Here is a 57,671-nt window from a genome sequence, read left to right as displayed (position 1 = left end):
TGCTATGTGAAAACTAAGAAGCTAAATACCCGGGAAATCACTGAGATTTAAATATAATTAATATTTATTAATTTAAGATCGCACATTTTGCGTATACGCTATAAAATATATTATTAAAATGAGCCATTCCAATAATATTAATTATCATTTGTATATCACTATTTTTTAGCACAAGCCCACATTAGTGGGAGGTATATATGTTAGAAAATGTTATCAACGATATTGTTAAATGGTTAGAAAACCAGCTTCAACTGACTGAAGGTATTAAAATAGATGCCATTGCCCATAAAAGTGGTTATTCAAAATGGCATTTACAACGCATTTTTAAGGAATTGAAAGGCTGCACGTTAGGTCAGTATGTACGCCGCCGCCGCCTTCATGAAGCCGCCAAGTCGTTACACGAGGTTGATTTACCGATTCTGGATATTGCGCTGCAATATGGTTTCAGTTCTCAGGCTACATTTACACGGATCTTTAAAAAGCACTTTAATACTACACCCGCTAAGTTCCGAGAAAACGGCAAATTACCTGAGTTAAAAACCTTCTTATTTTGCGAAGAGTAATTCATAGTAATTATCATTCTTTATGGTCAACTTCCCTGTTGTTGACCTCTTTCAGGACTAATTCCGCCAGTTATTTTCTATTTCAGTTCATTCACCAGCCAATCTGAAAATTGCTGTAACTCTGTATCCAGCAAGGGATATTGTATTCTGATAGCTTGAATTATCTGCCCGACAACTTCTGGCTGATATAACACACCTGTCAGTTTTTCTGCCAGTACTTCAAAGGGTGTGGGTTCCAGACTGTCAGTGAAAATTTGGCAACGATTGATAATTCCATGTTCAATATCAACATGCAACTCAATGCCTCCCCAAGAAAACCGAGTATCCAGCGTATGACTGAATGCGGGTGCCTGCCCGAAGTTCCATTCCCAGCTACTTTGCTTCTCAAAAACATCAACAAAGCCGGGTAAATCGGGTAGTGCTTGCGGTGAAATAATTTCCGGCTCTACCACTTCACCAAAATACTCAAAAAACGCATCGGTGATCCCCGCACATACTTTTTCATGGGTGATGTCTGGTAACAAATCCGACAAGTTTGCCACTCTGGAACGAACAGAAGTAATACCTTTGGCCTGTAATTTTTTAGGGTCGGGGTTGAGATAATCAGCAAGACGGTTCAAATCTGCATTAATGAGTAATGTACCATGATGAAATCCGCGATCTTTAGTTTCCCGATATGCAGAGCCTGAAATTTTACGCTCTCCTTCCGGAGATGATAAAACCAGATCGTTACGGCCAGAAACCATCGCATGAATACCGGATTTTTTTAGTCCATCTAAAATAATCTGAGTAGAAATCTCTTTGTTATAAGCTGGCTTACCGGCCATAAAGGTAAAACAGGTATTCCCCAAATCATGAAAAACCGCACCACCACCGCTACTACGCCGGGCTAGTTTTACATCATCCTGTTCCATGCGCCGCGTATTACATTCTTTCCACGGATTTTGCGCACGCCCTATGACAACTGTATTGGCATTGCGCCATAGGAATAAAACACTCTGATCCGGTGGCATTTGCCGGAAAATACATTCTTCAACAGCGAGATTAAACCAGGGATCATAAGAATCAGACAACAGCAATCGCAATGTAGACATTATTTGTCTCCGGACAAAGAAAAACAATGTCTTAGGATATCATAACGCCCCGATTAAATGGGTGATTCAGGTCGGTGTCATATTCTGCGGGCTTGCCAAAAAACACGCTGCCAATAAACATTGTCAAGAGAGGAACGCATAACACCGTTGCTGGCAGAGGCATGAATAAATTCATTATTAATGTCATAAATTCCCACATGTAACCCATTAGCACCACTGCCGGTTTTGAAAAATACCAGATCACCCGGCATCAAATCTTTTTTGTTGATCCGGGTTCCCAGCTGAGTTTGCTGATTTGTTGTCCGTGGAAGAAGGATATTAAAGCGATCATGAAAAGTACGATAAACGAAACCTGAGCAATCCACACCCCGCTGATCCATACCTCCGTAGCGGTAAGGTGTTCCCTGCCATTGTTCAAGCTGCTCTTTTAATTTTGCAATAACCATAATCGGGTCAGACAGAGCTGCCCGTGATGGTGGTAGATTCGATTGCGAAACAGGGTTAGAACAACCAATAAGTAACAGACTCAGTAGCAGGCACAAATGCCTGATTTTTATTAACATCAATCAGCCCTCCTGCTTTCTGGCCTGCTGATAAACCAAACACCGAATAGAATTAACAAAATGCCTATCGTTTTTAATGGCGAGGTATTTTCATTAAACCAAGGTAATAATACCGCCATTAAATAAACAAAAATATAACTCAGGCTTAATAGTGGATACGCTTTATTCAATGGCAGATATTTCAAAGTAAAAAACCAACAGAACATAGATAATGCGTAACTGATCAGCCCCGCCATCACCATCAGTAAAGGATTACGATTCAGCCACAACCAGTCTATATTGAGCCAATGTAGCAATAAGGATAGCTCAGGTAACCGAGCCATTCCCCACTTCAAAAATAGCTGCGCGACCGTAACCAGTAAAACATTCGCTACTCCCCAAAAATATCCTTTCATTGATTCAGGCTCATTAACAGGATCCCCGACATAATGGCTAAAACACCGATCCAGTGTTTTAACCCCGCTTTCTCCTTATACAGAAATTGCCCAATCAATGTTATTACCACAAAATTAATGCTCAACATCGGATAGGCAATGCTGAGCGGTAAAAACTGCAATAATCGCAGCCAGAATATCATTCCGGCTGCCAAAAGAAGCATAGCAGCCGCTAGCCATGCCACCACAAGAGACATTTTATAGGGGGCCTTTTTTCCCCAGCAGATAACCGCTTGTTTCTGACAAATCTGCCCTGCACAGGTTAATAAACTAACGAGTATCAATAATCCTGTACTGCTGTTCATCATAGTTGCTTCTTATAAATAACAAGAACAAAACGGGATTTTCGCTGTATAAGATCCGGTTTGGGTAATTCAGGAAGTTTCCCTTTGGACGATAATAAAAAAACAACAGCAACCTGACCATCTTTCCGTGCGCTAGCCAGCCAAGCAGGAAATTGTTCTAGTGTTATATATCGGTTTTGACTATCCGGATAACCCAATCCATACGCCAGTTCACCCTTGTTTTGGAATAAATAGATATCATTACGCTTTAATTCCCACGCCAGCGCCGCCCCTACTCCAACAGATGCCGATAAGATATATTTACTTTCTACTAATTCTTTTTCGTTTTGTCGGATGAAATCCTGTGGCAGTTTAGAATTAATCGTTTTATCAGGCAAAGCACTGCCTATTGATAGACTAAGCATAATTGAACAAGCTGCGGCCCATTGCCAGTGCTTGCCATTATGTCTGAAACATAAATACCCGACGATACCCCAGACAGCAAATGTCAGAATCCCCAATCCCCATTTATGTAATTCATTAGACTGATAAAGAGGGTTCTTAGGAAATATTTCCAAAAATACCAGTGTCAGTATTGCAAGCAGACCAATGAAAACATTGACTAATCCATTAAATTTCAATGCCTTTATTTTTCCATTCCTCATACTATCAACAGCGTATTTTGCCATCATCAAAGCTAAAGGCCCCATACACGGCAGAATATAGGTCAGTAACTTTCCTCTCGATATACTGAAAAATATCAAAGGAATACAGAACCAGCATAAGAGAAAAAACATTTCAGGATGATTTTTCTTCGCTTTCCAACCGGTAAATAATGTACCGGGTAATAACCCTAACCACGGAATGACACCCAAAATCACTATCGGCAGATAAAACCAGAATGGTGAGGCATGTTGTGCATTCTCGGAAGCAAAACGCTGTATATGTTCTATCCAGAAAAAGTAATGCCAATAATCAGGCTCTCGAACAGCTACCGCAATCACCCATGGCAGGCTAATCAAAACTGCGCCGATAATGGCAATCGGGCCAAAACGGAGCATCTCCAGAAAGCGTTTCTGGTATATCGTGACTGGTATCATCGAGATAACCGGCAGAACCAATGCCAGAAAGCCTTTTGTCATAAAAGCCATGCCACAGGTTATACCCAGCACAAGCCAAGCAAAAACCCGCTCTCGTGTGCTACTGGCTTTCAGTGCCCAAAAACAGCAGACAATCCCTGCCGTGACCCACAATGAAAACATGGGATCGAGAACACTATAAGTCCCGACAGAAAACACAATAAACATGGAGATGTAAATCAGGCAGGAGATAAATGCTGTCTGACGGCACTGCCACATCATCATGGCCAATCGATAAAGAAGAAATGCACTGAGCATAATGCTGAATACTGAGCCAAAACGCACGGCAAAATTGCTATCGCCAAAAATCCACTGACTAATGCTATTTATCCAATAGCCCGCTACTGGTTTTTCAAAATAACGGATATCCAGAAAATAGGGCACGACCCAATCGCCACGCTGTAACATATCCCGGCTAATTTCAGCATATCGTGTTTCATCTGGTTGCCATAAAAGACGTCCATTCAAAGGGATCAAGTAAGTAAAGATAAAAAAAAGAGCCATTAAAACGGCTCCAGCTCTACTCATTCGAACATTCGACATATTTTTTTATACCTCTTGTTGACAACCTAACCAGCCTTCACGACCAGGAAAATCGGAACGAACAATTCTCCCAATTGGTAATGTTTCCGGGTTTTCAGGTAGTAGATGACTTAATTGACAAAACTGAATATCTTGCTGGTGAAGCATGTCCAATAGTGCTTCAAACTGTGATGATTTAGACATTCCTTCAACTTCTGCATGAATGGTGTAAACAGGAACACCGTGGGCATTTTGAATAGCATCCAGAATAAAATGATTAAAATGACTATCACTGACCTGTGTGCCGATAACTTCATCATAAGTTGGCAGGGTCACCGGGATTTGAACGGTTCCTAAACTCCCATCAGGCAAAAGTGGCCTGAATGGATGTATGCCACGGCAATCACTGTTGTAATCAAAACCAAATTGCTGTTTAGCCACCAGCACCCGCTCATCTGCGCGCCAACCAGCAACAGCCGAGCATGTGACAGCCTGCCCTGTCTCCTTTTCTAATGCATCAACACCAAGCTGTATCTGTTCTGCTAATTCTGATTCTGACCAACGACCGGCTTTTGCCTGCCAGCTTTGATGATCCCAGGCATGCAGACCCACTTCATGACCTTCTTCTATCGTCTGTTTCATCAAATGACCTAAATCTTTTGCAATTTTCTTTCCCGGCCAAGCAGTACCCGCTAACAGAATATCCGGACCATACAGAGAAACAGCATTTGATCTCAACATCTTCCACAAAAATTTAGGTTTCAGCAAACGCCACAAGTGACGCCCCATATTATCCGGGCCAACACTGAAAAAAAAACTGGCCTGAATATAATGGCGCTGTAAAATTTTAAGTAAACGCGGTACACCTTCCTTGGTGCCCTGATAAGTGTCTACGTCAATTCTTAAGCCCACTTTTTGCATCATATTGACCCTGTATGTTGCTTTTTCCTTTTCAGTTCCTGCACGGCATCACGCAAGAAGAAATCCAGTGTCTCATCGATTGTCTGTTCCATACCGATAGTGGGTTTCCACCCCAAAAGGCGTTCCGCATTTTTAATACTGGGCTTACGATGCTCAACATCTTGATAGCCCTGACCGTAATAGCTACTGCTTTCAATCTTCTTAAATCCGGCAAAAGGAGGAAAATTCCCGCGTAATTCATGCTTTTCAAAACTATTCAGCAATATTTCAGCTAATTGACGGATACTGGCTTCATTCGTCGGGTTACCGATATTAATAATCCGCCCATCGCATAAGCCATTTTTGTTTTCAATAATTCTGAACAGTGCTTCAATCCCATCATGAATATCAGTAAAACAGCGTTTTTGTTCTCCACCATCAACTAATTTTATCGGGGAGCCTTCGACCAGATTTAAGATTAACTGAGTAATTGCTCTGGAACTGCCGATACGTGCTGAATTTAGATTATCCAACCGTGGCCCCATCCAGTTAAATGGGCGGAACAAGGTAAATTTCAACCCTTCTTTTTCACCGTATGCCCAGATAACACGATCAAGCAACTGTTTGGATACAGAATAGATCCAGCGCTGTTTATTAATTGGCCCCACGATAAGGCGCGACGTATCTTCATCGAATTCCTTATCATCACACATGCCATAAACTTCGGAAGTGGACGGGAAAATAATCCGCTTGTTATATTTCACACAATAACGAACAATTTTCAGGTTTTCTTCAAAATCTAACTCAAAAACACGCAGTGGATTACGGGTATATTCGATAGGCGTCGCGATAGCAACCAACGGCAGAATGACATCACATTTTTTGATGTGATATTCGATCCACTCAGTGTGAATACTGACATCACCTTCAATAAAGTGAAAATGAGGGTTACCAATAAAGCGCTCGATCGCAGAAGAGCCAATATCCATACCATAAATATCATAATTACCATCATTCAGCAGACGTTCTGTCAAATGATTACCGATAAATCCATTCACGCCCAAAATCAAAACTCGCTTACGGCGGGGGATCTGTGCGGTGGCTTTCTGCCCAACCTGAACACCTGTAACTATGCCCATCTCCTGAGCAAGCCGGCTACCCTGAACGTAGATACCTGATTCGCTCTGCCCACTAACAACTTCCAGAGCACCTGTTCCACACGCAATAACCAGCGGATCGGTAGAAAGCACTGTTCCGGCCTGTTTATTGTGTGTGGTATTTAATGGAGCTGAGCGCCAAATTGTGATTTTTCGCTCACCGAGAAAAGTAAATGCGCCGGGATAAGGTTCTGTCACTGCGCGAACAAGGTTATTGATCTCTTCAGCCGATTTATGCCAGAAAATTTCACCATCATCAGCGGTTCTGCGGCCAAAATAAGTGGCCTGACTTTCATCCTGTGGGATTGAAAGGTAATTATCTGCTTTAAAGCGAGGGAGAATATCATTCAGTAATTCCGTTGCTGCTTCACGGATTTTCCCATGCACGATTAATGAAGTATCCGTCTTTTCAATCTGTACTGCCTGTTGTGCAACAACATCTCCGGCATCGGCCTTCGCTGACATTTTGTGTAATGTCACACCGGTTTCTGTCTCACCATTTAAGATCGCCCAGTTAACCGGAGCACGCCCACGATATTTTGGTAACAAAGAGCCATGCAGATTAAACGCGCCTTTCTTTGCCAAAGATAAAATATCCTGACTGAGCATATCGCGATAATAAAATGAAAAGATAATATCCGGCTGCATTTCACGAATATGTTCAACCCAGAGTGGGTGATTCACATTTTCCGGCGCAAATACGGATAAACCTAAATCCGCACCTGCACGAGCCACAGAAGAGAAGAAATTATTTTCATTTGGATCATCAACATGTGTAAAAATAGCCCGGATATCGAAACCTGCTTTCACTAATGCATTAAGTCCGGCACAACCAATATCATGGTAGGCAAAAATCACTGCTTTCATTCTTTTTCTTCCTGATTATCGTAGGTCTTGTTATCTCCGACCACTTTTTGAATAAAGTAACGTGGGCGGGCACGAACATCGTTATATATGCGACCGATATATTCTCCGAGTAACCCCATTGCGACGAATTGTGCGCCAATAAACATGAAAAGAATGGCAAATAGGGTAAAGACGCCTTCCGCGGCCCATATAGCACCAAAAATCAGGCGCAAAGCAATCAGCAATACCGCCAGCAGAAAACCCGTCACAGCAATAATACTTCCCACCACACTCAATAACCGTAACGGCGCTGTCGTCAGGCAGGTCAGCAGGTCATACATCAGATTTATCAACTTCATAAAACTGTATTTGGAATCACCGAATTCGCGTTCTGCATGGGTTACATCAATTTCAGTCGTTCGGCGAGCAAATGTATTGGCGAGAATAGGAATAAATGTACTGCGTTCATGGCATTGCAACATCGCTCGCACAATATGGCGACGATATGCACGCAACATACAGCCGTAGTCGCCCATAGAGCGGCCCGTCACTTTCGTTATCATTGCGTTGATCATTTTAGAGGCCGTTTTACGGAACCATGAATCCTGCCGATTGGCACGGCGTGTGCCGACAACATCATATCCCTCTTCAGCAACCTTCACTAAACGGGGGATCTCTTCTGGTGGGTTCTGTAAATCTGCATCGAGTGTGATAACCAGATCACCGCTTGCCTGATGGAATCCCGCCATAATTGCAGAATGTTGCCCATAATTACGGTTCAGCAAAATTGCAATGACATAACTTTCGGGATCTTCAGCCGCCCGGGTTAAAATCTCCGCAGAACTGTCACGGCTGCCATCATCCACCAGAATTAATTCATATTCCTGATCGAGTTGCTGGCAGGCAGAAATAGTTCTTTTTAATAACTGAGGCAAACTTTCTTCTTCGTTATAAACAGGAATAACTACCGAAACTTTTTTAATTTCTTCAAATCCCACTGTTTTTACTCCGCAATAATTTCCAATACCGCATTAACAACCCGATCCACATCGTCGTTACTCATATCTGGAAAAAGGGGTAACGAACAAAGTGTCGCTGAATTCCATTCAGATTCAGGCAGAGACAGAGTTGGATAGCGTTCCCGATAATATTTTTGTGTATGTGCCGCTCTGAAATGTAACCCTGAACCAATATTGCGTTCTTTCAAACGAATCATGAAAGTGTCACGGTCAATACCGCAAACTTTTTGATCAACACGAACCATAAATAAGTGATGAGAATGCTGGTGTTCATATTCAGGAACACTCAGCATTTTTAGAGGAGAATCACGAAGAGCAGCAGTATAACGGGCTACCAGCTCCCGACGGCGGGCATTCATGGCTGCCAGTTTCCCTAGCTGAACAACTGCTATTGCCGCATGAATATCTGACAGGTTGTATTTGAAACCCGGCTCAATAACCTCAGCCTGTGGCTTACGGCCCTGCACCTGCCGATCAAATGCATCAACAGCCAGACCGTGGAATTTCAGGCTGCGGATCTTTTGTGCCAGTTCATCATTATCTGTAACAAACATGCCACCTTCAGCACATGTCATGTTTTTGATAGCGTGGAAAGAAAAAATTGCGGTTCCTCGCTCACCTACCCATTCATTTTTATAACGGGTTCCCACTGCATGAGCCGCATCTTCAATTAAAGGAATGCCCGCCTCTTCCGCAACCATGCGTAAAGCATCAAGATCACAGGGAGCACCAGCATAGTGGACTGGAATAATCGCTTTAGTTTTCGGAGTAATCGCCTGTCTGACCGTTTCCGCACTAACCATCAATGTATCACGATCAACATCGACCATGACCGGTTCAGCGCCTGACAGGCAAATCATATTAATGGTGGAAACCCAGGTTTGGGAAGGTGTGATAACTTCATCGCCGGGGCCTATTTTCAATGCCAATAATGCCAAATGCATTCCAGCTGTAGCCGAATACAGAGCAATAGCATGTCTGCAACCAAACATGTGGGAAAAATCCTGTTCTAGTTGCTGGTTTTGTGGCCCCGTAGTAATCCAACCTGAACGTAAAACCTGTTCTACTGCCTCAACCTCTTCACGCCCGATCGATGGACGAGAGAATGGTAAAAAATTGTTCATAATCGCCTTGCGTAGCCTGACTCATTTTATAATTGGAAGACATTCTGACGAACACTTCATAGACAAAATAACAACAAGCAAACAAACTGAGGGCAATCAACAGAAAAAGAGAGAAAAAAAACAATCAACCAAGGTGACTTTCTACCTTTGAAGATTAGAGATGATCTACCCTCCATAACTTATAGTCAGTATTTTGGATATGTCTAATATTTACTTCAAAAATTTCGGATAAATTTCTTTCATTCATCACATTATGTGGTCTACCAGACATTATCAACTCACCGCGAGCGAGCAACCATACATTGTCGGCCTGTTCATAAGTGTGATTAAGATCATGGCTACTCAATAAAACCGTCCCTCCTGATACACAAAATTGGTTAATTAATTTATCTAAAATAGCTTGCTGTGTGATATCAAGATTATTAGTCGGCTCATCAAGCAGCAGCAATTTCCCCGCCGGATTAAGTTCAGGCCATACTTGCAAAAAAGCGCCTGCTAATCTCACCCGCTGCCACTCACCTCCCGATAATTGTCCAATTGTTGAAGCCAGTAACGCAGTCAGTTTTAGTTGATGACAAATTTCATGTAATACCTTTTCGCCTTCAGACAGAGAAGCTGACTCAGGGCGATGCATATCCAGATATTGAAAAACAGGCATAGCGGGAGCTGAAACCGACTGAGAGAACCATGCCCGACACTGCGCCAGTTCCCTTTGTCGATAATCAATTAATTTTTTGCCGTTAAGGTGAATCGTGCCATCGTGAGGTAAAACCCCGGCAACAGCGGCAAGCAAAGTACTTTTTCCAGAGCCATTCAGCCCTACCAAGTGAACCTTCTCTCCGGCTTTAACGGAGGCAGACAGCGAAGTCAGCCTGTTATTGACAGTAACATTATCCAAAACTAAAAGCGGTAGCCGAACCATACTATTTTCCCTATTCTCGCTTTGTGGTGCTTCCCCATGACTTTTTAAAGCTATTTATATCCGTGGCGCTTTCAGTAACAACCAAATAAACACAGGTGCTCCCAGAGTTGCTGTAACAACTCCTATCGGTATTTCAGCATGAGATAAAGATAAACGAGAGAATAAGTCTGCCAGTAATAAACAGCTTCCTCCAGCTAGTGTGCAGGCAGGTAATAATGTTTTATGATCCGTCAAACCAATCAGCCTTAAAATATGGGGAATGACTAACCCGATAAAACTAATCGCTCCGGCAAGGGCCACGCTCAAACCAACCAATAATCCCACCGCTGATACAAATAAATAACGCCACTTATGATGCGAGATCCCTAATTGCTGCGCCTGTAATTCACCCAGAGAAAGATAATTAAGTGTTTTTCCGGTTCTACTTAACCAAAGGATCAGCGGGCACAATGCAATCACCAGCCATATTTGACGCCAGTCAATGCCACTGAAACTGCCCATCATCCAATACATCAATTGGCGTAAGTCGAGGCTCGTGCTGAAATAAACCATCCATGTCATTACGGCACCAAATACCACGCCGAAAGCAACCCCGATTAACAATAGACGTGCATTGGTCATTTGGTGTCTTTTAGCAAATCCCAGCAAAATTGCCGTCATAAAAAGCGCCCCTAAAACCGCGCCAGCACTTAATAGCCATAATGGAGCAATACCATGAAAAATGAGGATCAAAAAAACAACCACTACCCCCGCCCCATTACTGACACCCAATAATCCGGGTTCAGCCAACGGATTCTCAAATAACGCCTGCATAACTGCACCTGACACTGCCAGACTAGCACCAACAGCAAATACTGCCAGTACCCTAGGTAATCTCAGTTGCCAAATAAACAACCGGGCAGAATCAGACAACCATTGAGTGGGCCAGAACCATATTTCACCGGCAGATAGCGATAAAATAAATAACCCGATAGATAAAATAAACAGGAGAGCTATCACTCGGTAGTCACGTTTTTTCTGGCGAGTGATAAGTTCAGAGACAGAATGAATCGGTAAACGAGGTTTTGATAACATGAGAAGTGAAAATATTCAGGATAAAGAGCAAGAAAAAGACCGCTTAATCGCGGCCTTTTCATATTTTATTCTTTTGGTAACGCCTTTTCTACCCGACTCTTCAACTTTTGCCCAGGGCGAAAGGTGACGACCCGGCGAGCAGTAATAGGTATATCCTCACCAGTTTTCGGATTACGACCTGGACGTTGATTTTTATCTCTCAAATCAAAGTTACCAAATCCAGATAACTTAACCTGCTCCCCATTCTCCAAAGAACGACGCACTTCTTCAAAGAATATTTCCACTAGATCCTTAGCGTCACGTTTGCTAATACCCAGTTTTTCAAACAGATTTTCTGACATTTCAGCTTTAGTAAGCGCCATAAGTTCAGTCCCTCAAGGATGCTTGGAATCGCTGTTCTAATGCAGCAACGCATTTGCTAACGGTCGCAGCGATCTCTTCTTCTTCCAGTGTACGCGAGGTATCCTGCAAGATTAAGCTAATAGCAAGGCTTTTATAGCCTTCCGCGACACCTTTACCACAATACACGTCAAATAAGTTTATGCCAACTATATGATTTACGCCAACTTTCTTACATTCAACCAGAATATCTTCTGCTGCTACATTCTCAGGCACAACTATCGCGATATCACGGCGATTGGATGGGAAGCGAGAAACTTCCTTCATTTCAGGAATTATGCGGTCCGCAAGTTTGTCCCACAACAATTCGAATACCACGGTGCGGCCATTCAAGTCAAGTTTGCGTTCCAACTCTGGATGAACGACCCCGATATAACCAATGTATTTATTTCCCAGATAAATTCCGGCACTTTGTCCGGGATGCAAAGCAGAATGTTCTTCTGCTTTAAAGGAAATCTCGGATAGTTTACCCGTTAATTCTAAAACGGATTCTAAATCACCTTTCAAATCGAAGAAGTCAACTGTTTGTTTTTCAATCGACCAATGCTCATCGAAACGATTTCCGGCGATTACACCACCAAGCATTAATTCCTGACGAATACCATATTCTGCGCTTTCATCAGGAACAAAACGTAGACCTGATTCAAATAATCGCACTCGCTGCTGCTGACGGTTCTGATTATAAGCAACTGTCGTCAGCAATCCGGTCAACAAAGACAAGCGCATTGCTGACATATCAGCCGAAATCGGATTTGGCAGGATTAATGCTTCCTGTTGCGGGTGTAATTGCTGCTGGAGCTTCGGATCAACAAAGCTATAGGTAATAGCTTCCTGATAACCTTTGTCCACCAGCATTGTTTTAACGCGCTTAAGAGATAAATCCGCTTCACGGTGTGAAGTCATGACCAAATCAGCGCGTACAGGTACATCCGGAATATTGTTATAGCCATAAATGCGGGCAACTTCTTCAACCAGATCTTCTTCAATCTGCATGTCGAAACGCCAGCTCGGAGCTACTGCTTCCCAGTTACCATCCTGAACAGTTACCTGACAGCCCAGGCGGCTCAGGATGTCCGTTACTTGCTCATCAACAATATGATGACCAATCAAACGATCCAATTTATTACGAGTCAGTGTGATAGTTGCTGGTTTTGGTAAATGAGATTCACTTGTAACATCAATAATCTCACCAGCTTCCCCACCACAGATAGCAACTAATAACTGTGTTGCGTATTCCATTGCTTTGAATTGCAACTGCGGATCAACGCCACGCTCGAAACGATGAGAAGCATCTGTATGCAAACCATAACGACGGGCACGACCGGTAATTGCCAATGGTGCAAAGAAAGCGCACTCCAGCAGAATATGCTGTGTTTTTGTACTAACACCAGAATATTCGCCACCAAAAACTCCTGCCATTGCAAGTGGTTGCTTTTCATCAGCAATCACAAGAGTATCAGCAGAAAGTTCCACTTCATTACCATCCAACAGGGTTAATTTTTCACCCTGTTCTGCCAGACGGACAATAATAGAACTGTCTAAACGTTCTAAATCGAATGCGTGTAATGGCTGGCCCAGCTCAAGCAACACGTAATTGGTGACATCAACAACAGGATCGATAGAACGAACACCACCACGACGCAGTTTTTCACGCATCCACAGTGGTGTTTCTACTTCGACATTAACGTTATTGATAACACGGCCTAAGTAACGCGGACAGGCTTCTGGTGCATCAACACGGATAACGAATGATGCATCTGTCGTGGCTTTAACAGGCTCAATGACCGGCTCATTCATGGACAATTTATTGATAACCGCAACATCGCGGGCAACACCCTGAATGCTCAGGCAATCTGCGCGGTTAGGCGTAATGCTGATTTCAATCGCACTATCATCCAATTTCATGTAGTCGCGCAAATCGGCACCAATTGGCGCATCAGCCGGCAATTCAATAATGCCATCGTGATCATTGCTAATTCCTAGCTCAGAAAGCGAGCAAAGCATACCTTCTGACGGCTCACCGCGCAATTTGGCCGCTTTAATTTTAAAATCACCCGGTAATACTGCACCAACGGTAGCAACTGCTACACGCAGCCCCTGACGGCAATTTGGTGCACCACAGACGATATTAAGGAGGCTATCACCACCAACATTAACTTTTGTGACACGCAATTTGTCTGCGTTCGGGTGTTGAGCACACTCAACAACTTCACCGACGAAAACACCATTGAACTGATCCGCTACTTTTTCAACGCCATCAACTTCCAAGCCAGCCATGGTGATTTGATCAGACAATTCTTCGCTACTAATGGCAGGATTCGCCCATTCGCGTAACCAGAGTTCACTGAATTTCATGAAATATTCCCGCCTTATTTAAACTGTTTGAGGAAACGCAAATCATTTTCGAAGAAAGCACGTAGATCGGTGACGCCATAACGCAGCATCGTCAAGCGTTCCATTCCCATACCAAAGGCAAAACCAGAATAAACTTCAGGATCAATGCCAACATTACGCAATACGTTCGGATGAACCATGCCACAGCCTAATACTTCCAGCCATTTACCATTTTTGCCCATTACATCAACTTCTGCGGATGGTTCAGTAAACGGAAAATAGGATGGACGGAAACGAACCTGCATATCTTCTTCAAAGAAGTTATTCAAAAAGTCATGCAGTGTGCCCTTCAGATTGGTGAAGCTGATATTCTTATCAACAATCAACCCTTCTATCTGATGGAACATTGGGGTATGTGTCTGATCATAATCATTCCGGTATACCCGACCCGGCGCAATAATTCGGATAGGTGGTTGACGCTCTTTCATTGTGCGGATCTGAACACCTGACGTTTGCGTGCGCAGCAAACGTTTTGCATCAAACCAAAATGTGTCGTGATCAGCACGAGCCGGATGATGTGCTGGAATATTCAGCGCATCAAAGTTATGGTAGTCATCTTCAATTTCCGGGCCAGCTTCAACGGAAAAACCTAACTCACCAAAGAAAGTTTCAATTCGTTCAATCGTACGAGTGACTGGATGTAATCCGCCATTTTCCATACGACGGCCAGGCAATGAAACATCAATTTTTTCTGCTGCCAGACGGGCATTCAGAACATCTGCTTCCAATTTGGCTTTACGTGCATTCAAAGCTTCCTGGACTTCTTGTTTTGCCTGGTTAATAACAGCCCCTGCCGCTGGACGCTCCTCGGCAGACAAGTCACGCAGCGATGACATCTGGAGAGTTAAATGGCCTTTTTTTCCCAGGTATTCAACTCGCACCAAATCCAACGCGGCAACATCCTGGGCTTCTTCTACGGCTGCTTTTGCGTTTGCAACCAGCTCAGTAAGATGTGACATCGTTTTCCTCTTCCTTCGGCCAGATGGCCTTTTAGTTGTTATCGACTATGCCCTCAAAATTTATGTCTCTTGATGAGGTCATAAAAATAAAAAAGCCTCCAGACCGGAGGCTCAAGCGCTGTTTTTCGTTTCTTTTCTTACGCGCAAAGCCCCCTTATTTCAGGCGCTAAAGTAAAAAAAGAAACGAAAAAAGGCTAACTTCATCATTTTTATTCTCTCTCCTGTACTCTTTTCAACCCGGCTACTTATGTAGCTGGCTAATAGTAAGCATATTTTGAAAAAAAGTAAAAGAGGGAGCAAAGGCTCCCTCTTTTAACCTGACTTATGCCAGAGCGCCCTTCGCTTTTTCAACCAGAGCAGCAAATGCTACTTTGTCGAATACAGCGATATCAGCCAGAATCTTACGGTCGATTTCAATCGAAGCCTTTTTCAGGCCGTTGATGAAACGGCTGTAAGACATACCGTTCTGACGTGCAGCAGCGTTGATACGAGCAATCCACAATTGACGGAATTGACGTTTACGCTGACGGCGGTCACGGTAAGCGTACTGACCAGCTTTGATAACTGCCTGGAAAGCAACACGATAAACGCGCGAACGGGCACCGTAGTAACCTTTCGCTTGTTTCAAAATTTTCTTGTGACGTGCACGGGCAATAACACCACGTTTTACGCGAGCCATATACTTCTCCTATCGTCTCTGAGTTCTAATCTAAAAAAATGCTTGCTTATGCGTATGGCAGACAAGCAACAACCAGGCCCAGATCACCTTTGGAGACCATGCCTTTTGGACGTAAATGACGCTTACGCTTAGTTGATTTTTTAGTCAGAATGTGACGAAGGTTAGCGTGCTTACGCTTGAAACCACCACTGGCAGTTTTCTTGAAGCGTTTAGCTGCGCCGCGTACTGTTTTAATCTTTGGCATTTTAATATCCACTTCGCATTGTTAATTACAACGAATTAGTAAGGCGAACAGACCCCTTCCAAACTGGTTGGAGCCTGCTACTTGCATGCCTGACTATTTCTTCTTAGGAGCGAGCACCATGATCATCTGGCGGCCTTCGATCTTCGATGGGAAGGATTCGACTACTGCCAGTTCACTCAAATCTTCACGAATGCGGTTAAGCATTTCGATACCAATCTGTTGATGCGCCATTTCACGTCCACGGAAACGCAGGGTGATTTTGGCTTTATCGCCATCTTCCAGAAAACGAATCAGGTTGCGTAGTTTGACCTGATAGTCGCCTTCATCTGTACCAGGACGGAATTTAATTTCCTTGACCTGAATAACCTTTTGTTTCTTTTTCTGTTCTTTGATTGACTTACTCTTCTCATAGAGGAACTTGCCGTAATCCATGATACGACAAACCGGCGGTTCGGCATTTGGGCTGATTTCCACCAAATCAACACCAGCTTCCTCAGCTTTTTCAAGAGCTTCTCTCAGATTGACAATACCAATCTGCTCGCCATCTAACCCAGTTAAACGAACTTCAGAGGCGCGAATCTCTTCATTAATGCGATTTGGGCGCGCCGGTTGAATTCTTTTTCCGCCTTTAATACCTTATTCCTCCAATTGACGAAGATTGCGACTGCGTATTTCTGCCAGCAACTTCTCTGAGAACTCGCTGACATCTATGCTACCTAAATCCTTACCTCGGCGGGTACGAACGGAAACTTTTCCTGACTCGACCTCTTTATCACCACAGACAAGCATGTAAGGTACACGACGCAGAGTGTGTTCGCGAATTTTAAAGCCAATCTTCTCGTTTCTCAAGTCTGCTTTTGCACGAATGCCTACATCTTGAAGTTTTTTAACCAATTCCTGTACATAATCTGACTGACCATCGGTAATATTCATGACAACCACCTGTTGAGGTGCTAGCCATGTCGGGAAAAACCCGGCATATTCTTCTGTCAGGATACCAATGAAGCGTTCAAGGGAACCCAGAACAGCCCGGTGGATCATTACAGGAACCTTACGTTCGTTATTTTCACCGACATACGACGCACTCAAACGCGCCGGCAATGAAAAATCGAGCTGCACAGTACCACATTGCCACGCTCGATCCAAACAATCATACAAAGTAAATTCAATTTTAGGTCCATAAAATGCACCTTCACCCGGCTGGTATTCAAATTCAATACCATTTGTTTTCAAGGCCTCAGCGAGATCGGCTTCTGCTTCATCCCACTGTTTTTCAGTACCAATTCTTTTTTCCGGGCGAGTCGATAGTTTAACAACTATCTTCTCAAAACCAAATGTACCATATACATCATAAATCATTTTAATGCAGCTACTGACTTCCTGAAGAATTTGATCTTCAGTACAGAAAATATGCGCATCATCCTGAGTGAAGCCACGGACTCGCATCAAGCCATGCAGAGCACCTGAAGGCTCATTACGGTGACAACTGCCAAATTCAGCCATACGCAGCGGCAAATCACGGTAGGATTTTAGCCCCTGATTAAAAATCTGAACGTGCCCCGGGCAATTCATCGGTTTTACGCAGTATTCGCGGTTTTCCGATGAGGTGGTGAACATATTTTCTTTATAGTTTTCCCAGTGACCCGTTTTTTCCCACAGGATGCGGTCCATCATAAATGGGCCTTTTACTTCCTGATATTGGTACTCTTTTAACTTGACACGAACAAACGTTTCTAGTTCACGGAAAATTGTCCAGCCATCATTGTGCCAGAAAGCCATACCCGGCGCTTCTTCCTGCATGTGATATAGATCAAGCTGCTTACCAATTTTACGATGGTCACGCTTTGCCGCTTCTTCCAGACGCAATAAATAAGCACTCAACTGCTTTTTATCTGCCCATGCAGTACCATAAATACGCTGCAACATTTTGTTGTCACTGTTGCCACGCCAGTATGCGCCGGCAACTTTCTGCAATTTGAAATAATGGCAGAAACGCATATTAGGTACATGTGGGCCACGGCACATATCTACGTATTCTTCGTGATGATACAAACCCGGCTGATCATCACGGCTGATATTCTCATCCAGAATCTGGATTTTATACTCTTCACCACGAGCTGCAAAAGCATCACGAGCTTCCTGCCAGGTTACCCTTTTCTTGATAACATCATAATCTTTCTTGGCAAGCTCCATCATGCGTTTTTCAAGCAGCTCAATATCTTCCTGCGTCAAAGAGCGTTCCAAATCGATATCGTAATAAAAGCCGTTATCAATCACCGGGCCAATTGCCATTTTGGTGTCAGGCCACAGTTGTTTGATTGCATGACCCAGCAAATGCGCACATGAATGGCGGATAATTTCCAGACCTTCTTCATTTTTACTGGTAATAATGGCCAGTGTGGAATCTGTTTCGATTAATTCACATGCATCTACCAATTCACCATTAACACGACCAGCGATACATGCTTTTGCTAAACCAGCTCCGATATCGCGAGCAACGTCCATTACAGAAACGGCGTGCTCAAATTGACGTTGACTACCGTCAGGAAGAGTAATTACAGGCATTTAAAATCCTTATCTACAGTGGTGACCCACACGAAAGATCACTTGTATGAAATATTTACCTCAAGAATTCAATACGTTAATTGCGGGCACTTGCTGCACCATGCAAGTTATGTACACAGTTAAGTACACAAAATGACAAACGACTCATGTACACCGCTTTAACTCGACGGAGGATGTTATCACCCATATCATTCAGCAACAAATAAAAAGAACAACATAGGTATTATTATTCAATGCACATAAATTCTTTCCGCCAAAAAAACGGCAGTTTTCCTGTAATTTCTCAGTTCTCAAGATTTCCTGACTTCAGGTATTGAACACTAATCACTCAATTTATGTTTTGACAATTCAGCATTTATTTTTTTTATTCGTCCCGGTGATACGCTTAACGTTAAAAAACAGATCCCCAGCAATTCTAAAATAATCATCAGAAATATCATGGCTACCGTATTCAGGCTACTGATATCCTGACCATCCACATATAATATTTTAAATACAATAAAAAGCATCAAAACAAAAATAACGATAGACATTAATTTCTCAATCCAATAATTGAAAACATAAGAAGCATCAATTTTTATCTTTGCAAAATCCGCATTCACCATGACATATCTTTTTAATCTTTTAATATCGAATATATAGCCAGCTTCAATGCCTAAACTCGTTAATTTTATGACTAAGTGTCTAAGATCCTTTGATTTAATCTTAGTCACTTTAAACATAATTTCAGAAGTAATAATATCTTTAATATAGGTTTTATCTTCCTGACTCAGATACTCATCATATTTCTCAAGATATTCAATATTGTTTGTAAGCCTCCTATTCCTAAAAAAATTCAGGCTGCTATAGAAATTTTTCAGCATTACCCAGATACCTCCGAGGAATGCTGTCAAAGCAGACAATATTGATGCTATAGCAGAGTCATTTTTTATTACCCAATTCAGCAAGTCATCGAACATACATTCACCGTCATTGTTTGCATAGATAACTATAGTATGAATGCCATATTCAAATTTTCCTGTTTTATGTTGTTCTTGGCAACACTCACTCTGACTATACGAATTCAACCTCAAGATTCGTGTTATATCTCCCCGCAATGCAGAGCGCGTGCATAATTTTATTGATTTTCGAACATAAAATATAAAGATTGCTCTTTAACTCTTTTATTAACTATAAAAATCTAAAGAATTGTGATTCTGGTTAATTATCACTCTATATAAATCCATTGGAATTAAATATTCTAAAATTTAATCCTTTAAAAATCAGAGAAAATAGTGTGCTCTCACCCTGCCCTACAACACGGGGGAGATATAAGAACTCGCCTCATATTACCTGTTGTAACTTGAATTTTATCGAGTATATCTAAAGTCAGGAATATCTATCCCATATAAAAGAATCATTGGCATAGCTAATAGTTTAAAAGTAGCCATTTTGATGTGTTTTCATTACGACTTATCGTCGCCACTTCCCTACTATACTCATAAGAAAAATCATACTTATAGATTTTTAAACCATGAGTTAAATAAATATTAAATTTTATATTCAAGTTTAATTTTACAGCTATAATCAGTAATCAATTACGTATTTAATCACTTAATTATATTAATCTTTTTAATAGATTGAGATATTATAAAAATTAATAAAAATAATTTTTATAATTAGAAATCACTCTACCAACATAATCATTGACAAAAATAAAATTCTCCTGTAAATGAATATGACTATATATTTTTATTTAGCAAAAAATTAAATCATAACTGTCTCATAGAGAGGCATAAAATTGGATCTTGATTATTTTAAAAAATCAAAAAAATGGAGATTATAATTCTTATGAAGAATATAATGACTCAACAAGACGATGACGATAAGATTAAAATAAAGAATAGGATGTATGCCTTAATTCGTCGTTTAAAAGTATCAATAGGGGGCATTCTGCCTCAACATCTTGTGGCAATACAAAAGTATGCAAGAAAAAATAGTTGTATTATTGGATTTCGGCCTGTTGAAACTACGGCTAAAGGATTAATCAGAGAAGGGCATCCAACAAAATCACTTACAATTAAAGGAAAAAGTTCATCATGGGGTATGCAAGCAGGAAGTATATGTATAAACCAATCTTATAGTAAACTCGAAAACTCACCTCCAGACATTATCAAAAAACACAATAATGAAATACAAAAAACTCTTGAAGGCCATAACGCTACACAAAAGCCCTTAGTCCTAACTCATGGTCGTATAAACGAATTATTACAAAGAGAAATAATAAAAAAAACAAATATTCCTGATTCCACTCATACATCTCATACATATAGTGCAAAAGGGCCAAGTGGAAAAGACTATTCATATCGAGCAGTTCCTCTTAAGAATAAAAAAGGCCAATTTGAGATTTATTGTGAAAATGAGCAACTCAGGGTATTATCTTCTAAGATCCATAAAAATACAGTCACAAATATACTCACTGCAGACTATGATATTTTCTTAATTGCCTTTAAAGAAGTTAAAAAAGTTAAAAATAATGATGGATCTGATGATAAGCCTAAAAAAGTTGAAGAAGTTAAAAAAGTTAAAAATAATGATGGATCTGATGATAAGCCTAAAAAACACCCCAAGTACGGTATCGTAACTGATAGAGAATTAAAAATAATTAATGGAATTAATGAAAAAATTAAAAAAGAAGGTGTCAAAAAATTAATACACCATGGCCCAGATAACCATAACCCTTACAGTAACCTAGAATCGAATTTTCCAGCAGTATTTGTATTACCAAGAGATTTTGAAAGCATTCCTCCCATCTGTGTAATCCGTAACGCGACAGAACTAGAAAATCTTATTAAAACATGTAAAAAATTCGACTATATATTCCCAGCTAAATATGATGATCTCTAAGATAATAAATACATAAAAACAGCTTATTTACTAAAAGAAGATATGAATTATCTTCCGAATAAATCACTTTTGATACAAAAAAATTAATTTATCTTTCCAAACCACGATAAGCATTCTTCACTTTCCATAAATAACGTGGAGCTTGTGGTGCGGGGTGGTTAGTCTGGACATATTGATAAAACTCATTGGGTGTCATTTGGTTAATTTTATTAATAGCCAGCTTACGATCTGAATCAAATGTCCGCAATAATGCCCCAGCACCATTAACATAGGCGACTATTGTTGCATAGTATAAAGTTTCAGGATTAATAATCCCGCTTAAATGCTGTTTTTTCAAAATACTGATATAAGCAGTACCAAGATCAATGTTCGTTTCAGGATCTTTCAATTCGCGCAGAGTTGGCTGCCCTGATTTACCTTTTAGTCGATAAGCATCTTTACCTGCTGTAGACGCTTTAATCTGCATTAATCCAACCGCATTAGATTTACTGATAACTTCCGGACGAAAATCGGATTCAACCTGAATAATTGCTCTGATCAAAATTTCATCCACTCCATAGCGCCTTGCGGCCTGTGCAATAAAATTATCAAAGGGTGTGGCTCTTCTCCGATTATTCACATTATTCTGTGATCCCATGATAACATCACCATTGAATATTCCTTTCGATATTGATTTATTTCCATTCTTTACTCGTTGAGATTCCTGACTTGTACACCCCGCTAACAATATCATCAGAAAAATATGAACATGAATAAGCTTTAATCTCACGAAAAGTTCTCCTAAACTAAAATTAACCTTATAAAGCATATATAATTTTATGAATAAAATGAAAATATTTTTATATATCTCATCAAAATAAATTGGGTCAGTTATATTCAATAAACTTCAAAACACTAGACAACATGTTGTTTTTTTGTTCGCATAGTGATTTTAGCAACCAAAAAAATTCAAGGTAACCTGCAAAATTGTCAACCATATCGCTGTATCACCTTGACTTTACAAAGATGATATTGATAATCATTATCAATAATCACATGTATAACAAATAAGGCTTACGATAATGAACAAAAAACGTTCTTTTTCTGTTTTTCCGATACTTAGTATGACTATTACCTTCTTCACTATTGCCTTATTCAGTCTGCAAGCTCATGCAGATAAAAAATTCAGGGTTGTAACTACATTTACTATTATTCAGGATATGGCTCAAAATGTCGCAGGAGATGCTGCAATTGTTGAATCCATTACAAAACCCGGTGCAGAAATTCACGATTATCAACCCACCCCAAAAGATATCATTAAAGCAAAGCGAGCAGATCTAATCCTCTGGAACGGGTTAAATCTGGAACGTTGGTTTGAACGTTTTTTTGAAAATATGCAGGATATTCCTGTCGCTGTAATCACCGAAGGTATTACACCACTCCCGATCCGTGAAGGGCCTTATAATCAGAATCCTAACCCCCACGCTTGGATGTCTCCAAATAACGCACTTATTTATATCGAAAATATCCGTAAGGCTTTAGTCAAAAACGATCCTAAAAATGCAGATACTTATAACCGTAACGCCAAAATTTATGCTGACAAAATAGCCAAACTGGATGCGCCATTAAGAGAGCGACTTTCTCGTATTCCTGAAAATGAACGCTGGCTGGTAACCAGTGAAGGCGCATTTAGCTATCTCACACAAGATTATGGATTCAAAGAAGTCTATTTATGGCCGATTAATGCCGAAGCACAAGGTACACCACAGCAGGTTCGCCGCGTCATTGATACGATGGTAAAACATAAAATCCCTGTTGTTTTCAGTGAAAGTACTGTTTCAGATAAACCGGCAAAACAAGTCAGCAAAGAGACCGGTGCCCGCTATGGCGGCGTACTGTATGTTGATTCCCTCTCTACAGCAAAAGGCCCTGTTCCTACCTATATTGATCTGTTGAATATGACCGTCGATACTATTGCAAAAGGATTTAATCAATGAAAAACGCATCGTCACTCTTTGAAAAGCCACATTTATTAGTTGATAACGCGACTGTCACTTACAACAACGGCCATACTGCAATTTATGATGCGAGCTTTGATATCACAGGCGGTACTATCTGTGCATTAGTGGGAATGAATGGCAGTGGGAAATCTACATTGTTCAAAACCATTATGGGGCTAGTTACTCCGTCTCAAGGAAAAGTAACCCTGAATGAGCAATCCATAAAAACAGCACTGAAGAAGAATATCATTGCTTACGTTCCACAAACCGAAGAAGTAGACTGGAACTTTCCGGTTCTGGTTTCTGATGTTGTGATGATGGGGCGCTATGGAAAAATGGGCTTCCTCCGTAGGCCTAGTAAACTCGACCACCAAATCGTAAACCGTTCACTTGAACGTGTCGGGCTGATTGAACTGCGTGATAGACAAATTGGTGAACTTTCTGGTGGACAGAAAAAACGGGCATTTCTGGCACGCGCACTGGCTCAAGAAGGAAAAGTTCTACTTTTAGATGAGCCTTTTACCGGAGTGGATGTTAAAACTGAAAATGCCATTATTGATTTGCTTCGTGATCTGCGTGATGAAGGACACTTAATTTTGGTCTCCACACATAACCTCGGCAGTGTTCCCGAATTTTGTGACCATGTCATTTTGATTAATCGCACCGTTCTGGCCAGCGGCCCAACTGAAACCACATTCACACAGAAGAATCTGGAAACCACATTTGGCGGTGTTTTACGCCATATCAATCTCTCTGGCCCTGAACTCCATGACGATGATGACCCACGTTCCCTGACCGTCATTACAGATGATGAGCGCGCTGCCGTATTTTACGGTCATGACAATCATGTTCCTCCACGACAAAGTCAAAAACAGAAGGACGGCCAGCTATGATGGAACTGTTACTACAGCCATTTAATTATAACTATATGGTGAAAGCCATGTGGGTAAGTGCCATTGTCGGCGCTGTCTGTGCTTTTTTGTCAGCCTATTTAATGCTGAAAGGCTGGTCACTAATGGGAGATGCTCTCTCCCACTCCGTGGTGCCCGGCGTTGCCGGTGCTTACGCTCTTGGTTTACCTTATGCCGGCGGTGCTTTTTTTACCGGGATGCTTGCAGCATTATCGATGACTCTCGTACGCCACATCACACGCTTACGTGAAGATGCCGTTATTGGGTTTATATTTTCCACTTTTTTCGCTGCCGGGTTATTGATCGTTTCTTTAAATCCAACATCCGTTAATGTACAAACCATCATCCTCGGCAATATTCTGGGGATCGCTGATGAAGATGTATTGCAGGTAGAAATCATTATCTCTGTATCTTTTATTGTTCTGATGCTGCTCTGGAAAGATCTACTGGTTGTGTTCTTCGATGAAAACCATGCTCGATCTATCGGGTTATCCCCATTACGTCTGAAAATTATTTTCTTCACTTTATTAAGCGCCTGTACTGTTGCAGCCTTACAAACAGTTGGAGCTATTTTGGTCATTGCTATGGTAGTGACCCCAGGAGCAACTGCGTATTTGCTGACAGACCGTTTTAAGAATCTGCTTGTCATTTCAGTTGCCATAGGTGCCTTAACCAGTTGTATAGGTGCTTATATTAGTTACTTCCTTAATGGCGCAACCGGAGGCGTCATTGTTACCTTACAAACCGTGATTTTCCTGCTGGCTTTCTTCTTTGCACCTAAGCACGGTATGCTGGCCTCTCGCCAACGAGCCAGAAAAGAATCTCAGGCACTTACTCAGGGAGAGCACTCATGAATAGCTTGATTGAGTTCATCACGGAACCTTTTATGCATGATTTTATGCAACGTGCCATTATGGCTGCGATCGTCGTGGGAACTGTCTGCGCAGTACTATCGTGTTATTTAGTACTGAAGGGTTGGTCATTAATGGGAGATGCTATTTCTCACGCAGTATTACCGGGAATTGTTCTGGCATTTGTTGCAGGAATACCACTTGCGATAGGTGCATTCCTTTCAGGAATATTTTGCGCATTTGCCACTGGATATCTGAAAGAGCACAGCCGGGTTAAGGAAGATACCGTCATGGGTGTTGTGTTTTCGGGCATGTTTGCATTTGGGCTGGTGCTTTTTACCCGCATAGATACAGAACAACATTTGACCCATATTCTATTCGGCAGTATCCTCGGTATTACTCACAATGAACTGTTCCAAATAATGTGTATTGCAGGGTTCACTCTGGCTGTTGTTCTCCTAAAACGTAAGGATTTCATGCTATATTGCTTTGACCCTAATCAGGCCAAAGTTGTTGGTTTACCAGTGAAACTGCTGCACTATGGCTTATTATCTCTTTTGGCTCTAACCATTGTGGCCTCATTACAAGCTGTCGGGATTATTCTGGTGATTGCAATGTTAATATCGCCCGGAATTATTGCTTTTATTTTGTGTCGGAGTTTTGAGCGTATGATGATTGTTGCCATAATAGCATCAGTCACATCCAGTGTTCTTGGTACAATAGTCAGTTTCCACATTGATGGTGAAACCGGTGCATGCATTGTTATCATTCAGGCTATTTTCTTCGCATTCGCTGTTATTTATGACCAAATAAAATTAGCCAGAAAGAAAATGAACAGAAAACAGACTAAGGATATATTATCCCCATCAGTGTGAGTCTTCAGTAAAATCAAATTAGGGGGCCTATATCCAACTTAAATATGGCCCACTAATCAGGATTTAAATTCTGTTTTAAACTGTTCAACCGCTGTATCTGTATGTAATATGTGCATAGTAATTGTCAACTTAATGAGGTGAGTCATGTGGCAAACTGTTAGCCGTCTATTAAGTGAACATTTTGAAGAGGCAGAAATCCGCAACAAAACGGAATTATCAGGAGGAGATATTCACCGTTCTTGGTCGGTTGAGTATGGCGATCAACATATCTTTGTTAAATCCAATACGAAAGAAATGTTGCCTATCTTTAAAACCGAGGCAGAACAACTGGAATTATTAGCCCGCAGTAATACAACCAGAGTACCTGAAGTCTATGGCGTTGGGCATGACCGTAATCATAGTTTCCTTTTACTCGAATATCTTCCTATCAAGCCATTTGATGCCCATAACGCGTACTGCTTTGGCCAACAACTTGCCAGACTCCACCAATGGAATGAACAACCCAAATTTGGTTTTGATTTTGACAACATGCTTGGGACGACAATCCAGCCGAATGGATGGCAAAAACGCTGGAACCAATTTTATGCAGAAAAACGTATTGGCTGGCAATTACAACTTGCATCAGATAACGGCATGGTATTCGGCAACATCGATGCAATTGTCGAAAAAATTAGTAACAAACTGCACTCTCATCAGCCTGAACCATCTTTATTGCATGGGGATTTATGGCCAACGAACTGCGCATCTGTAAATCACAATTGTGTCGTTGCATTTGATCCTGCATGTTATTGGGGTGATCGTGAATGTGATCTTGCTATGCTCCCTTTTTATCCTGAGCTTCCTCTACAGGTTCTTGATGGCTATCAAAGTGTTTGGCCACTACCGTCAGATTTCATTGAACGGCAGCCTCTCTATCAGCTCTATTATTTATTGAATCGCTGTAACCTTTTTGGCGGAGATAATTTCATCACTGCACAAAGTATCATCGATAATATATTATCCGAATAAAAATTCGATCTGATGCAGAATAGCTGCATAATCAGATTTAAAATCTAATAGAAGGGTTAACTATATTAATCCAAATATGCTTGTTTATTATTTTCTTAATAAAAACCAATTGAGGTAAGAAAGTAAACTATAGCAAAAGATTAATTATGTTAATTTCTATTTGTGAAATTTATGAAACAGACGTATATATACTTAATAGTTATAGCGGCAAGAAAGCGAACCCACTGGTGTACAGTTTATGAAAATACTGACAGGGAGGAGCAAGTATTGCCACAACAAAGAAGCAATCCGGAAAACAGCAGATATAGCTGGGGAGTTCAGCATCCCGCAGCTATCATATTGTATCACCAACCTAATAATTTTGATAAAAAATAAGCAATTGCAGCAATAATAATAGGTGATATATAGAGAGTGAATATTTGACTGAATAATGAGTGACGCGGGAACTTTACCTTAGCTTCCAGCTGTTCTTGGGTGACACCACTTTCTTTTGCTTTCTCAAGGATCATGTGATCTTCAATCTGTTCCTTAATAAATTTAAATTGACGATATATCCTCAAACCAGATGCACTCATCGCTAAACCAACAAACATCAGGAAATAGATGACCAAAAAACTAACATTCGCTCCTGTGATAACCGTCATATAATCTGGTGTTGGAGAATATCGCCAAAAAACATCTAAAAACGGTGTATTGAACTTAATCACGTCAGCCATCATTTTTAAAAAATCATTCAAGACTGCGTGAATACCATCACCTTTAACTCCATGCAGCCATACCAAGTTGACCACTGAAGCTAGGGTTGACAAAAAGGCCGGTATAAAAATAACCCAGCCCAATAACCTTTTTGTGATAGCAATATACCTTGCCTGTGAATACGTCATTGATACTCCTCATGCGCATAAACCCAAAAGATTTCAAGTCGTAACGCTAAAGTAAGTGAATTAATCACCAGAATCATATACTCTTCGCCTTTCAAATTCCTTTTAGTTGGCTGGGCAAGAGCCAATTAAATATTAGTGTTATATGTTAATAAATAAAAGATTTTTCTTGTTTACCCCTGTTCAAGTTAGGCAAAACCCTCTATACTAGCGCACTGTATACATAAACAGCAATCAGCACCAGTAATCAATACAACAAACAATCTAGTATAAATAATTATGACAGCAGAAGGGCACCTTCTCTTTTCAGTTGCCAGCCTTGTATTGGCTCACCAGCTAGAAATCACTCCAGAAATAGCACAGGGAGATTGGTTCCACATGATTCCCGGTGTACTTCTGGCTTCCTTATTACCAGATATTGATCATCCACATTCAACTTTAGGTAGACTATTTCGTTTTATTTCCATTCCTATTGCGCGGCTTTGCGGACACAGAGGGTTCACTCATAGCCTACTGGCTCTGACAGTCGGTATTATCCTATTCCAGACTGAAATACCGCCAGAGTGGCCGATACCAACTGATTTTATCCATGCCATGCTCATAGGATATATTAGCCACCTAATCGCAGATATGCTGACACCCGCAGGTATTCCTCTCTTATGGCCGCTGAAAATGCGTTTTCGAATTCCTATCTTGAGGGGAAAGGAGCGCAAAAAAGCAGAGCGATTTATAGCAGTTTTACTTGTAGTCATTTCTATTCTTATTCCGCAGCATATCAATCTTTCATTTGTCGATTATTTAGATAAATTGCAATTGAATAAACTGCAACTTGATAAATTGCAATTGAATAAACTGCAACTTGATAAATTACACATTGATAAATTACAGAATTTGTACAAATAATTGAGTTTGTTTTCTATCAAATCATGGTCCTATTTTAATAATAGGGCCAATCAAAATATAAATATTATTTCTTTATTTTCACTTATTAATTTCACTATCTGGTTATCTAACTTCTGAGTTACAGCCTGTCATTGTAGATAAATAAACTTATATATTAATCAGATAAATCAAATAACCTCATACTCTCTGAAGGCACTCTACTCACAAATTGATTAACATTAAATGAAAGCAAAATAAATTACATAAATACATATAACTAATAGTGCTATCTAGTGAAAAATAATTATATTATATTCCCTAAAATTATAAGAAAGCTAATACTTATATTGATACCATAATTCTTTAATAAAATAATGGTAAAACTTTTCGCTATAACTCGAAGTGAATACATACCATACAAAAATATTAGTCAGAATATTGGAGACTAGGGATGAATTTACCACTCATTATTAATGTGCTGGTTTTTACAGCACTACTCGTTATTTTAGCAAAAACGAGTTCAGATCAATGGAGTCTATCTAAAAAAGTGCTTATTGCCTTAGTTGTTGGCGTCTTTTTTGGATTAGCGTTGAATGTCATTTATGGTGCGCATAACCCGGTCGTAAAAGAATCAATTAAATGGTTCAACATTGTCGGCAATGGTTATGTGCAATTGTTACAAATGGTCATTATGCCATTAGTCTTTGCTTCTATACTAAGTGCAGTTGCACGTCTGCATAAGGCATCTTCCTTAGGTAAGATCAGCTTGCTGACTATTGGTACACTGCTGTTCACTACAGCCATTTCTGCTTTAATCAGTATTGTTATCGCCAATATGTTTGGGTTGACCGCTGCTGGATTAGTTCAGGGAACACAAGAGACAGCTCGTCTATCAGCAATTGAGACAAATTATATTAATCGTGTTTCAGACCTGAGTGTACCGCAACTAATCCTCTCTTTTATTCCTAAAAATCCATTTGCAGATCTCACTGGAGCAAGCCCGACCTCAATTATCGGCGTCGTCATTTTTGCAACATTTTTGGGAATTGCAGCTCTGCAAATGCTGAAAGATGACCGTGAACGCGGTGAACGAGCTCTTATCGCTATTGATACTATGCAAGCATGGGCAATGAAACTAGTCAGGCTAGTTATGCGCCTTACCCCATATGGAGTCATGGCATTAATGACCAAAGTAGTTGCCAGCTCTAATATTCACGATATAGCTCAATTAGGTAACTTTGTTGTTGCTTCCTACATTGCTATAGGTCTAATGTTTGTTGTACACGGCATTCTTTTAGCTATAACAGGCATCAACCCACTGAAATTTTTGAAAAAAGCAGGCCCTGCTCTGACATTTGCTTTTACCAGTCGCTCAAGTGCTGCAAGTATCCCGTTAAACGTAGAAACGCAAACACGTCGTCTTGGTGTCCCTGAGTCTATAGCCAGCTTCTCTGCCTCATTTGGTGCAACTATCGGTCAGAATGGTTGTGCCGGAATTTACCCTGCTATGTTAGCCGCTATGATTGCTCCAACTGTTGGTATTGATCCTTTTGACCCTCTATGGATTGCAACTCTGGTGGGAATTGTGACTATCAGCTCTGCTGGTGTGGCTGGTGTTGGTGGTGGTGCTACGTTTGCCGCACTTATTGTTCTGCCAGCGATGGGATTACCTGTCACTTTGGTCGCTTTATTAATCTCTGTTGAACCACTGATTGATATGGGGCGTACTGCGCTAAATGTCAATGGAGCTATGACTGCCGGTACAATTACCAGCCAGTTAATGGGTAAAACTGATAAAAAGATATTTGATCAGGATTAAATAATATAATGGTAAAAAAGCCGGGATTTATCATAAATCCCGGCTTTTTCATTAATTTTTTTAGATTTTCGTCTTGAAAATAGATGCAAACCAAGCAGCATTACTTCATATATTCGCCGCTACGCAACGCTTCAATACGTTTATCCAATGGTGGATGAGATAAGAATAATTCACTAAAACTCTTCGATTTGCCATTAATACAAAACGCCATCATGCTACCTTCTTCCTGAGGCTCATAGCTTGTTTTGAGGCGCTGTAATGCAGCAATCATTTTCTCACGTCCGACAAGTTTTGCTGACCCCGCATCTGCGTGAAACTCACGATAACGAGAAAACCACATGGTGATAATACTTGCCAGAATACCAAATACAATTTCCAAAACCATGGAAAGGATCATATAAACAATAGGGTTGCCATTACTACTGCTTTCGCTTTCATCGTCACTACTGGACAAGAAACTTGCTGCCGCTTGTGCAATGATACGTGAAATAAAGATAACGAATGTGTTTACAATCCCTTGTAACAACGTCATTGTTACCATGTCACCATTAGCAATGTGGCTAACCTCATGAGCAATAACAGCTTCAGCTTCATCGCGGCTCATATTATTCAGCAAGCCTGTACTAACAGCCACTAAAGACGCATTACGGCGAGCTCCTGTCGCGAATGCGTTAATATCCGGTGCATCATAGATGGCAACCTGTGGCATAGTGATACCCACTTGATCAGACTGACGGCGAACAGTTTCCATCAACCAGAATTCCGTTTCGTTAGACGGTTTTTCAATAACCTGCCCACCAACAGAACGCAATGCCATCCATTTAGACATTAACAAAGAAATAAATGCACCACCAAAACCAAACAAACCAGCCATAATCATAAGGCCAGCAACACTACTTCGCTGTACTCCCGTAAGTGAAAGTATTATCCCAAACACAACCATAACGGCAAGGTTGGTGAGCAGGAACAGGGCAATTCTCATCATATAAATTTGCTTCCTTTAATAATCAAACAGTTCAACTAAAAGTAAATCATAAGATGGGGACTAAGACCATATTATTCAATTTTTTTAAGATGTTAAGCGATAGAATCAACATAACTTTACAATTTTACATAAGATCCAGCCAATAATACAAAAGTAAAAAAACCGACTGTAAAAGCCGGCTTTTTATGCATTATGATATATAAAACCACTACTATTTATTCTGAGTTATTTCACCTGGCTGGTGAGCCAAATTCAGAGCAATTTGTATCGACTCGTCTAAGTAAGGGTCTGGCCCTTTATAATCTTTTGCTAAGTCATCAAGTGACACAAGTGGTTTTTTACCTTCCCGTTTGAAGCGCTCATTGATACGATTTAGTTTAATCGCCTCATACTCTTTATTTTCTTTTTCCCGCTCTGCATAGTTTAATGAATAAACACCATGACGAGCTTTTAGTACCTTATAATAGGCAATATCCTGATCAATATATTTAAATTCAGGATCATTAGCGATACGCTGGCGATGCAGCTTAGTTAATAATGGCACTAACTCTGAAATATTCTTTGAAGAAGAATAAATTGCTGGTTGGATACTATCCCAAGGCAAAGCATTATCCTCCTTACTTTCACCTATATCAGTAGGCTCTGTTCCTGTTGGCATAAGAATATCAGGTGTAACACCTTTAAGCTGAGTACTACCACCATTTATACGATAGAACTTCTGGATAGTATATTGCACTGAACCGATTGCCGGCCACTCAGGACTGAGCATTTGATCATAAATGCGATTCAGGGAACGATATTGTTGCACTGTCCCTTTACCAAAAGTCGGCTCACCAACAATCAATCCACGCCCATAATCCTGCATAGCTGCCGCAAAAATTTCAGATGCAGAAGCACTTAAATTATCAACTAAAACAACCAAAGGGCCTTTATAATATACCGCTTCATCAGTATCTGAATCTTCTTTAATCTGCCCTGTATTATCTCGGATCTGTACAACTGGGCCAGTTGTAATGAATAAACCAGAAAGTGAAACGGCTTCTGTCAGCGCACCACCACCATTACCACGCAAATCAATAACAATGGCAGAAACATTTTGCTTCGTTAGTTTTTGCAGTTGTACTTTTACATCATTAGTCAAGCCAACATAAAAACTGGGAATATCAAGGACCCCAACTTTTTCTTTACCAACAGTTTTAACTGACATTTTAACTGCGTTGTCTTCAAGGCGAATATTTTCACGAGTTAACGTGATAATATGATTTTTTGCCCCTTTTGCACTTGGAATAATTTCAAGGCGGACTTTACTGCCTTTTGGCCCTTTGATCAGAGCAACAACATCTTCCAGACGCCAGCCAACAACATCTACAATAGGTTTACCTGCCTGCCCTACTCCAATAATTTTATCTCCGACTTTGAGTAAATTACTTTTGGCAGCCGGGCCTCCCGCCACAAGTGAGCGGACGGTTACATATTCATCATCATACTGTAATACAGCGCCGATCCCTTCGAGTGAAAGGCTCATTTCTGAATTAAACTGCTCTGTATTACGAGGTGAAAGGTAGCTGGTATGAGGATCTATTTCACGAGCAAAAGCCATCATTATAATTTGAAAAACATCTTCACTTTTACTCTGAGTCAAATGTTTTAACAAAGTCCTATAGCGTTTTGTCAGTGTTTCCTTGACCTCTTTATCATTTTTCCCTGACAGTTTAAGATTTATCCAATCTGACTTAATCTTGGCATCCCAGAGATGATTTAATTCTTCAATACTCGTCGGCCACGGTGCTTTATCACGCTCAGTCTCTAACTTATCATTTCCATCTAAACGGATAGGCCGCTCTAATCTGGAAAGAGCATATTGATAGCGCTCAAAACGACGTTTTTGCTGTAAGTTAAATAACGCATATGGAAGGTGTAAATCACCATTTTTAAGCTCTTTACCTAAAAGCGCTTTTTGTGAGGCAAATTGCGCGATATCTGATGCCAGAAAAATATTATGCCCGTAATCCAGCATATTTAAGTAACGGTCAAAGATTTTTCCTGAGAAATCGGCATCAAGATTAAAATGGCGGTAGTGAGAACTGAGAAAACGGGAAACAACCCGTTGACTGACTGTTGCATGTTGTAATTCCGGTTTTAGATCAGGTAACTGATTTAGAGTAACAGTAGGCGGATTATTCCCAACTGTTGTTCCGGCAACAGATACAGAGGTATTAGCGGTATCACTACGAGCAGTACTATCATTGACAGTATCTGCATACCCTGTACCAAAAAATGATAGACCTAAAACGAAAGCCAAAGTAATGAGTTTGTTCATGCCCAAGTTGGCCTCCGTATCAGAACTTTAAGTGTTCTGCGCGTACAATCATTGCCAGACCAGTAGGTAACTGCACTCTTACACCATCTTTCGCAATTTCCAGCACAGAAGCATCCATTAGGCTTTTCCCTACATTCACTTTGATTGTCTGACCGACTGTCAAAGAGGATACATCTGTAACTGAGGTTAACTCAGGTTGTGCAATTTTTTTGCTAGCTTTATCTGCTGGTTTACGCGATTGCTGCGGACGTTCTTGCGGACGGGATGGACGTTTCTCATCCTTTTTACCTGCTTCCGGACGGCGACGAGGCGCAGCCTTTTTATTCACAGGACGTTCGCTTTTCTTGTCAGATACGTTTTCTGTTTCACGTTTTTTGGCACGTTGTTCAGCCCGTTGAGCCTGTACACGAGCTTTAGCTTCCGCTAACTGCTGGCGCGCATGTTCAATATGTTCAGCTTCCAGCTCACCACACGCATTGCCGTCAAGGTCAACACGCTGAGCACCTTCTTTTACACCATAAAGGTAACGCCAGCTGGAAGTATACAAGCGCAGAGCAGAACGGAGTTGTGTTTTACTTAAACACTCTTCGCCCTGAATACGTTCAACGATATCCTGAAAGATCCCGATTTTCAAAGGACGTGCTTCACCTTCTGCGGCGAAACATAACGGGAAACGATCAGCCAAAAAAGCAATGACTTCTTTACTACTGTTCAACTTAGGTTGATTTTCCATGAAATTTCCTGATTACAACGGTTTTGCCAACCAGCGCAGGCATGAACAGGCGACATTATAATGGTGTTGCCGATAAATGCCACGTCATACATAAGTTAAGTTACATTCTGTTGCAGATATTTTGGCACAACACATTGCCCCAAATGCTCACACAGCCTGCTAACAAGGGCTTTCAAGCCATGTTCATCATATTCATCGAACCGGTCAAAAACCGTGCTGTCGATATCAAGAACGCCGATAATTTGCCCATTAATTTCCAAAGGAAGGACAATTTCAGCGTTACTAGCTGCATCACAGGCTATATGACCGGGAAAAGCATGTACATCAGAAATACGCTGGATACTATTCTTTTCTACAGCGGTTCCGCATACCCCTTTCCCTATAGGAATACGAACACAGGCAATTTTGCCCTGAAATGGCCCTAAAACTAGGGTATCACCATCTACCAAGTAAAAGCCAACCCAATTAACATTATCCAAATGTTCATATAACAATGAACTTGTATTTGCAAGAGATGCAATCAGGTTATACTCGCCTGATAATAATGCCATCAAGCTATTTGATAAATTCTCATAGCGTTTATACTTATCCATATACACCTATACAAAGTAGTCAAGAACAACAAGTGAACAACAAGTGAACAACAATAAATTAACGAATAGGGATTCTTATTAAAGATATCAGTCACTCCGATAAATTTTCTGTCTCCCTTCTATTCGCTGCCCCAATTTAAAGCCCGAAGCACAGAATTAGAATTTTCTTTCGGGAATTTTACCAGTATTCACTTTTGAAATTCAGTTAGTTATCACAGCTTATATTATAAAACTACCTGATTTGCAGTCCAAACCGTGTTCCTGCTCAAATTATTATCCAATATCCTCTCTACCGACGAATGGTTGTTTATGCAATTTTTTTGCGTTTGTTTGTCACTACATTATTGCCATTCAAAGTCTACTGAACAAATTATACAAATTAGGGGAAAAATGATTTTGTGAAAAAAGAATAAAATTATTCACTAATTGTGGTAAGCATAATAAAAAAAGGCCGAGCTCATTCCTCTACTCGGCCTAGGGAAAATGGCTCTGTTAGAGAGCCGTGCGCTAAAATGCCATTGAGACGTAGAACAACTTACCTCTTAAAGAGTAGTTGAGACATGATAATTTACCAAGTTTGGTTAATTTATTAACACATTAATTGACATTTCATTCATATCAGAAGTAAAAATCACTTATCTTTTTTATCACCTGTTTTATAATCACATAAAGTCATAGCTGCCTTTTGAAATGGTTTGATGCTCATTTTTTGATTATTATTCTCAGGATCATCTAGAAGTATTGTGTTTAGCGGTGTTGCAATCACTTGGTGGGTTTGCACAAGTTCTTCTGCTCGTTCATTGAGCGGGTATTGCATAAGCGTACTGGGGTTGATCACGAACAATGCACCTCCTGAACGACAATCAAGCATAACCTCTTCACGGGTGAAAGCCCATTGCTTACCGAACTGTAACTTACTTACTGTTTGTATTGGGGCCGCCATCCCCTGAAAAGAAAAAAACAAAAAAGATAAAACACAAAATACTCGTTTCATTGTTATTCCCCAGATAAATACACAACCCGAATTCTAACGCCCTTTTCCCTGTTTATATAGCTAAGACCACTCATTACCATGACCAATACACTTAACTGCACCATAATGCTAGGAAAGTGGCAGCGCAGAAACTCTGCGCTTAATTACTTAATACGAAATACGGTTGAAAAGTAGTTCAGCCGACCAAAATGGGATATGGCACATATAAATGAGGATCACACAGGAGGTTCTGTTGCAAAAATAGCAACACAAAGCAGGGCTGCTGCCCCCAGAATGATTTCCAGCCAACTGTTGATCATGAGTAATTCATAGCGCCCTTTTTGCTTTAACTTAGGCACTAAGATATAACGATTGATTAAAGCTAAGATAACCATAATTGTAACCAGTGTAATTTTTAGCCACAACATTGATTGGTATTCGGAGACTGGAGCATTAAAAGTCGGCCAGCCCGGAATTAGAATGATGCTACTGACAATGCCTGTAGCAATCACCAAAAAAACAGCCAAATGCCCATAATTAGAAAATCGTCTCATCGCAGCAACACTTTCATCATAAAGACGACTCTCCGTGTCACCACTCTCCACCTTGTCAGGAGTTGGATTCAATCCGGGACTACCTTTCAGACGTAAGAATTGCAAGCACAGCAAAAACGGCCATAACCCACCAAACCAATAACCTGCACTGAGTAAGTGGACAACCTGATTCAACTGAAGCAGTTGACCAAGCGCCCCTTCATACATAGCAGCATGCCCAATGAAGGCATGGCTTGAAAGCAAAACAACAGAACAGCCTAATAATAAAAAGTGCCTTGTTTGAGAGCTACCAGCATTAGTACGTAAAAATAGCATTCCCCCCACAGCAAGAGTTGCAACCAACAATTGCCACTGCCATACCTTGCCAAAAGCGGTCCCTAATACTGCCTGCCATATTTCTGTCTGGTAAGCATCGTGCCAGCCATCTCCCATCAGTCCGGCCTGTACAATAAACCAGACGATTGAAGTTATAAAAGCCAGTGCAGTACTAATCCCTAAAGCAGATTTCAGCCGTTTTTTAATCAATACTGAAAAGTGGCCTGATGCAAGTAAAGTAATGAACAGGCTAAGCCCGAACATTAGCATTACAGCCACAAAATGAAAGAAACGACAGAGTACGTATAATGTCTCGAGTGAAATCATTATCTTACAGTAAAGTTATAAACACCTTTCGTTTTATGACCATCGACCGACAACACACTCCAGTCAACGCGATATTCACCGGCAGGCAATTTGGCTTCAACCGGCAGAATCAGTTTGGTTTTAGTTTCCGGATCAAGCTCCAGTTTTCCTGTTTTAATCACTTCTTTTTCCGGGCCAATTAATTTTACTTTGCTGAACCCAAGCTCAATGCGTTCTGAAAAACTCAGGGTTATAGCTTGTGGTGCCGCTTCGACCGTTGTATTTTCAGCCGGAGTTTGATCTTTTAAGTGAGCATGTGCTAAAGCCTGCTGGCAGGATATGCCAACAAACAAAACAACCAAAGCAGATAACTTAGTCCAGAATGAGCGAATGCTAAAAATAGTCATAAATATATAACCCTTTAATATAAAGACGAATTTTATAATTGAGAGAATTCTATATCAAAAGACAAGTTTAATCTGTGGTAAAAGCCCGGACCTGTGAAGCACCACGCAAAAACAAGAGTAGAAAATAAAACGAAAAAACCGTGATTCCTGCTTGAAATAGTCCAAAAACAGGAATCACGGTCCAAAAATCCATCAGATAGAGACTAGTTGATTATAAACTCATCTCAGCCGTGGGCTGCATGTGCTGGAACAGATAACCCTTTCAAGTCCTTATCCAGTAAGAATAAAGATTTACCACTCTCACCCACCATACCCAGTTTATCCAGAATAGATTTGAATAATTTCTCTTCTTCATGTTGTTCAGAAACATACCACTGTAAGAAGTTAAAAGTAGAATAATCCTGAGTTGTCATCGCCAAGTGAGCCAGTTTATTAATCTCTTCAGTGATCAGTTTTTCATGTTCATAGGTCTGATTGAATACATCAGAAATGGAACTAAATTCAACAGGTGGAGCCTGAATCGCACCTAGTACAGGCATTGCTCCAGTATCACCCAAATAATCAAATAAGCGTTGCATATGCTGCATTTCTTCTTGTGAATGGGCTCTCAGAAATGCGGCCGCTCCTTCGTACCCTTTATCACTACACCATGCACTCATTTGCAGATATAAATTAGCAGAATAAAATTCCAGATTTAATTGCTCATTTAATTTAGTGATCATTTCTTGTTTCAACATAGCCCTATCTCCTGATGATTAATTAACTGGAGCATATTATGCCTATTAAAAATCAATAAAACAAAAATAAATTAATAATAAATAACCATTTGATAATAAACAATTTATATTCATCTGCCAACAAGAATAAATCTCATTAAATATAAGAAAATAATAATCAATTTTATTTGATTAAATATTTATTAAAATAAAACCAACTTAATAGAAATGATAATTGATATTATTAATATTTATTGGGCTATTTTTTATTCAAATAACGGCTTGCTAAATGAATGAGACTCCATTAATTTTATCTCCTGAGGATATATCTTACAGATTTCAAGAATCAACTTGAAAGACGAAAGGTATACATAGTATTTTTTTGGAGACAATATGGTAGAGCATAATTTAGCCAGACTATCAAAAGATGAAATGGACAAAGTCAACACTGATTTAGCGGCATCAGGCGTTGCATTTAAAGAGCGTTATAATATGCCTGTCATTCCGGATAGTGTTGAGCAAACTCAGCCACAACATCTGAGAGAATATTTCCAGCAGCGATTAAGGCATTACCGTCAGCAATCAAGGTCTTTATCTCGTTTACCTTACGAGCCGAAAAGCCGTTAAAAACTATCGTTAAAGATCTATCGTTAAAGATAATCGGCAAAATAACTCAATAAAAAGTAACCACTGCGTGAGCAAGTGGTTACCCCATCTACTTTCCAATAAACTTATCAGTTGCTTTGATTAACTGATGCAAAATACCCGGTTCATCAAAAGAGTGACCGGCTCCTTCAATAATATGTAACTCGGCTTCTGGCCATGCTTTTGCCAAATCCCAAGCATTCTGTACCTGACATGCCATATCATAACGCCCATGAATAATGACTGCAGGAATATGCCTGATAGCATCAACATGATCTAATAGCTGATGTGTCTCATCCATAAAACCATTATTGATAAAATAATGATTTTCAATACGTGCAATTGCCAGAGCAAACTGTTCTTCTGCAAATGAATCAGCATGTTCAGAAGGTAACAGTGTGATAGTTTCACCTTCCCAGGTACTCCATAGTTGAGCGGCTTCCAACTGCACTGCGGGATCACTACTTGTCAGACGTTTGTGATAAGCACTCATCACATCTGCGCGTTCTTCTTCAGAAAGAATGGATAATATACGCTCCCATTTTTCCGGGAAAAATCGGGAAGCACCTTCCTGATAATACCATTGCAATTCCTGAGGCCGGAGTAGAAATATTCCCCTTAATACCAGCTCTGATACAGCATGAGGATGTTTCTGGGCATAAGCCAGAGATAATGTTGACCCCCATGAGCCACCAAAAACCAGCCAGTTATCAACGCCCATGAGTCTACGTAAGCGTTCAATATCATCCACAAGATGCCAGGTTGTATTATTTTCAAGGCTTGCATGAGGCTTAGAGCGCCCACAACCACGCTGATCAAATAGCATGACATGGTAATATTCAGGATCGAATAGCTGTCTATGGTAATGGGCTATTTCTCCACCGGGTCCTCCGTGAATAAATACCGCAGGTTTACCTTTAGGATTGCCGCACAGTTCCCAGTAGATCCGGTGTCCGTCACCGGTATCCAGATAGCCAGTCTTATATGCATCATAAGCCGGATAAAGTTTCCGTAATTCCGTCATAGAGACCTCTCAATTAGATACACCCACTGAGTTCCAAAATTGTGTTCGCCAGTAAGAGAGTGACAAAGCTGTCTGAGCAACCAAAAGTAGCGCCATTAGGAAGCAAGCGCTTTTAATTGCTAACCCCAGAAGCATAACTCATTATGTGGCAGGAATAAGAGAGCACAACCAACAAATAGGCAACTGGCAAGACGAAAAGCATAAAAAGGGATACGTTTCCAGTATCCCGAACACATGTGAAGCTATCATGACTATTTAATTACCGGATTTCACTATAGCTGATAGTCTCTTTCTGGCAATCAATGGTGACATTATAGCTTTTGTCTTTTTTAGTGCCCCTGACAACCAGCGGAACCAGTAATGCGTCTTTATCACCGGTAATATCGTTGACATTTACCCATGCTACAGGTTTTGCCGTACCTAATTGTTTCCTGTCCTTATCCCAGTGATTAAGACGGTTTTGCAAGAAATCTTGTTTAACCTGTGCGGCAATTTGATCTTTAGTCAGATTTTTGCAGGAAACAAATTTAGCGACATGGTCATTTTCAGTCGCTGATACAGCAGTTGTAAACATAAAAGAAAGTGCAACGGCCACATTCAATAACCCTGCACGATGGATGAATTGTTTTACCTTCATGTTACCTCCTATTACCATCCAAATAGTATGGATTAATGTTAGGTTAAACTAACATGTAATAGAAAGTAATTATGTGAGTTTTGTTAAAAATGCGTTGCGACTATTTTACATCATCTTCAAACAAAACATGGATCTGTTCTTTATCCTGATGTTTTTCCCTCAGTTCCTGAGCCACAATGGCGATTGCTTCTCCACTGCTCATCCCTTCAGAAATAAGTTGATGAATCCTTTCTACAGCAATCTGTTGCTCTTCATGGGACAGTGCCGGCATACCTGAAAACATGGCGTTTACCTCTAATATATAGTAATGAATGATGATGGTTGTGATTATATACACAACCAATTTTAAGTTGCAGTATGACAGCAAGTGAACAGGCGTACCATTCTATGATAATCTCCGCCAATTAATCAGTTACTTTTGAATTGCCCTGCCAATACGGGTTCCACCATGAAGATTGCATTACAAAAACGTCAGTTACCTTATTTCCCTGATCTTGCTGCCAGCTATTTTGCTCCTCTTTCTGCCACTCCTTGGGCAATGTTGTTACATTCAGGAGCCGCTCAACATTCACATAATCGATTTGATATTATTGTTGCAGAACCAATCATCACTCTTGTGACGCAAGGAAACTCGACGGAAATCAAAAGCCATGATACCGTCTCTCATTCTCAAGAAGATCCCTTTTTATTACTAAAAAAACATCTTAATGACTGCAATATTACCCCTCAGTTTGATCCCGACCTGCCATTTCAGGGAGGAGCATTGGGAATATGGGGGTATGATCTCGGGAGATGGACTGAAAAGCTACCAGCGACAACCATTAATGAATTGAATTTCCCGGATATGGCCATTGGGATCTACGATTGGTGCCTTATCATTGACCACCACCAGCAAAAAACAACTTTATTAAGCTATCACGATATTGATACTCGTTTGGCATGGCTTGAAACACACACCCAGCCCCGCGAAACACATCTTGCCCTCACCAGCGCGTGGCAATCCAATATGAGTGAACAGCAATATCATGAAAAAATTGCGCATATTCATCGTTACTTACGTAATGGTGACTGCTATCAGGTTAATCTGGCACAGCGTTTTCACGCAGATTATCAGGGCGATGAATGGCAGGCTTTCAAGAAACTCAACGAGTCGAATCGTGCCCCTTTTTCGGCTTTCATTCGCTTACCTGAAAATTGTGTCATCAGTGTTTCACCCGAACGCTTTTTATTACTGGAAGATAATAAAATCCAGACCCGACCTATCAAAGGCACATTGCCACGTGAACAAGATCCAGAAAAAGATCGATTACAAGCTGAAAAATTAGCCAAATCCCGGAAAGACCGCGCTGAAAACCTGATGATCGTTGATCTCCTCAGGAATGATATCGGGCGTGTAGCGGAGGCAGGATCAGTTAAAGTACCTGAATTATTCGTTGTTGAGCCTTTTCCGGCTGTTCATCACCTTGTCAGTACCATTACTGCAACATTACCGGACGAATATCACGCAACAGATTTACTACGAGCCTGTTTTCCCGGCGGTTCCATCACGGGAGCGCCAAAAATCCGGGCCATGGAAATTATTGAAGAATTAGAGCCGCATCGCAGACATGGATATTGTGGCGCTATTGGCTATATTAGTTTCTGCGGTACAATGGACAGTAATATTACTATACGCACCCTATTGACAGAAAAAGGAAAAATATACTGCTGGGCTGGTGGGGGAATTGTTGCTGACAGCACTGCGGAAAAAGAGTATCAGGAAACATTCGATAAACTTGGACATATCTTACCGAAATTAAGGGAACTCCATACATCATGACATCTCTTTCTGATTTTATTCATCGGTTTCAACTGCAAATTCCCGTACAACCCGATTATCCGGTCAACAATCAGCGGAATGCCGCTGTATTACTGCCAATTATTTGTAAGCCCGAGCCTACACTGTTACTTACCCAACGGGCACGGCATCTACGTTCACATGCAGGGCAAATTGCTTTCCCCGGTGGCGCGGCTGACCCGGAAGATCATTCACTGGCTGCCACCGCGCTACGTGAAGCCGAAGAAGAAGTCAATATTCCATACCATCAGGTACAGGTTCTGGGGCAATTAGCCCCTATGGAAAGTAGCAGCGGGTATCATGTTACTCCTATTATCGGGTTAGTTTCGCCTCCCTTCTCTTTTCAGGCTAACCCAACTGAAGTGGACAATTTTTTTGAAATCCCGCTTTTTGATGCACTCTCTCTTCCCAACTATCAGTATTTGGATGTTAAGAAGCATAACCGCCAACATCGGATCTACTTTTACTGGTATCGCGGGCAAATGATTTGGGGATTAACTGCCTCAATTATTTATCGGCTGGCTCAACAAGTTCAAAAGTAGAGCTAAAAATGACCACTGACAAACATTATTTGCACATTTATTGTCCTAAATCATACCAATAACTATTATAATTAAAAAAAAACTGTAAACTCCTTTATCAACACCACTAAATAACAGTAAAGTAACGCGCTTTATTATAAATATACTATATCTCTTTCTTCTTTAAGGAGTCTGGCGTGATTAGCGTTTTCGACATGTTTAAGGTGGGTATCGGCCCATCCAGCTCTCATACTGTTGGTCCTATGAAAGCAGGAAAACAATTTGTCGATGATCTTGTAAACCAGGGGCTTATGTCCTCTATCACGCGTGTAGCTGTTGATGTATACGGCTCACTTTCATTAACCGGGAAAGGTCATCATACGGATATCGCCATTATCATGGGGTTGGCCGGTAATATGCCTGCAACTGTTGATATTGATTCAATCCCTGGTTTTATTCGTGATGTTGAGCAAACTCAACGTTTGCCGCTGGCAAATGGTTTACATATAGTCGATTTTCCTCGTAACGGTGGCATGAATTTCCGGAGCGATAATCTTTCATTACATGAAAATGGCATGCAAATCCACGCATTTGCAGGTGACGAAAATGTTTACAGCAAAACCTACTACTCTATCGGTGGTGGTTTTATTGTTGATGAAAAACATTTCGGTAAGCCATCTCAGAATACAAAGCCTGTTTCTTATCCATTCAGCTCTGCTGCTGAATTACTGATGAATTGCAGCAAAACGGGCCTGTCCCTTTCCGGCCTGATGATGAAGAACGAGCTGGATTTACATAGCAAAGAAGAAATTGCTGAATACTTTGCAGATGTATGGGATACCATGCAGGCCTGTATTGAGCGAGGCCTGAATACAGAAGGCGTTTTACCCGGCCCTCTGCGTGTACCCCGCCGTGCTGCAGCTTTGCATCGTATGCTGACATCATCAACCAAACTTTCAAATGACCCGATGAACGTTGTTGATTTAATCAACATGTTCGCTTTGGCAGTCAATGAAGAAAATGCTGCTGGCGGCCGTGTTGTTACAGCACCAACTAATGGCGCATGTGGGATCGTTCCAGCAGTACTGGCTTACTACAATCACTGCATCGAACCAGTTACTCCTGAGCTGTATACACGCTATTTCTTAGCCTCAGGTGCTATCGGTATTCTGTATAAGATGAATGCGTCTATTTCTGGTGCAGAAGTTGGCTGTCAGGGAGAAGTCGGGGTTGCCTGTTCAATGGCAGCAGCAGGTCTGGCAGAATTGCTCGGCGCAAGCCCTGAGCAAGTATGCATTGCGGCTGAAATCGGCATGGAACACAACCTTGGTTTGACTTGTGACCCAGTCGCCGGACAAGTACAGGTTCCATGTATCGAACGTAATGCAATTGCTTCGGTTAAAGCGATCAATGCAGCGCGTATGGCGTTACGCCGCACCAGTGAGCCACGTGTTTCACTGGATAAGGTTATTGAAACTATGTACGAAACGGGTAAAGACATGAATGCCAAATACCGTGAAACATCACGTGGTGGTCTGGCCATAAAAGTACAGTGTGACTAATCAAATTTGTAAGTTATCAATATAGCATAAGTTAAATAGCAACTTTTTTTAAGTTCAGATTTGGCTTATCCGGAAAAATCCCTGCGAATACAGTAGGGATTTTTTTTGGCTGAAACGGATCAAAGAAGTGCATTTTTTCTCCTTTCCTTTTTAAAACATCACTTTTTTTTTATCTAAAGATTAACAAAATGTTACCGGAAACAGATATTAAATCCAAAAAAATAAAAAATAAAAGAATTAATTAATTATTATTTGCCATAATTAAAATTAAAATATTATTTTTGCCTATTAAAATAGTTCGACTTAAATTTTCTGACTGATAGCAATTTTCTTGAATGATTCCAATGATAATCTAATGACATATTTTCTTATGTAACAAAATAGCGTCCATAAGAAATGAAATACTTGGGATGGAACCTCGATAAAACATGATGTTTGTAACTATTATGTTTATTAACCGGTAGTAAAACAGGTTGGAAGTATTGAGCATGAGCTTGCAATAAATCCGAGTTCGATTGTTACAGAAAGGGGAAAACAAGTGAGTATAGCCATTATGATTGGCACACACGGGGCAGCGGCAGAGCAACTGCTACGCACCACGGAAATGTTGATTGGGGAACAAGAAAACGTTTCCTATATTGACTTCGTGCCCGGTGAAAATGCCGATACATTATTCGAGAAATACAATAAAAAACTCGAGTCGCTTGATACAACGCAAGGGGTCTTGTTTTTTGTTGATACCTGGGGTGGTAGCCCATTTAATGCGGCAAACCGGATTGCTGTAGACAAAGAAAACTACGAAATCATTACGGGTGTAAACGTACCAATGCTGGTTGAAGCCTTCATGTGCCGTGATGATGACCCATCCATGGAAGAATTGGTTGCTGTTGCATTAGAAACAGGAAGAGAAGGCATTCGAGCTCTCAAAACAGAGCCAGAAGAAGAAGCCAGTAAACCTGAACCTACCAAGCCAGCCTCTCCAGTTGTATCTCAAGTGAGTACTCCGGCTGCAGGTGGTCATATGAAAATCGTACTTGCACGTATTGATGACCGTCTCATTCATGGTCAGGTTGCAACCCGCTGGACAAAAGAAACTAATGTAAAACGTATCATTGTAGTCAGTGACGAAGTTGCTCAGGATACTGTACGTTCCACCTTATTAAAACAGGTTGCACCTCCCGGCGTCAGTGCACATGTGGTCGATGTTGAGAAATGCGTCCGTGTTTACAACAATCCCAAATATGCCAATGAACGCGTTATGTTGTTATTCACCAATCCAACCGATGTACTACGTATTGTAGAAGGCGGGGTTTCACTGGAATCTGTCAATATTGGTGGTATGGCTTTCCGTCAGGGTAAAACCCAAATCAATAACGCCATCTCTGTTGATGCAACTGATATCACTGCTTTTGAAAAACTGAATTCGCGCGGTATCGAGCTTGAAGCACGTAAAGTTGCCAGCGATGCGCGTTTAAATATGATGGATTTACTCAAAAAAGCTTAAAAAATAAAGATATTTTTTTACTAACCATTACTCAACAACAAAATGCTTACCAAATTATATTTGGTTACAGGAGAAAACAATGGAAATTACCGTTGTTCAACTTTTCTTGATATTCATCGTCGCCTGTATTGCCGGTATGGGTTCTATTCTTGATGAATTTCAATTTCATCGCCCATTAATTGCCTGTACCTTGATCGGCCTGATCCTTGGTGATGTTACAAAAGGCATCATCATCGGCGGGACACTGGAAATGATCGCCCTCGGCTGGATGAATATTGGTGCGGCAGTCGCCCCTGATGCAGCATTAGCCTCCATCATTTCGACCATTCTGGTTATCGCAGGCGGGCAACAGGTTGGTGCAGGTATTGCGCTGGCGATCCCACTGGCAGCGGCGGGTCAGGTTCTCACGATTATCGTCCGTACTCTGACAGTCGGTTTCCAGCATGCAGCAGATAAAGCGGCTGAAAATGGTAATCTACGGGCTATTACGATTCTTCACATTTCTGCCCTTATGCTGCAAGCAATGCGTATTGCCTTACCTGCGCTGGTTGTCGCACTGTCGGTCGGCACATCTGAAGTGCAGAATATGCTGGATTCAATTCCGGAAGTCGTTACTACGGGTCTGAATATCGCTGGCGGCATGATTGTTGTTGTCGGTTATGCGATGGTGATTAACATGATGCGTGCTGGCTACCTGATGCCATTCTTCTATTTGGGTTTTGTGGTCGCGGTATATGTGCATAATCTCGTTATACTTGGTGTCATCGGTGCAGTTATGGCAATTCTGTATATTCAGCTTAGCCCTAAATACAATCAATCGCAGGCAGCAGCTCCTGCCGGTAACACCCCAAATAACCTTGATAACGAATTAGATTAAAAGGATGAACAACATGTCTAAGACAATAAACATGGGTCAGAAAAAACTGACACAAAGTGATATTAATGCTGTCTTCCTGCGTTCTAACTTATTTCAGGGTTCATGGAACTTTGAGCGCATGCAGGCGCTGGGTTTCTGCTTCTCAATGGTGCCAGCCATCCGTCGTCTCTATCCCGAAAATACCGAAGAACGTAAACTGGCTATCAAACGTCATTTAGAGTTCTTCAACACACATCCTTATGTCGCAGCACCTATTCTGGGTGTCACACTGGCAATGGAAGAACAGAAAGCCAACGGTGCTGATATCGATGCCGGTGCCATCAACGGGATTAAAGTCGGCCTGATGGGACCACTGGCCGGTGTAGGTGACCCGATTTTCTGGGGAACTGTGCGCCCTGTTTTTGCCGCACTTGGTGCCGGGCTTGCCTTAGGTGGCAGTTGGCTCGGGCCATTTTTGTTTTTCGTCCTGTTTAATCTGGTGCGTTTGCTAACCCGTTATTACGGCGTTGCATATGGTTATAGGAAGGGAATAGATATCGTCAAAGATATGGGAGGCGGTTTCCTACAAAAAATGACAGAAGGGGCGTCCATTCTGGGTCTATTTGTCATGGGAGCGCTGGTTAATAGTTGGACGAAAATCGATATTACGCTTGTTGTCTCTAAGGTTCCTGATCCTACAACCGGTGAGACAAAGATAAACACTGTTCAAACCATTCTTGATCAGTTGCTGCCCGGGCTTGCGCCTCTATTACTGACTTTCGGCTGTATGTGGCTATTACGGAAAAAAGTAAATCCTTTATGGATTATTATCGGCTTCTTTGTAATTGGTATTATCGGTTCTCATTTCGGCTTTCTCGGTGTAGCAAAATAGCTTTGTCAGACAATTGATTAACTGAAAATAGAGGGGAGGAAACATTTCCTCCCCTCTTTTACAAAAACAGAGCAGGAAACTCAGGAGTAAACATGAGCCTGAATGACATCGTATTGATAATTTTAATTTTGTTAATGTTCGCCTTTGCTATTTATGATGAATTTATTGTCAATCACCTCAGAGGCAAGACTCTGTTAACCATAAAACTAAAGAGAAAACATCGGATCGATGCCTTAATATTTATCATTTTAGTTAGCATTATTATTTACAATAATGCAGTTACTCAAGGTAATCCTTTAACAACTTATTTATTATCGTTTATTATTTTAATCTCAATATACTTTGGTTATATGCGCTCACCTAAGCTCATCTTTAAAAAAGAGGTTTTTTATTATTCTAATCGCCTTTTTTATTATGACAAAATTAAAGCAATGAATTTATCTGAAGATGGTATTCTGATGATAGATTTTGAAACAAAAAAAATATATATCGCCGTCACAAAACTCGATGATTTAGAAAAAATTTATAAATTTCTTCTGAGTAATAAATAATATTCCTTCTTATATTCAATAAGGCTGTAAAGTCACATCGGCCTTATTTTCCACTACAAAAAAAGATAATGATAACAATTATCATTCAATAAGTTAACACAACGCAAAATATTTTGCCTTTCACTCTGAATATGTTATTGTCCGCCACAGTCATTGGGGAGTAGCCTGTTCCAGAATATTACTGGAAAATTCGTATCAACATGCTCGTTTTAATAAAACGTGGTACGAATGCCGAATCGGTTGGCAAGACCATAGACATATAAAACTACCATTGGTTGGGGGTGGTTTATATGTATATGGAACTACCCAACCGAGGCTATTTTAATGAATCTCTATGCTACACTCATTCTTGCTCTAGCCCTCTCTATGGATGCTTTTGCTGCTGCCATAAGTAAAGGCGCAGCCCTTCATCGTCCTCATCTACGTGAAGCAATTCGCACAGGGCTTATCTTTGGCCTTATTGAAGCCTGTACGCCTTTAATCGGTTGGTCTCTGGGAATTTATGCCAGTCAGTACATCATGGAATGGGATCATTGGGTCGCATTCACTCTATTATTTGTCCTTGGCTGCCGGATGATTAGAGAAAGTTTCAAACATGATCCTGATGTAACCACCAAGCCAACAGCCCCGCACCGCCATAGCTCAGTAACATTAATCTTTACCGCTATTGCAACCAGTCTCGATGCGATGGCAATTGGTATTGGACTCGCCTTTTTACAAGTTGATATATTGCCCACAGCGATGACTATAGGAATAATGACGATGATAATGGCGACTTTAGGAATGTTAATCGGGCGTTATATTGGGCCATTATTAGGCAAACGGGCAGAGCTTATTGGCGGATTCATATTAATTGCGATTGGCTTCAATATATTATTCGAACATCTTCAATTATTTATGTATGCCTGATATTTATTCATAACTGAATTCCCCGCTCTTATTGCGGGGAAATAATTCAAAGAAATTAAATATGACGATAAACTTTTAACGTGAAATCAGCTTCACAATTAAACAATTCCTTAGCTACTAAATGGTTTTTAACGTCCTCAGACGCTCTCCAGGCAAAAGGAGTCATCTGTAATAAATTATAAGCCTGTTTACCATCAAGCTGCATTTCATAAGCCAGAGTCTCCTCTGTCACTAATTCGTACCCTTCCAATTGCTCGGTATTTTCAGGATGTAAATGGACATCCTGATAAATCAACTCTTTCAGCTGATACAAGTGACGCGGGCCGGGCGTTACAGTGAGGACAATACCTCCTGATTTTACAACCCGAAATAACTCAGCAGCTTTGCAGGGAGCATAAATCCGCAAAATACCGTCAAGGGAACCATCTGCAAACGGCAGCCGATGACTGGATGCCACACAAAAATGAACATCAGGATAACGTTTTGCACCATAGCGGACAGCAATTTTCGCCACATCCAAACCATGAACTATTATGGGCCGTTTCAGACTCAAAGCCTTTTGTACCGCAGCAGTGTAATACCCTTCTCCACAGCCAATATCCAGCAACATTTCAGCCTGTTCAGGTAAAAAACTTTCAAATAACTCAATAACTTTTTGCTGTAATACCTGATAGTGTCCTGCCTGTAAAAATGCCCTTCTCGCCTGCATCATCTCAGCACTATCACCCGGTTCTTTTGAACGCTTATGCTGAACCGGTAACAAATTCACATAACCTTCTTTTGCACAATCAAACTGATGATTGCTTTCACAGCGCCATTGATGATGGGAAAACAGTAATGGTGAATGACATAAAGGACATTGATAAGACATAACATTCCGATGGGATAAAGAATAAATCAGGCATTCACTATACCATGTTTCGGTTTGGTATGTTTTTATAAAACCACTTTACGTTATGGAGATAAAATCATATTGACTATTTTACGACTAAAATTCATTATTAATTTCACAATAAATTAACATTTAATTGGGTGATCGAAAACATGCCATTTGAAGATTTGGAAACTAACCGCCTCTTATTAAAAAAATTGGCTCATACCGATGCGCCTCACATACAACAAAAATTTCCTCACTGGGATATTGTAAAATACTTAGATAAGAATGCAGTACTCTGGCCATATCCTGATAATGGAGGGGATATTTTTGTCAATAACGTTGCCATGCCTGCAATCAGAGATCAAAAAGCCTATATCTGGTCACTCAGACTGAAAACTAAACCTGATGAACTCATCGGTATCATCGGATTATATAACACACAAGATAATAATCGCGGTTTCTGGCTCTCTCTCGAATATCAAGGACATGGATTGATGCGTGAAGCCTGTGAAAAGGTTACGAGTTATTGGTTTACAGAATTAGACCGGACAGTACTCAGAGTAGCCAAAGCTAAACTCAATGATAAATCTAGAAATATTTCATTATCTGAAGGTATGAAGGTAATCAGAACCAAGAAAAAAGAATATGTATCGGGGGAATATGATAGTGAAATATGGGAACTGACTAAAGAAGAGTGGCTTAACCGGCAAATATCATAGCGTTAAAATAAGAGCAGTTAACCCTGCTCTCTCTGTTGAGGAAATTGAGCCTGTAAAAAGGGGAGCAATAATAAACCAATCATGACCGCGCACACAGAGATAGTAATAAACAACCCCGTCCAATGATAATTCTCCAAAATAATCGCAAAAGGATAACCACCAAGTGCCGCTCCTGTATAAGCAAAGAGACCAACAAATCCCGTTGCTGCTCCGGCTGAATCTTTATGTGAACACTCCGCCGCAGCCATACCAATCAATAACTGTGGGCCAAAAACGAAAAAACCGATAGAAAAAAATCCCAACGATTGAAAAACTAAATCTGTTACAGGCATCAACCATAAAGCAGCAACTGATAAAAAAATCCCAATTGAAAATATTAAATTGATAGGACCCCGATTGCCACCAAACAACTTATCAGAACCCCAGCCTGCAACCAGAGATCCCATAAAACCTCCGACTTCAAAAAGTGACACGACAAAATTTGCACTCACTAAATCATAATGATGATATTCAGTCAGATAAAGGTTTCCCCAATCGTTGATAACCGTGCGAACAATGTAAACCAGCACATAACTGCAGGAAAGTAACCAGATATATTTATTTTTGAAAACATAATCTCGTAATATTTCTCTGGTACTTAATCCCTTACCTTGATTTTCATGCTTTTTTTCCAGAAAATCATTGCGATACTGCCCAATAGTTGGCAACCCTATTGAAGCCGGTTTATCACGTAGTCGCCAACATAATAAAATTCCGCCTAATATCCCCAGGCAGCCGGGCACGATGAAACCTTCCCGCCAACTGAAATGCAAGGTAACAAAGCCAACAAAAAGTGCAACTAATGCACTCCCAATGTGATGCGAAGTATTCCACAATGACCACCAAAAACCACGTTCTGAACGCGAATACCAAGTGGTGAGCAACTTAATACATGAAGGAGAGGCCCAGCCCTGAAACCAGGCATTCAATACCCACAAGCAGGTAAACAAGACAACAGAACTGGACAGACCGAAAAAAACATTAATGATACCGGTAGCAATAAGCCCAATGCCCATGAAATAGCGTGGATTAGAACGATCAGAAAGAATGCCGGAAATAAATTTTGAGCAACCATAAGTAATATAAAATAACGTACCAATCAGCCCAATTTCACCTTTATCAAGGCCCAGATCACTGATCAATGCTGGCATTGCATAATTAAAATTTTTACGGGTGAAATAAAATAGCGCATAGCCCACATATAAGCTCAACATTATATGAAAGCGCCAGTAACGATATTGCTCTCTGATTTCTACCGCAGACAGATGATTTTGATTAGGCTGAGAAAAAACTGTCATGGTCATTTCTTAAAGTTTAGGCAAAATGATTGATAAATCCGTACCAGAGCGTGTAGATTCATTTTGCTGTTTCTCGCTATGAATTGAAAAATTACCACCGAGAGCCTGTACACGCTCACGCATACCACGTAAGCCAAACCCCTTCATATGATCTTCAGCTTTACAGCCAATACCATTGTCTTTGATCAATAAACGGATCATTTCTTTAATAGAAAAATGGACTTTAATATAATCAGCCTGAGAATACTTTAATGCGTTATTCAATGCTTCCTGACAGAGACGGTATAATGTAGCTTTCGTTGCGTCACTTAACTGCTCAATAACCGCATCGGAATCAATCTCCCAATTGATTTCTACTAATATGCCGTGAGCTTCAAATTCCATATCCCGCAATAACTGCTCAATAGCTTCCTTCAAGCCAAAATCGTCGAGTACTTTAGGCCGTAATCTGCTCAATAACATTTTGGTTGTATCATAAACATTCAGGGATAATGTTTCGATAGTTTTGGAACAATTAATAACCATCGGCGTAGCACCAACACGTTGGATAATGTTTGCCTGTGTCCGGATGGCTGTAATATTTTGACCTATTTCATCATGTAATTCGCGAGCAATCTCTCGTCTTACTGATTCCTCCGCTTTCACTAACTGGCGGGACAGACTGTGATTACGAGATAACTCTCTCTTTAGCTGCATATTCAGGTCACGCTGACGTTGAACAGCCATTCCAAGTATTATTCCTATCAGAGTCTGGGTCAGAAGAGATAACAACAAATCCGTAATTTCCATATCAGAAACACCACTGCGTGCAGCAATTAGCGCAACACTGTTCAGTAAAGTACCAAGCAATGCTCCCTGCCAACCATAGCGAAAAGCTAATAAAATAATCGGAATTGCAAGGCAGAATGGCGCAAAATAGCGGAGTTCGTTAGGTATCCAGATCTGAAGAAAAATATTTAATACAAATAGTAAACTATAAAAAATGACCTGTTTCAAATTGAAACGAATTTGGTGTGTAATAACATTGGCAGTCATCGGTAGCCAGACATTCTGAAATAAATAATGCCAAACTAAGTAACATAAAGGAACCAGCATAACGCCACCGGTTAAACTCACCAAAAATGCAATGGTGACAGCCGGATTATGATTGATGACGGATATAACATTAATGATTGAAGTGATGACAATCACAAGTGCCATAACCGCAAGTTTTTGCCACTGATTACCACAGTAATAACGACTGGCGGCCCAGACGATGGGAAGGCTAACTATACTGGCAGTTAATACAGTTAACCACTGAGGCTGCTTCATTAGTAAGGCCAGACCAATCGTAAGCAACCATTCTGTACCATATAATGTCAGCCAATATTTTTGCGGGATATGTAAAGCAATGCCAAGACGTAGTGCAAATGGAAAAAACAAAATAGCTAGCTCTAAGTCATTGACAAAGTAATAAGCTATCACCCACAAACAAAACCACCAGCAAGAAAATAATAATCCACCGCAAAATGAATTGATAAGATATCGATTAAGTATAAAGAAAGATTTCCCTGATAACACGCTAAATCCTCGCCGCACCTTGCTATTATGCTGAATTATTTGCATTTCTATTTTTGCTGTTTTTCGTGCATTTAAGGGTTTTTTAAGCTATTTTAGGATTATCAGCACCCCTAACAGCACCCCCTTAAAATCGTAAAAATACGAATTGGAGAGCATCAAAGATGGCTTACTATAGCATAGAAAAACGCCCGCGCGCAGATGGTACAGTCCGTTACCGCTGCACCGTTGGTGTCAAATCTGGTGGTAAATACATTTACAGGGAGAACCGCACATTCGGAAAACAATCCCACGCCAAAACGTGGGGTGCTATGCGGGTGGCTGAGTTAGAGCAAAACGGAGTACCTACGAATAATGATACCGAAGATTTAACCGTTGGGGACCTATTGCATAAATATATCAACGATCCCAATTTGGGAAAGAAATCAGGGCAAAGCAAAAAGTCCGTATTGAATTCATTATCAAAGAGTAACCTCGCAAAACTCACTTTAACTGAACTTTCGGTCAGCCATATTATTGATCATTGCAAGCAGCGACATTTCACGGGAATCACTCCCACCACAATTAATCATGATGTTGCCTATTTGTCATCTGTCCTAAAATCAGCTAAACCTGTCTATGACATAAACTACACCTCAAATCCCGCACATGAAGCCCGCTCAGTTCTAACTCAAATGGGGTTAATCAGTAAAAGCCAGAGGCGCAGTAGAAGGCCAGAGCGCGAGGAATTAGAAAGAGTCATGGAGGTGCTACGTAGAAAAGGAGCTCACCGGACAAGTGATATTCCTTACGAAGATATCTTGAATTTTTCAATACTTTCCTGCATGCGCATTGGAGAGATATGTAAAATCAGATGGGATGATATCGATGAAAAGCAAAGAGCTGTACTCGTCAGAGATAGAAAAGACCCCAGAAAGAAAGTAGGCAATCACATGCTTGTACCTTTACTTGGGGAAGCATGGCATATCATTCAGAAGCAACCCAAATCTGATAGTGGAATTATATTTCCCTATAACCCGGTAAGTATATCCAATGGATTTCATAATGCATGCGTCGAACTAGGTATTGAAGATCTTCGCTATCACGACCTACGCAGAGAAGGTGCAAGTCGTTTATTTGAGGCGGGCTTCTCTATTGAAGAAGTCGCACAGGTTACCGGGCATCGCTCTCTGAATGTACTCTGGCAGGTTTACACAGAGCTGTACCCTCAATCACTGCACGAAAAATTCAATAAGCTTATGCAGCAGAAAGCGGAGTGATTTATAAAGGGCAGATTTCTGCCCTTTATGTAATCGGGTATATCATTGAGCCTAGAAATCATGGTCTATCAAAATCAAAAACTATCTTCACACTTGCATTATTTTCATTGCCAAACCAGACTTCCTTGTTTAAACAATTCTCTTGTTCTCTATTCGCTGTTGCTTGAGTGCATGTTGCTGTTATGGGACAATTACTCTCAATCGTCCACCACCACCCTTTCAAAAAATAATACCCATACTTCAAATTCATATTACAAGCTCCGGGGCTGTCAGGAGCCGCATAAATTCCAGGATTTACTTTCCAATTTATTTCCCTCCATTTGAAAATTTGACATTCTATTGGAGAAAGATTGGGTTCTTCAATATCTACAGTAGTTGTTGTATGTAGAGCAACTTGAATTGAGTTTAATCCATACTGGGTCATGCAATAAGAGTTTATTTTAACGATATTAACGGGTGCGAATGAAGTAGATTCATTTGTAAAATATATACTAGCTTTGGCTTTTTCAGCCAACACTGGCTTCACTATTAAAGATAAAGCTATTAGCACAATACCGAATAAAATTTTCATATCGCCTCCTTTTGATGAATTTGTAAAAAATAAGAATTATTATTACTTCATCATTAATAGAGTACTAAAATGATAACTGCTATATCATGTAAGTTATTCACCCATCCGCTTTAGTATAAATAAGTACCTCTAGTATACGTTACTCAAAAAATAACTGGTGAATAGTATTGTTTGATATTTAATCTAAATATTCCGCTTTTAGCCTACTAAGTCTTATCAGACATCTGACAAATTCTATTAATTTCCCGCCTGTCATTTTATGTCATCCTGCCAAAAAAACATGCTCCCTATCAAATATTAGTCAAGCCGTACTTTCCCGTATTGATGAACCAATTTATTGATGTTCACCGGCGGAGAAGTCTCCCACCGCCTTCATGTTATTTAGCAATGTGTATTGTTGATTAAATGAGGGAATGAATATGCAAGATAAGAAGCCTGATGTACCTGTCTCAGACGATAATAATCTCGTGATTGTTACAACGCCAGAATATGTCAAAGAGTCAATCAAAGAAGCCATTGCAGAGCATGCTGCGAGCCGTAATCATCCAGATGCCACACTGCAAGATAAAGGTTTTGTTGTCCTGAGTAATGATGTTAGCGATAGTGAGACAATGGCAGCAACACCAAAAGCAGTGAAAGAAGCTTATGATTTGGCGAATACAGCTAATCAAGCGGCTAGCAGTGCAAGTAATCTTGCCAGTACAGCAAATCATAAGGCCGATAACGCAAGCGATCTTGCTAATACTGCAAATGAAAATGCTAATTTAGCTTTACCAGTTGGTGTTCCCGTTCCTTGGCCGACAGAAAACCCACCTGAAGGCTGGCTGATATGTAATGGTGAATCATTTGATAAAGCAATATATCCGAAGCTTGCCCTTGCTTATCCGTCTGGTGTATTACCTGATTTAAGAGGGGAATTTATTCGTGGTTTGGATACGGAAGGAACAATTGATCCTAATCGTACATTACTGTCTAAACAACAGGCAACCATGTTACCAGTAATGACTATCTATAAATACAAGACAGGCAATGGTGTTTTGGTTTCACCACCAATAGATTCATATCCAGATCAGTCGGATGCTCCGATCGCTGATTATGATGATGGAGTTACCTCATCAGGTGGCACTTATCTAAGCACTGCGTTAGAACCAATTAAGGATGGCTATACAAATTTCATATCATTTCGAGTCCGCCCCCGTAACGTAGCCTTCAATTACATCGTCAGAGCTGCTTAATTCTGAGTACAACTTAACCCGCAATTTTTTGCGGGTTAACCACTCCCTTACTCCACCAATTCAGCCGGATCACTATCAGTGGCAACCTCTACCGCCTTCTGCCTCACATTCCACACCGAATTTGCCGGCATCTGGACACGGACATCCAAACGGCAATACTACTCCGGTTGTTCAGGCCAGACAATATCGGGGGCAGTGGAACAATCCACCCGGTTGAGCAGGACACGGTATTTTTTCCATTTGAGCAATGCGGCCTTCTCTTCTTTCGTGGCCATGTCGAGGTCAACGGCATCTTGTAAGGGC

58 protein-coding genes, 1 pseudogene, 1 riboswitch and 1 other annotated feature are annotated in these 57,671 nt (G+C 40.7%); of the genes and pseudogenes, 21 read left to right on the top strand and 38 right to left on the bottom strand.

Annotated elements, in window-relative coordinates:
* Positions 1-197: 197 nt before the first annotated feature.
* Positions 198-563 (top strand): helix-turn-helix domain-containing protein, encoded by a 366-nt coding sequence (locus AAC855_RS06515; protein WP_340608804.1) that lies wholly within the window; start codon positions 198-200, stop codon positions 561-563.
* A 77-nt stretch (positions 564-640) separates the two neighbouring features.
* Here AAC855_RS06515 and AAC855_RS06510 read toward each other — a convergent pair whose 3' ends face one another.
* The 20 genes from AAC855_RS06510 to AAC855_RS06420 all read right to left on the bottom strand — a co-directional run bounded on the left by AAC855_RS06510 (position 641) and on the right by AAC855_RS06420 (position 19,840).
* Positions 641-1,657, bottom strand: coding sequence for a lipoate--protein ligase (locus AAC855_RS06510; protein WP_340608803.1), 1,017 nt, complete (start codon positions 1,655-1,657; stop codon positions 641-643).
* Positions 1,658-1,734: 77 nt separating this feature from the next.
* The gene (locus tag AAC855_RS06505; protein WP_340608802.1) at positions 1,735-2,220 is read right to left on the bottom strand and encodes a C40 family peptidase; all 486 of its coding nucleotides are present in this window, start codon (positions 2,218-2,220) and stop codon (positions 1,735-1,737) included.
* Positions 2,220-2,615: a 4-amino-4-deoxy-L-arabinose-phosphoundecaprenol flippase subunit ArnF gene (gene arnF / locus AAC855_RS06500; protein ID WP_340608801.1), complete on the bottom strand. Its 396-nt coding sequence runs from the start codon at positions 2,613-2,615 to the stop codon at positions 2,220-2,222. Before arnF ends, AAC855_RS06505 begins: the two co-directional genes overlap by 1 nt.
* The gene (gene arnE, locus AAC855_RS06495; protein ID WP_340608940.1) at positions 2,612-2,959 is read right to left on the bottom strand and encodes a 4-amino-4-deoxy-L-arabinose-phosphoundecaprenol flippase subunit ArnE; all 348 of its coding nucleotides are present in this window, start codon (positions 2,957-2,959) and stop codon (positions 2,612-2,614) included. Before arnE ends, arnF begins: the two co-directional genes overlap by 4 nt.
* Positions 2,959-4,620, bottom strand: coding sequence for a lipid IV(A) 4-amino-4-deoxy-L-arabinosyltransferase (arnT, locus tag AAC855_RS06490; RefSeq protein WP_340608800.1), 1,662 nt, complete (start codon positions 4,618-4,620; stop codon positions 2,959-2,961). The genes arnE and arnT overlap by 1 nt, the downstream gene beginning before the upstream one ends.
* A 6-nt stretch (positions 4,621-4,626) precedes the next feature.
* Positions 4,627-5,520: a 4-deoxy-4-formamido-L-arabinose-phosphoundecaprenol deformylase gene (gene arnD, locus AAC855_RS06485; RefSeq protein ID WP_340608939.1), complete on the bottom strand. Its 894-nt coding sequence runs from the start codon at positions 5,518-5,520 to the stop codon at positions 4,627-4,629.
* The gene (gene arnA, locus AAC855_RS06480) at positions 5,520-7,523 is read right to left on the bottom strand and encodes a bifunctional UDP-4-amino-4-deoxy-L-arabinose formyltransferase/UDP-glucuronic acid oxidase ArnA (protein WP_340608799.1); all 2,004 of its coding nucleotides are present in this window, start codon (positions 7,521-7,523) and stop codon (positions 5,520-5,522) included. The genes arnD and arnA overlap by 1 nt, the downstream gene beginning before the upstream one ends.
* The gene (arnC, locus tag AAC855_RS06475; RefSeq protein ID WP_340608798.1) at positions 7,520-8,500 is read right to left on the bottom strand and encodes an undecaprenyl-phosphate 4-deoxy-4-formamido-L-arabinose transferase; all 981 of its coding nucleotides are present in this window, start codon (positions 8,498-8,500) and stop codon (positions 7,520-7,522) included. The genes arnA and arnC overlap by 4 nt, the downstream gene beginning before the upstream one ends.
* A gap of 5 nt (positions 8,501-8,505) precedes the next feature.
* Positions 8,506-9,645, bottom strand: a complete 1,140-nt coding sequence (arnB, locus tag AAC855_RS06470; RefSeq protein ID WP_340608797.1) for a UDP-4-amino-4-deoxy-L-arabinose aminotransferase — start codon at positions 9,643-9,645, stop codon at positions 8,506-8,508.
* Between the two features lie 154 nt (positions 9,646-9,799).
* Entirely contained in the window at positions 9,800-10,567 is a 768-nt protein-coding gene (gene btuD / locus AAC855_RS06465) for a vitamin B12 ABC transporter ATP-binding protein BtuD (protein WP_340608796.1), read from the bottom strand.
* Between the two features lie 54 nt (positions 10,568-10,621).
* Positions 10,622-11,641, bottom strand: coding sequence for a vitamin B12 ABC transporter permease BtuC (btuC, locus tag AAC855_RS06460; protein ID WP_340608795.1), 1,020 nt, complete (start codon positions 11,639-11,641; stop codon positions 10,622-10,624).
* 65 nt (positions 11,642-11,706) lie between these two features.
* A complete protein-coding gene (gene ihfA, locus AAC855_RS06455; protein WP_099121581.1) occupies positions 11,707-12,003 on the bottom strand; it encodes an integration host factor subunit alpha in 297 nt (98 codons plus the stop codon).
* Positions 12,004-12,007: 4 nt separating this feature from the next.
* Positions 12,008-14,395, bottom strand: a complete 2,388-nt coding sequence (gene pheT, locus AAC855_RS06450; protein ID WP_340608794.1) for a phenylalanine--tRNA ligase subunit beta — start codon at positions 14,393-14,395, stop codon at positions 12,008-12,010.
* A 14-nt stretch (positions 14,396-14,409) separates the two neighbouring features.
* Positions 14,410-15,393, bottom strand: coding sequence for a phenylalanine--tRNA ligase subunit alpha (gene pheS, locus AAC855_RS06445; RefSeq protein WP_340608793.1), 984 nt, complete (start codon positions 15,391-15,393; stop codon positions 14,410-14,412).
* A gap of 85 nt (positions 15,394-15,478) precedes the next feature.
* Positions 15,479-15,603, bottom strand: a sequence feature (Phe leader region).
* Positions 15,553-15,597 (bottom strand): pheST operon leader peptide PheM, encoded by a 45-nt coding sequence (gene pheM / locus AAC855_RS21595; protein WP_198688755.1) that lies wholly within the window; start codon positions 15,595-15,597, stop codon positions 15,553-15,555. (Overlaps the previous feature by 45 nt.)
* Before the next feature lie 112 nt (positions 15,604-15,715).
* Complete coding sequence (gene rplT, locus AAC855_RS06440; RefSeq protein ID WP_010847342.1) at positions 15,716-16,072, bottom strand: 50S ribosomal protein L20; 357 nt, start codon at positions 16,070-16,072, stop codon at positions 15,716-15,718.
* Positions 16,073-16,118: 46 nt separating this feature from the next.
* Positions 16,119-16,316: a 50S ribosomal protein L35 gene (gene rpmI, locus AAC855_RS06435; protein WP_006118955.1), complete on the bottom strand. Its 198-nt coding sequence runs from the start codon at positions 16,314-16,316 to the stop codon at positions 16,119-16,121.
* Between the two features lie 93 nt (positions 16,317-16,409).
* Positions 16,410-16,949 carry a translation initiation factor IF-3 gene (infC, locus tag AAC855_RS06430; protein ID WP_099108187.1) on the bottom strand — a complete coding sequence of 180 codons (540 nt, stop codon included), beginning with the start codon at positions 16,947-16,949 and terminating at the stop codon, positions 16,410-16,412.
* Positions 16,950-16,952: 3 nt separating this feature from the next.
* Entirely contained in the window at positions 16,953-18,881 is a 1,929-nt protein-coding gene (thrS, locus tag AAC855_RS06425) for a threonine--tRNA ligase (protein ID WP_340608792.1), read from the bottom strand.
* A gap of 320 nt (positions 18,882-19,201) precedes the next feature.
* Complete coding sequence (locus AAC855_RS06420; protein WP_340608791.1) at positions 19,202-19,840, bottom strand: hypothetical protein; 639 nt, start codon at positions 19,838-19,840, stop codon at positions 19,202-19,204.
* An 883-nt stretch (positions 19,841-20,723) separates the two neighbouring features.
* Between AAC855_RS06420 and AAC855_RS06415 the strand changes: the two genes are divergently transcribed.
* A complete protein-coding gene (locus tag AAC855_RS06415; RefSeq protein WP_340608790.1) occupies positions 20,724-21,767 on the top strand; it encodes an anthrax toxin-like adenylyl cyclase domain-containing protein in 1,044 nt (347 codons plus the stop codon).
* Between the two features lie 88 nt (positions 21,768-21,855).
* Here AAC855_RS06415 and AAC855_RS06410 read toward each other — a convergent pair whose 3' ends face one another.
* Complete coding sequence (locus tag AAC855_RS06410; protein ID WP_340608789.1) at positions 21,856-22,404, bottom strand: transglycosylase SLT domain-containing protein; 549 nt, start codon at positions 22,402-22,404, stop codon at positions 21,856-21,858.
* A 466-nt stretch (positions 22,405-22,870) separates the two neighbouring features.
* Here AAC855_RS06410 and AAC855_RS06405 point away from each other — a divergent pair, with 466 nt between their 5' ends.
* The 5 genes from AAC855_RS06405 (at position 22,871) to AAC855_RS06385 (ending at position 27,391) form a co-directional block, all read left to right on the top strand.
* Entirely contained in the window at positions 22,871-23,743 is an 873-nt protein-coding gene (locus AAC855_RS06405; RefSeq protein WP_340608938.1) for a metal ABC transporter substrate-binding protein, read from the top strand.
* Entirely contained in the window at positions 23,740-24,639 is a 900-nt protein-coding gene (locus tag AAC855_RS06400; protein ID WP_340608788.1) for a manganese/iron ABC transporter ATP-binding protein, read from the top strand. The genes AAC855_RS06405 and AAC855_RS06400 overlap by 4 nt, the downstream gene beginning before the upstream one ends.
* Positions 24,636-25,511 carry a metal ABC transporter permease gene (locus AAC855_RS06395; protein ID WP_340608787.1) on the top strand — a complete coding sequence of 292 codons (876 nt, stop codon included), beginning with the start codon at positions 24,636-24,638 and terminating at the stop codon, positions 25,509-25,511. The genes AAC855_RS06400 and AAC855_RS06395 overlap by 4 nt, the downstream gene beginning before the upstream one ends.
* The gene (locus AAC855_RS06390; RefSeq protein WP_340608786.1) at positions 25,508-26,383 is read left to right on the top strand and encodes a metal ABC transporter permease; all 876 of its coding nucleotides are present in this window, start codon (positions 25,508-25,510) and stop codon (positions 26,381-26,383) included. Before AAC855_RS06395 ends, AAC855_RS06390 begins: the two co-directional genes overlap by 4 nt.
* 144 nt (positions 26,384-26,527) lie before the next feature.
* Positions 26,528-27,391, top strand: a complete 864-nt coding sequence (locus AAC855_RS06385; RefSeq protein ID WP_340608785.1) for a fructosamine kinase family protein — start codon at positions 26,528-26,530, stop codon at positions 27,389-27,391.
* 344 nt (positions 27,392-27,735) lie between these two features.
* Here AAC855_RS06385 and AAC855_RS06380 read toward each other — a convergent pair whose 3' ends face one another.
* Complete coding sequence (locus tag AAC855_RS06380) at positions 27,736-28,275, bottom strand: YniB family protein (RefSeq protein WP_340608784.1); 540 nt, start codon at positions 28,273-28,275, stop codon at positions 27,736-27,738.
* Between the two features lie 276 nt (positions 28,276-28,551).
* Between AAC855_RS06380 and AAC855_RS06375 the strand changes: the two are divergent.
* Positions 28,552-29,118: pseudogene (locus AAC855_RS06375) on the top strand (metal-dependent hydrolase); the annotation flags it as partial.
* 487 nt (positions 29,119-29,605) lie between these two features.
* Positions 29,606-30,973 (top strand): L-cystine transporter, encoded by a 1,368-nt coding sequence (locus tag AAC855_RS06370; protein WP_340608782.1) that lies wholly within the window; start codon positions 29,606-29,608, stop codon positions 30,971-30,973.
* 100 nt (positions 30,974-31,073) lie between these two features.
* Here the strand turns inward: AAC855_RS06370 and htpX are convergent, their stop codons facing one another.
* From htpX to ftnA, 8 genes are all read right to left on the bottom strand, one after another.
* Positions 31,074-31,958, bottom strand: coding sequence for a protease HtpX (gene htpX / locus AAC855_RS06365; RefSeq protein WP_340608781.1), 885 nt, complete (start codon positions 31,956-31,958; stop codon positions 31,074-31,076).
* A gap of 211 nt (positions 31,959-32,169) precedes the next feature.
* Positions 32,170-34,278 carry a carboxy terminal-processing peptidase gene (prc, locus tag AAC855_RS06360; RefSeq protein ID WP_340608780.1) on the bottom strand — a complete coding sequence of 703 codons (2,109 nt, stop codon included), beginning with the start codon at positions 34,276-34,278 and terminating at the stop codon, positions 32,170-32,172.
* 19 nt (positions 34,279-34,297) lie between these two features.
* Positions 34,298-35,011: an RNA chaperone ProQ gene (gene proQ / locus AAC855_RS06355; RefSeq protein ID WP_340608779.1), complete on the bottom strand. Its 714-nt coding sequence runs from the start codon at positions 35,009-35,011 to the stop codon at positions 34,298-34,300.
* A 95-nt stretch (positions 35,012-35,106) separates the two neighbouring features.
* Positions 35,107-35,604, bottom strand: coding sequence for a GAF domain-containing protein (locus AAC855_RS06350; RefSeq protein ID WP_340608778.1), 498 nt, complete (start codon positions 35,602-35,604; stop codon positions 35,107-35,109).
* A gap of 631 nt (positions 35,605-36,235) precedes the next feature.
* Positions 36,236-36,598, bottom strand: coding sequence for a YebY family protein (locus AAC855_RS06345; protein ID WP_422824358.1), 363 nt, complete (start codon positions 36,596-36,598; stop codon positions 36,236-36,238).
* A 215-nt stretch (positions 36,599-36,813) separates the two neighbouring features.
* Entirely contained in the window at positions 36,814-37,773 is a 960-nt protein-coding gene (copD, locus tag AAC855_RS06340) for a copper homeostasis membrane protein CopD (RefSeq protein ID WP_340608777.1), read from the bottom strand.
* Positions 37,773-38,159 (bottom strand): copper homeostasis periplasmic binding protein CopC, encoded by a 387-nt coding sequence (gene copC / locus AAC855_RS06335; protein ID WP_340608776.1) that lies wholly within the window; start codon positions 38,157-38,159, stop codon positions 37,773-37,775. The genes copD and copC overlap by 1 nt, the downstream gene beginning before the upstream one ends.
* Positions 38,160-38,383: 224 nt before the next feature.
* Positions 38,384-38,896 (bottom strand): non-heme ferritin, encoded by a 513-nt coding sequence (gene ftnA / locus AAC855_RS06330; RefSeq protein ID WP_340608775.1) that lies wholly within the window; start codon positions 38,894-38,896, stop codon positions 38,384-38,386.
* 372 nt (positions 38,897-39,268) lie between these two features.
* Between ftnA and AAC855_RS06325 the strand changes: the two genes are divergently transcribed.
* A complete protein-coding gene (locus tag AAC855_RS06325; protein ID WP_340608774.1) occupies positions 39,269-39,502 on the top strand; it encodes a DNA polymerase III subunit theta in 234 nt (77 codons plus the stop codon).
* Positions 39,503-39,590: 88 nt separating this feature from the next.
* On the opposite strand, the gene pip is transcribed toward AAC855_RS06325, so the two are convergent.
* The 3 genes from pip to AAC855_RS06310 form a co-directional block, all read right to left on the bottom strand.
* On the bottom strand, positions 39,591-40,544 hold the full coding sequence (gene pip / locus AAC855_RS06320) for a prolyl aminopeptidase (protein ID WP_340608773.1): 954 nt from the start codon (positions 40,542-40,544) through the stop codon (positions 39,591-39,593).
* 259 nt (positions 40,545-40,803) lie between these two features.
* Positions 40,804-41,181 carry a protein YebF gene (yebF, locus tag AAC855_RS06315; protein WP_340608772.1) on the bottom strand — a complete coding sequence of 126 codons (378 nt, stop codon included), beginning with the start codon at positions 41,179-41,181 and terminating at the stop codon, positions 40,804-40,806.
* Positions 41,182-41,281: 100 nt separating this feature from the next.
* Positions 41,282-41,464, bottom strand: a complete 183-nt coding sequence (locus AAC855_RS06310; RefSeq protein WP_099108209.1) for a YoaH family protein — start codon at positions 41,462-41,464, stop codon at positions 41,282-41,284.
* A gap of 165 nt (positions 41,465-41,629) precedes the next feature.
* Here AAC855_RS06310 and pabB point away from each other — a divergent pair, with 165 nt between their 5' ends.
* The 8 genes from pabB (at position 41,630) to mntP (ending at position 49,813) form a co-directional block, all read left to right on the top strand.
* Positions 41,630-43,000 carry an aminodeoxychorismate synthase component 1 gene (pabB, locus tag AAC855_RS06305; protein ID WP_340608771.1) on the top strand — a complete coding sequence of 457 codons (1,371 nt, stop codon included), beginning with the start codon at positions 41,630-41,632 and terminating at the stop codon, positions 42,998-43,000.
* Complete coding sequence (locus tag AAC855_RS06300; protein ID WP_340608770.1) at positions 42,997-43,560, top strand: CoA pyrophosphatase; 564 nt, start codon at positions 42,997-42,999, stop codon at positions 43,558-43,560. The genes pabB and AAC855_RS06300 overlap by 4 nt, the downstream gene beginning before the upstream one ends.
* Positions 43,561-43,736: 176 nt before the next feature.
* On the top strand, positions 43,737-45,101 hold the full coding sequence (locus AAC855_RS06295; RefSeq protein ID WP_340608769.1) for an L-serine ammonia-lyase: 1,365 nt from the start codon (positions 43,737-43,739) through the stop codon (positions 45,099-45,101).
* A 538-nt stretch (positions 45,102-45,639) separates the two neighbouring features.
* Positions 45,640-46,605, top strand: a complete 966-nt coding sequence (manX, locus tag AAC855_RS06290) for a PTS mannose transporter subunit IIAB (protein ID WP_340608768.1) — start codon at positions 45,640-45,642, stop codon at positions 46,603-46,605.
* 79 nt (positions 46,606-46,684) lie between these two features.
* Positions 46,685-47,482 (top strand): PTS mannose/fructose/sorbose transporter subunit IIC, encoded by a 798-nt coding sequence (locus tag AAC855_RS06285; RefSeq protein WP_340608767.1) that lies wholly within the window; start codon positions 46,685-46,687, stop codon positions 47,480-47,482.
* 13 nt (positions 47,483-47,495) lie between these two features.
* Positions 47,496-48,353, top strand: a complete 858-nt coding sequence (gene manZ, locus AAC855_RS06280) for a PTS mannose transporter subunit IID (protein ID WP_422824357.1) — start codon at positions 47,496-47,498, stop codon at positions 48,351-48,353.
* 92 nt (positions 48,354-48,445) lie between these two features.
* On the top strand, positions 48,446-48,904 hold the full coding sequence (locus AAC855_RS06275) for a DUF986 family protein (RefSeq protein ID WP_340608765.1): 459 nt from the start codon (positions 48,446-48,448) through the stop codon (positions 48,902-48,904).
* Positions 48,905-49,045: 141 nt separating this feature from the next.
* Positions 49,046-49,222: riboswitch (yybP-ykoY riboswitch) on the top strand.
* Positions 49,223-49,228: 6 nt separating this feature from the next.
* Positions 49,229-49,813, top strand: a complete 585-nt coding sequence (gene mntP, locus AAC855_RS06270; RefSeq protein ID WP_340608764.1) for a manganese efflux pump MntP — start codon at positions 49,229-49,231, stop codon at positions 49,811-49,813.
* Between the two features lie 55 nt (positions 49,814-49,868).
* Here mntP and rlmA read toward each other — a convergent pair whose 3' ends face one another.
* Positions 49,869-50,684, bottom strand: coding sequence for a 23S rRNA (guanine(745)-N(1))-methyltransferase (gene rlmA / locus AAC855_RS06265; RefSeq protein ID WP_340608763.1), 816 nt, complete (start codon positions 50,682-50,684; stop codon positions 49,869-49,871).
* A 173-nt stretch (positions 50,685-50,857) separates the two neighbouring features.
* Between rlmA and AAC855_RS06260 the strand changes: the two genes are divergently transcribed.
* Entirely contained in the window at positions 50,858-51,409 is a 552-nt protein-coding gene (locus tag AAC855_RS06260) for a GNAT family N-acetyltransferase (protein ID WP_340608762.1), read from the top strand.
* Between the two features lie 17 nt (positions 51,410-51,426).
* On the opposite strand, the gene uhpC is transcribed toward AAC855_RS06260, so the two are convergent.
* Entirely contained in the window at positions 51,427-52,746 is a 1,320-nt protein-coding gene (gene uhpC / locus AAC855_RS06255; RefSeq protein ID WP_340608761.1) for an MFS transporter, read from the bottom strand.
* 9 nt (positions 52,747-52,755) lie between these two features.
* Positions 52,756-54,306, bottom strand: a complete 1,551-nt coding sequence (gene uhpB / locus AAC855_RS06250; RefSeq protein WP_340608760.1) for a signal transduction histidine-protein kinase/phosphatase UhpB — start codon at positions 54,304-54,306, stop codon at positions 52,756-52,758.
* Positions 54,307-54,467: 161 nt separating this feature from the next.
* On the opposite strand from uhpB, the gene AAC855_RS06245 reads away from it, so the two are divergent.
* Complete coding sequence (locus AAC855_RS06245) at positions 54,468-55,562, top strand: phage integrase (RefSeq protein WP_340608759.1); 1,095 nt, start codon at positions 54,468-54,470, stop codon at positions 55,560-55,562.
* A gap of 58 nt (positions 55,563-55,620) precedes the next feature.
* On the opposite strand, the gene AAC855_RS06240 is transcribed toward AAC855_RS06245, so the two are convergent.
* Positions 55,621-56,133, bottom strand: a complete 513-nt coding sequence (locus AAC855_RS06240) for a hypothetical protein (protein ID WP_340608758.1) — start codon at positions 56,131-56,133, stop codon at positions 55,621-55,623.
* A gap of 419 nt (positions 56,134-56,552) precedes the next feature.
* On the opposite strand from AAC855_RS06240, the gene AAC855_RS06235 reads away from it, so the two are divergent.
* Positions 56,553-57,368 carry a tail fiber protein gene (locus tag AAC855_RS06235; RefSeq protein ID WP_340608757.1) on the top strand — a complete coding sequence of 272 codons (816 nt, stop codon included), beginning with the start codon at positions 56,553-56,555 and terminating at the stop codon, positions 57,366-57,368.
* Positions 57,369-57,526: 158 nt separating this feature from the next.
* On the opposite strand, the gene AAC855_RS06230 is transcribed toward AAC855_RS06235, so the two are convergent.
* A partial coding sequence (locus AAC855_RS06230; protein WP_340608936.1) for a tail fiber assembly protein occupies positions 57,527-57,671 on the bottom strand: 145 nt, incomplete at its 5' end.

This window comes from Xenorhabdus bharatensis, assembly GCF_037996705.1.
In the GTDB taxonomy this organism is placed as follows: Bacteria; Pseudomonadota; Gammaproteobacteria; order Enterobacterales; family Enterobacteriaceae; genus Xenorhabdus; species Xenorhabdus bharatensis.
This window is presented reverse-complemented; position numbering and strand designations above follow the sequence as displayed.

What these genes read in the sequence shown, in the direction of transcription:
- AAC855_RS06395 (WP_340608787.1), top strand. Translation starts at nt 24,636, where the DNA reads ATGATGGAACTGTTACTACAGCCATTTAATTATAACTATATGGTGAAA.
- pheT (WP_340608794.1), bottom strand. Translation starts at nt 14,395, where the DNA reads ATGAAATTCAGTGAACTCTGGTTACGCGAATGGGCGAATCCTGCCATT.
- rlmA (WP_340608763.1), bottom strand. Translation starts at nt 50,684, where the DNA reads ATGTCTTATCAATGTCCTTTATGTCATTCACCATTACTGTTTTCCCAT.
- arnA (WP_340608799.1), bottom strand. Translation starts at nt 7,523, where the DNA reads ATGAAAGCAGTGATTTTTGCCTACCATGATATTGGTTGTGCCGGACTT.
- manZ (WP_422824357.1), top strand. Translation starts at nt 47,496, where the DNA reads ATGTCTAAGACAATAAACATGGGTCAGAAAAAACTGACACAAAGTGAT.
- AAC855_RS06235 (WP_340608757.1), top strand. Translation starts at nt 56,553, where the DNA reads ATGCAAGATAAGAAGCCTGATGTACCTGTCTCAGACGATAATAATCTC.
- AAC855_RS06405 (WP_340608938.1), top strand. Translation starts at nt 22,871, where the DNA reads ATGACTATTACCTTCTTCACTATTGCCTTATTCAGTCTGCAAGCTCAT.
- AAC855_RS06285 (WP_340608767.1), top strand. Translation starts at nt 46,685, where the DNA reads ATGGAAATTACCGTTGTTCAACTTTTCTTGATATTCATCGTCGCCTGT.
- AAC855_RS06245 (WP_340608759.1), top strand. Translation starts at nt 54,468, where the DNA reads ATGGCTTACTATAGCATAGAAAAACGCCCGCGCGCAGATGGTACAGTC.
- pabB (WP_340608771.1), top strand. Translation starts at nt 41,630, where the DNA reads ATGAAGATTGCATTACAAAAACGTCAGTTACCTTATTTCCCTGATCTT.
- AAC855_RS06410 (WP_340608789.1), bottom strand. Translation starts at nt 22,404, where the DNA reads ATGGGATCACAGAATAATGTGAATAATCGGAGAAGAGCCACACCCTTT.
- arnB (WP_340608797.1), bottom strand. Translation starts at nt 9,645, where the DNA reads ATGAACAATTTTTTACCATTCTCTCGTCCATCGATCGGGCGTGAAGAG.
- arnD (WP_340608939.1), bottom strand. Translation starts at nt 5,520, where the DNA reads ATGCAAAAAGTGGGCTTAAGAATTGACGTAGACACTTATCAGGGCACC.
- mntP (WP_340608764.1), top strand. Translation starts at nt 49,229, where the DNA reads ATGAATCTCTATGCTACACTCATTCTTGCTCTAGCCCTCTCTATGGAT.
- AAC855_RS06260 (WP_340608762.1), top strand. Translation starts at nt 50,858, where the DNA reads ATGCCATTTGAAGATTTGGAAACTAACCGCCTCTTATTAAAAAAATTG.
- yebF (WP_340608772.1), bottom strand. Translation starts at nt 41,181, where the DNA reads ATGAAGGTAAAACAATTCATCCATCGTGCAGGGTTATTGAATGTGGCC.
- AAC855_RS06350 (WP_340608778.1), bottom strand. Translation starts at nt 35,604, where the DNA reads ATGGATAAGTATAAACGCTATGAGAATTTATCAAATAGCTTGATGGCA.
- copD (WP_340608777.1), bottom strand. Translation starts at nt 37,773, where the DNA reads ATGATTTCACTCGAGACATTATACGTACTCTGTCGTTTCTTTCATTTT.
- AAC855_RS06505 (WP_340608802.1), bottom strand. Translation starts at nt 2,220, where the DNA reads ATGTTAATAAAAATCAGGCATTTGTGCCTGCTACTGAGTCTGTTACTT.
- AAC855_RS06240 (WP_340608758.1), bottom strand. Translation starts at nt 56,133, where the DNA reads ATGAAAATTTTATTCGGTATTGTGCTAATAGCTTTATCTTTAATAGTG.
- arnT (WP_340608800.1), bottom strand. Translation starts at nt 4,620, where the DNA reads ATGTCGAATGTTCGAATGAGTAGAGCTGGAGCCGTTTTAATGGCTCTT.
- ftnA (WP_340608775.1), bottom strand. Translation starts at nt 38,896, where the DNA reads ATGTTGAAACAAGAAATGATCACTAAATTAAATGAGCAATTAAATCTG.
- AAC855_RS06415 (WP_340608790.1), top strand. Translation starts at nt 20,724, where the DNA reads ATGACTCAACAAGACGATGACGATAAGATTAAAATAAAGAATAGGATG.
- AAC855_RS06300 (WP_340608770.1), top strand. Translation starts at nt 42,997, where the DNA reads ATGACATCTCTTTCTGATTTTATTCATCGGTTTCAACTGCAAATTCCC.
- pip (WP_340608773.1), bottom strand. Translation starts at nt 40,544, where the DNA reads ATGACGGAATTACGGAAACTTTATCCGGCTTATGATGCATATAAGACT.
- AAC855_RS06345 (WP_422824358.1), bottom strand. Translation starts at nt 36,598, where the DNA reads ATGAAACGAGTATTTTGTGTTTTATCTTTTTTGTTTTTTTCTTTTCAG.
- htpX (WP_340608781.1), bottom strand. Translation starts at nt 31,958, where the DNA reads ATGATGAGAATTGCCCTGTTCCTGCTCACCAACCTTGCCGTTATGGTT.
- AAC855_RS06370 (WP_340608782.1), top strand. Translation starts at nt 29,606, where the DNA reads ATGAATTTACCACTCATTATTAATGTGCTGGTTTTTACAGCACTACTC.
- AAC855_RS06400 (WP_340608788.1), top strand. Translation starts at nt 23,740, where the DNA reads ATGAAAAACGCATCGTCACTCTTTGAAAAGCCACATTTATTAGTTGAT.
- AAC855_RS06420 (WP_340608791.1), bottom strand. Translation starts at nt 19,840, where the DNA reads ATGTTCGATGACTTGCTGAATTGGGTAATAAAAAATGACTCTGCTATA.
- AAC855_RS06510 (WP_340608803.1), bottom strand. Translation starts at nt 1,657, where the DNA reads ATGTCTACATTGCGATTGCTGTTGTCTGATTCTTATGATCCCTGGTTT.
- arnF (WP_340608801.1), bottom strand. Translation starts at nt 2,615, where the DNA reads ATGAAAGGATATTTTTGGGGAGTAGCGAATGTTTTACTGGTTACGGTC.
- AAC855_RS06515 (WP_340608804.1), top strand. Translation starts at nt 198, where the DNA reads ATGTTAGAAAATGTTATCAACGATATTGTTAAATGGTTAGAAAACCAG.
- pheS (WP_340608793.1), bottom strand. Translation starts at nt 15,393, where the DNA reads ATGTCACATCTTACTGAGCTGGTTGCAAACGCAAAAGCAGCCGTAGAA.
- AAC855_RS06380 (WP_340608784.1), bottom strand. Translation starts at nt 28,275, where the DNA reads ATGACGTATTCACAGGCAAGGTATATTGCTATCACAAAAAGGTTATTG.
- AAC855_RS06385 (WP_340608785.1), top strand. Translation starts at nt 26,528, where the DNA reads ATGTGGCAAACTGTTAGCCGTCTATTAAGTGAACATTTTGAAGAGGCA.
- AAC855_RS06310 (WP_099108209.1), bottom strand. Translation starts at nt 41,464, where the DNA reads ATGTTTTCAGGTATGCCGGCACTGTCCCATGAAGAGCAACAGATTGCT.
- rplT (WP_010847342.1), bottom strand. Translation starts at nt 16,072, where the DNA reads ATGGCTCGCGTAAAACGTGGTGTTATTGCCCGTGCACGTCACAAGAAA.
- AAC855_RS06325 (WP_340608774.1), top strand. Translation starts at nt 39,269, where the DNA reads ATGGTAGAGCATAATTTAGCCAGACTATCAAAAGATGAAATGGACAAA.
- thrS (WP_340608792.1), bottom strand. Translation starts at nt 18,881, where the DNA reads ATGCCTGTAATTACTCTTCCTGACGGTAGTCAACGTCAATTTGAGCAC.
- AAC855_RS06390 (WP_340608786.1), top strand. Translation starts at nt 25,508, where the DNA reads ATGAATAGCTTGATTGAGTTCATCACGGAACCTTTTATGCATGATTTT.
- uhpC (WP_340608761.1), bottom strand. Translation starts at nt 52,746, where the DNA reads ATGACAGTTTTTTCTCAGCCTAATCAAAATCATCTGTCTGCGGTAGAA.
- btuC (WP_340608795.1), bottom strand. Translation starts at nt 11,641, where the DNA reads ATGTTATCAAAACCTCGTTTACCGATTCATTCTGTCTCTGAACTTATC.
- proQ (WP_340608779.1), bottom strand. Translation starts at nt 35,011, where the DNA reads ATGGAAAATCAACCTAAGTTGAACAGTAGTAAAGAAGTCATTGCTTTT.
- arnE (WP_340608940.1), bottom strand. Translation starts at nt 2,959, where the DNA reads ATGAACAGCAGTACAGGATTATTGATACTCGTTAGTTTATTAACCTGT.
- rpmI (WP_006118955.1), bottom strand. Translation starts at nt 16,316, where the DNA reads ATGCCAAAGATTAAAACAGTACGCGGCGCAGCTAAACGCTTCAAGAAA.
- ihfA (WP_099121581.1), bottom strand. Translation starts at nt 12,003, where the DNA reads ATGGCGCTTACTAAAGCTGAAATGTCAGAAAATCTGTTTGAAAAACTG.
- AAC855_RS06275 (WP_340608765.1), top strand. Translation starts at nt 48,446, where the DNA reads ATGAGCCTGAATGACATCGTATTGATAATTTTAATTTTGTTAATGTTC.
- btuD (WP_340608796.1), bottom strand. Translation starts at nt 10,567, where the DNA reads ATGGTTCGGCTACCGCTTTTAGTTTTGGATAATGTTACTGTCAATAAC.
- copC (WP_340608776.1), bottom strand. Translation starts at nt 38,159, where the DNA reads ATGACTATTTTTAGCATTCGCTCATTCTGGACTAAGTTATCTGCTTTG.
- prc (WP_340608780.1), bottom strand. Translation starts at nt 34,278, where the DNA reads ATGAACAAACTCATTACTTTGGCTTTCGTTTTAGGTCTATCATTTTTT.